This window comes from Pseudophaeobacter sp. TrK17 (assembly GCF_042192375.1).
GTDB lineage: Bacteria > Pseudomonadota > Alphaproteobacteria > Rhodobacterales > Rhodobacteraceae > Pseudophaeobacter.
The window spans coordinates 4,261,804-4,317,247 of sequence record NZ_CP071700.1 but is presented as its reverse complement, the minus strand read 5'-3'; the positions used below and the strand labels follow the sequence as shown (position 1 = coordinate 4,317,247).

General features: G+C 58.7%; 59 protein-coding genes and 1 pseudogene (2 of these 60 running past the window's edge). 38 read left to right on the top strand and 22 right to left on the bottom strand.

Annotation, left to right across the window (positions count from 1 at the left end):
- Positions 1 to 1,132: the 3' portion of a 23S rRNA (adenine(2503)-C(2))-methyltransferase RlmN gene (gene rlmN / locus JZI28_RS20615; RefSeq protein WP_353396256.1), read on the top strand. 56 nt of this gene lie to the left of the window's left edge; only the last 1,132 of its 1,188 coding nucleotides appear in the window; its start codon lies off the left edge, out of view; the stop codon is at positions 1,130 to 1,132.
- Between the two features lie 191 nt (positions 1,133 to 1,323).
- On the top strand, positions 1,324 to 1,545 hold the full coding sequence (locus tag JZI28_RS20610; RefSeq protein WP_295449891.1) for a hypothetical protein: 222 nt from the start codon (positions 1,324 to 1,326) through the stop codon (positions 1,543 to 1,545).
- A 47-nt stretch (positions 1,546 to 1,592) separates the two neighbouring features.
- Here the strand turns inward: JZI28_RS20610 and JZI28_RS20605 are convergent, their stop codons facing one another.
- Positions 1,593 to 2,441, bottom strand: coding sequence for a TIGR00730 family Rossman fold protein (locus tag JZI28_RS20605; protein ID WP_375698801.1), 849 nt, complete (start codon positions 2,439 to 2,441; stop codon positions 1,593 to 1,595).
- 172 nt (positions 2,442 to 2,613) lie between these two features.
- On the opposite strand from JZI28_RS20605, the gene JZI28_RS20600 reads away from it, so the two are divergent.
- The 3 genes from JZI28_RS20600 (at position 2,614) to dapD (ending at position 5,129) form a co-directional block, all read left to right on the top strand.
- Positions 2,614 to 3,546 carry a threonine/serine dehydratase gene (locus JZI28_RS20600; protein WP_375698800.1) on the top strand — a complete coding sequence of 311 codons (933 nt, stop codon included), beginning with the start codon at positions 2,614 to 2,616 and terminating at the stop codon, positions 3,544 to 3,546.
- Positions 3,547 to 3,584: 38 nt separating this feature from the next.
- Positions 3,585 to 4,184 (top strand): GntR family transcriptional regulator, encoded by a 600-nt coding sequence (locus JZI28_RS20595; protein ID WP_375698799.1) that lies wholly within the window; start codon positions 3,585 to 3,587, stop codon positions 4,182 to 4,184.
- A 117-nt stretch (positions 4,185 to 4,301) separates the two neighbouring features.
- Positions 4,302 to 5,129: a 2,3,4,5-tetrahydropyridine-2,6-dicarboxylate N-succinyltransferase gene (gene dapD / locus JZI28_RS20590; RefSeq protein WP_375698798.1), complete on the top strand. Its 828-nt coding sequence runs from the start codon at positions 4,302 to 4,304 to the stop codon at positions 5,127 to 5,129.
- Positions 5,130 to 5,240: 111 nt separating this feature from the next.
- Here the strand turns inward: dapD and JZI28_RS20585 are convergent, their stop codons facing one another.
- Positions 5,241 to 5,786, bottom strand: a complete 546-nt coding sequence (locus JZI28_RS20585) for a HutD family protein (RefSeq protein WP_375698797.1) — start codon at positions 5,784 to 5,786, stop codon at positions 5,241 to 5,243.
- A 118-nt stretch (positions 5,787 to 5,904) separates the two neighbouring features.
- Between JZI28_RS20585 and JZI28_RS20580 the strand changes: the two genes are divergently transcribed.
- Positions 5,905 to 6,252, top strand: a complete 348-nt coding sequence (locus JZI28_RS20580; protein WP_375698796.1) for a hypothetical protein — start codon at positions 5,905 to 5,907, stop codon at positions 6,250 to 6,252.
- A gap of 50 nt (positions 6,253 to 6,302) precedes the next feature.
- On the opposite strand, the gene JZI28_RS20575 is transcribed toward JZI28_RS20580, so the two are convergent.
- The 4 genes from JZI28_RS20575 to JZI28_RS20560 form a co-directional block, all read right to left on the bottom strand.
- Positions 6,303 to 7,358 (bottom strand): transporter substrate-binding domain-containing protein, encoded by a 1,056-nt coding sequence (locus JZI28_RS20575; protein WP_375698795.1) that lies wholly within the window; start codon positions 7,356 to 7,358, stop codon positions 6,303 to 6,305.
- Between the two features lie 79 nt (positions 7,359 to 7,437).
- The gene (locus JZI28_RS20570) at positions 7,438 to 8,541 is read right to left on the bottom strand and encodes a Hint domain-containing protein (RefSeq protein WP_375698794.1); all 1,104 of its coding nucleotides are present in this window, start codon (positions 8,539 to 8,541) and stop codon (positions 7,438 to 7,440) included.
- A gap of 4 nt (positions 8,542 to 8,545) precedes the next feature.
- Positions 8,546 to 10,117 (bottom strand): Hint domain-containing protein, encoded by a 1,572-nt coding sequence (locus tag JZI28_RS20565; RefSeq protein ID WP_375698793.1) that lies wholly within the window; start codon positions 10,115 to 10,117, stop codon positions 8,546 to 8,548.
- A 212-nt stretch (positions 10,118 to 10,329) separates the two neighbouring features.
- Positions 10,330 to 11,086 (bottom strand): IS5 family transposase gene (locus JZI28_RS20560; RefSeq protein WP_375698792.1). Its coding sequence is split into 2 segments (ribosomal slippage): positions 10,330 to 10,759 and positions 10,758 to 11,086, totalling 759 coding nucleotides; the frame shifts between segments, so codons are not numbered across the junction.
- A 251-nt stretch (positions 11,087 to 11,337) separates the two neighbouring features.
- Here JZI28_RS20560 and dapE point away from each other — a divergent pair.
- The 4 genes from dapE to rnr all read left to right on the top strand — a co-directional run bounded on the left by dapE (position 11,338) and on the right by rnr (position 15,838).
- Entirely contained in the window at positions 11,338 to 12,483 is a 1,146-nt protein-coding gene (gene dapE, locus JZI28_RS20555) for a succinyl-diaminopimelate desuccinylase (RefSeq protein WP_375698791.1), read from the top strand.
- Positions 12,480 to 12,905, top strand: coding sequence for a GNAT family N-acetyltransferase (locus JZI28_RS20550; protein WP_297341757.1), 426 nt, complete (start codon positions 12,480 to 12,482; stop codon positions 12,903 to 12,905). The genes dapE and JZI28_RS20550 overlap by 4 nt, the downstream gene beginning before the upstream one ends.
- Positions 12,902 to 13,480 carry a TIGR04282 family arsenosugar biosynthesis glycosyltransferase gene (locus tag JZI28_RS20545; RefSeq protein ID WP_375698790.1) on the top strand — a complete coding sequence of 193 codons (579 nt, stop codon included), beginning with the start codon at positions 12,902 to 12,904 and terminating at the stop codon, positions 13,478 to 13,480. The genes JZI28_RS20550 and JZI28_RS20545 overlap by 4 nt, the downstream gene beginning before the upstream one ends.
- A 66-nt stretch (positions 13,481 to 13,546) precedes the next feature.
- Positions 13,547 to 15,838: a ribonuclease R gene (rnr, locus tag JZI28_RS20540; RefSeq protein WP_375698789.1), complete on the top strand. Its 2,292-nt coding sequence runs from the start codon at positions 13,547 to 13,549 to the stop codon at positions 15,836 to 15,838.
- A gap of 26 nt (positions 15,839 to 15,864) precedes the next feature.
- On the opposite strand, the gene JZI28_RS20535 is transcribed toward rnr, so the two are convergent.
- From JZI28_RS20535 to JZI28_RS20505, 7 genes and pseudogenes are all read right to left on the bottom strand, one after another.
- Positions 15,865 to 16,287, bottom strand: coding sequence for a DUF1801 domain-containing protein (locus tag JZI28_RS20535; protein ID WP_375698788.1), 423 nt, complete (start codon positions 16,285 to 16,287; stop codon positions 15,865 to 15,867).
- Positions 16,288 to 16,412: 125 nt separating this feature from the next.
- Positions 16,413 to 17,258, bottom strand: a pseudogene (locus JZI28_RS20530) (ABC transporter permease); the annotation flags it as partial.
- Between the two features lie 15 nt (positions 17,259 to 17,273).
- On the bottom strand, positions 17,274 to 18,545 hold the full coding sequence (locus tag JZI28_RS20525) for an ABC transporter permease (RefSeq protein WP_295449848.1): 1,272 nt from the start codon (positions 18,543 to 18,545) through the stop codon (positions 17,274 to 17,276).
- 89 nt (positions 18,546 to 18,634) lie between these two features.
- Positions 18,635 to 19,741 carry an extracellular solute-binding protein gene (locus JZI28_RS20520; protein ID WP_297340160.1) on the bottom strand — a complete coding sequence of 369 codons (1,107 nt, stop codon included), beginning with the start codon at positions 19,739 to 19,741 and terminating at the stop codon, positions 18,635 to 18,637.
- Positions 19,742 to 19,828: 87 nt separating this feature from the next.
- Positions 19,829 to 20,929 (bottom strand): ABC transporter ATP-binding protein, encoded by a 1,101-nt coding sequence (locus JZI28_RS20515; RefSeq protein ID WP_295449842.1) that lies wholly within the window; start codon positions 20,927 to 20,929, stop codon positions 19,829 to 19,831.
- A 296-nt stretch (positions 20,930 to 21,225) separates the two neighbouring features.
- Positions 21,226 to 22,620, bottom strand: coding sequence for an aspartate aminotransferase family protein (locus JZI28_RS20510; protein WP_375698787.1), 1,395 nt, complete (start codon positions 22,618 to 22,620; stop codon positions 21,226 to 21,228).
- Positions 22,621 to 22,685: 65 nt separating this feature from the next.
- Entirely contained in the window at positions 22,686 to 23,381 is a 696-nt protein-coding gene (locus tag JZI28_RS20505; protein WP_375698786.1) for a GntR family transcriptional regulator, read from the bottom strand.
- Between the two features lie 139 nt (positions 23,382 to 23,520).
- On the opposite strand from JZI28_RS20505, the gene JZI28_RS20500 reads away from it, so the two are divergent.
- From JZI28_RS20500 to JZI28_RS20480, 5 genes are all read left to right on the top strand, one after another.
- A complete protein-coding gene (locus JZI28_RS20500) occupies positions 23,521 to 24,606 on the top strand; it encodes a polyamine ABC transporter substrate-binding protein (protein ID WP_295449834.1) in 1,086 nt (361 codons plus the stop codon).
- Between the two features lie 115 nt (positions 24,607 to 24,721).
- Positions 24,722 to 25,849, top strand: coding sequence for an ABC transporter ATP-binding protein (locus JZI28_RS20495; RefSeq protein WP_297340157.1), 1,128 nt, complete (start codon positions 24,722 to 24,724; stop codon positions 25,847 to 25,849).
- A complete protein-coding gene (locus tag JZI28_RS20490) occupies positions 25,849 to 26,730 on the top strand; it encodes an ABC transporter permease subunit (RefSeq protein WP_295449828.1) in 882 nt (293 codons plus the stop codon). Before JZI28_RS20495 ends, JZI28_RS20490 begins: the two co-directional genes overlap by 1 nt.
- Complete coding sequence (locus tag JZI28_RS20485; protein ID WP_295449825.1) at positions 26,727 to 27,542, top strand: ABC transporter permease; 816 nt, start codon at positions 26,727 to 26,729, stop codon at positions 27,540 to 27,542. Before JZI28_RS20490 ends, JZI28_RS20485 begins: the two co-directional genes overlap by 4 nt.
- Entirely contained in the window at positions 27,542 to 28,861 is a 1,320-nt protein-coding gene (locus tag JZI28_RS20480) for an NAD(P)/FAD-dependent oxidoreductase (protein WP_375698785.1), read from the top strand. Before JZI28_RS20485 ends, JZI28_RS20480 begins: the two co-directional genes overlap by 1 nt.
- Here the strand turns inward: JZI28_RS20480 and JZI28_RS20475 are convergent.
- From JZI28_RS20475 to JZI28_RS20465, 3 genes are all read right to left on the bottom strand, one after another.
- A complete protein-coding gene (locus tag JZI28_RS20475) occupies positions 28,834 to 29,580 on the bottom strand; it encodes a phosphotransferase family protein (RefSeq protein ID WP_375698784.1) in 747 nt (248 codons plus the stop codon). The two genes, JZI28_RS20480 and JZI28_RS20475, sit on opposite strands and share 28 nt — an antisense overlap.
- 200 nt (positions 29,581 to 29,780) lie before the next feature.
- Positions 29,781 to 30,476: a flagellar hook capping FlgD N-terminal domain-containing protein gene (locus tag JZI28_RS20470; RefSeq protein WP_297339444.1), complete on the bottom strand. Its 696-nt coding sequence runs from the start codon at positions 30,474 to 30,476 to the stop codon at positions 29,781 to 29,783.
- Positions 30,477 to 30,479: 3 nt separating this feature from the next.
- The gene (locus JZI28_RS20465) at positions 30,480 to 32,330 is read right to left on the bottom strand and encodes a flagellar hook-length control protein FliK (protein ID WP_375698783.1); all 1,851 of its coding nucleotides are present in this window, start codon (positions 32,328 to 32,330) and stop codon (positions 30,480 to 30,482) included.
- A gap of 130 nt (positions 32,331 to 32,460) precedes the next feature.
- Here JZI28_RS20465 and JZI28_RS20460 point away from each other — a divergent pair, with 130 nt between their 5' ends.
- From JZI28_RS20460 to JZI28_RS20435, 6 genes are all read left to right on the top strand, one after another.
- Positions 32,461 to 32,757, top strand: a complete 297-nt coding sequence (locus JZI28_RS20460; protein WP_295449813.1) for a rod-binding protein — start codon at positions 32,461 to 32,463, stop codon at positions 32,755 to 32,757.
- Positions 32,750 to 33,130, top strand: a complete 381-nt coding sequence (locus JZI28_RS20455; RefSeq protein WP_295449810.1) for a flagellar biosynthesis protein FlgN — start codon at positions 32,750 to 32,752, stop codon at positions 33,128 to 33,130. Before JZI28_RS20460 ends, JZI28_RS20455 begins: the two co-directional genes overlap by 8 nt.
- A 227-nt stretch (positions 33,131 to 33,357) precedes the next feature.
- On the top strand, positions 33,358 to 34,185 hold the full coding sequence (locus tag JZI28_RS20450) for a flagellin (RefSeq protein ID WP_375698782.1): 828 nt from the start codon (positions 33,358 to 33,360) through the stop codon (positions 34,183 to 34,185).
- 80 nt (positions 34,186 to 34,265) lie between these two features.
- Positions 34,266 to 34,652 (top strand): flagellar biosynthesis regulator FlaF, encoded by a 387-nt coding sequence (gene flaF, locus JZI28_RS20445; RefSeq protein ID WP_297339441.1) that lies wholly within the window; start codon positions 34,266 to 34,268, stop codon positions 34,650 to 34,652.
- Positions 34,653 to 34,654: 2 nt separating this feature from the next.
- Positions 34,655 to 35,059 (top strand): flagellar biosynthesis repressor FlbT, encoded by a 405-nt coding sequence (gene flbT, locus JZI28_RS20440; RefSeq protein WP_295449800.1) that lies wholly within the window; start codon positions 34,655 to 34,657, stop codon positions 35,057 to 35,059.
- The gene (locus JZI28_RS20435; protein ID WP_297339440.1) at positions 35,056 to 35,862 is read left to right on the top strand and encodes a DUF1217 domain-containing protein; all 807 of its coding nucleotides are present in this window, start codon (positions 35,056 to 35,058) and stop codon (positions 35,860 to 35,862) included. The genes flbT and JZI28_RS20435 overlap by 4 nt, the downstream gene beginning before the upstream one ends.
- 225 nt (positions 35,863 to 36,087) lie before the next feature.
- Here JZI28_RS20435 and JZI28_RS20430 read toward each other — a convergent pair whose 3' ends face one another.
- Complete coding sequence (locus JZI28_RS20430; RefSeq protein ID WP_375698781.1) at positions 36,088 to 37,416, bottom strand: FliI/YscN family ATPase; 1,329 nt, start codon at positions 37,414 to 37,416, stop codon at positions 36,088 to 36,090.
- An 88-nt stretch (positions 37,417 to 37,504) separates the two neighbouring features.
- Between JZI28_RS20430 and JZI28_RS20425 the strand changes: the two genes are divergently transcribed.
- From JZI28_RS20425 to JZI28_RS20385, 9 genes are read left to right on the top strand one after another with little or no spacing between them, the layout of a single operon-like run.
- Positions 37,505 to 37,891 carry a FlgB family protein gene (locus tag JZI28_RS20425; RefSeq protein WP_297339439.1) on the top strand — a complete coding sequence of 129 codons (387 nt, stop codon included), beginning with the start codon at positions 37,505 to 37,507 and terminating at the stop codon, positions 37,889 to 37,891.
- Between the two features lie 15 nt (positions 37,892 to 37,906).
- A complete protein-coding gene (gene flgC / locus JZI28_RS20420; RefSeq protein WP_009810217.1) occupies positions 37,907 to 38,299 on the top strand; it encodes a flagellar basal body rod protein FlgC in 393 nt (130 codons plus the stop codon).
- A 23-nt stretch (positions 38,300 to 38,322) separates the two neighbouring features.
- Positions 38,323 to 38,622: a flagellar hook-basal body complex protein FliE gene (fliE, locus tag JZI28_RS20415; RefSeq protein WP_375698780.1), complete on the top strand. Its 300-nt coding sequence runs from the start codon at positions 38,323 to 38,325 to the stop codon at positions 38,620 to 38,622.
- A gap of 4 nt (positions 38,623 to 38,626) precedes the next feature.
- On the top strand, positions 38,627 to 38,899 hold the full coding sequence (locus JZI28_RS20410) for a flagellar biosynthetic protein FliQ (RefSeq protein WP_295449786.1): 273 nt from the start codon (positions 38,627 to 38,629) through the stop codon (positions 38,897 to 38,899).
- A complete protein-coding gene (locus JZI28_RS20405) occupies positions 38,899 to 39,615 on the top strand; it encodes a flagellar hook-basal body complex protein (protein ID WP_375698779.1) in 717 nt (238 codons plus the stop codon). Before JZI28_RS20410 ends, JZI28_RS20405 begins: the two co-directional genes overlap by 1 nt.
- A 10-nt stretch (positions 39,616 to 39,625) precedes the next feature.
- A complete protein-coding gene (gene flgG, locus JZI28_RS20400) occupies positions 39,626 to 40,411 on the top strand; it encodes a flagellar basal-body rod protein FlgG (RefSeq protein WP_375698778.1) in 786 nt (261 codons plus the stop codon).
- Positions 40,411 to 40,827, top strand: a complete 417-nt coding sequence (flgA, locus tag JZI28_RS20395; protein WP_295449777.1) for a flagellar basal body P-ring formation chaperone FlgA — start codon at positions 40,411 to 40,413, stop codon at positions 40,825 to 40,827. The genes flgG and flgA overlap by 1 nt, the downstream gene beginning before the upstream one ends.
- Entirely contained in the window at positions 40,827 to 41,567 is a 741-nt protein-coding gene (flgH, locus tag JZI28_RS20390; protein ID WP_375698777.1) for a flagellar basal body L-ring protein FlgH, read from the top strand. The genes flgA and flgH overlap by 1 nt, the downstream gene beginning before the upstream one ends.
- An 8-nt stretch (positions 41,568 to 41,575) precedes the next feature.
- Positions 41,576 to 42,100, top strand: coding sequence for a flagellar basal body-associated protein FliL (locus JZI28_RS20385; protein WP_295449771.1), 525 nt, complete (start codon positions 41,576 to 41,578; stop codon positions 42,098 to 42,100).
- A gap of 196 nt (positions 42,101 to 42,296) precedes the next feature.
- On the opposite strand, the gene JZI28_RS20380 is transcribed toward JZI28_RS20385, so the two are convergent.
- From JZI28_RS20380 to JZI28_RS20365, 4 genes are read right to left on the bottom strand one after another with little or no spacing between them, the layout of a single operon-like run.
- The gene (locus tag JZI28_RS20380; RefSeq protein WP_295449981.1) at positions 42,297 to 43,082 is read right to left on the bottom strand and encodes a carnitinyl-CoA dehydratase; all 786 of its coding nucleotides are present in this window, start codon (positions 43,080 to 43,082) and stop codon (positions 42,297 to 42,299) included.
- Positions 43,083 to 43,093: 11 nt separating this feature from the next.
- Positions 43,094 to 45,130 carry an acetate--CoA ligase family protein gene (locus JZI28_RS20375; protein WP_375698776.1) on the bottom strand — a complete coding sequence of 679 codons (2,037 nt, stop codon included), beginning with the start codon at positions 45,128 to 45,130 and terminating at the stop codon, positions 43,094 to 43,096.
- A gap of 6 nt (positions 45,131 to 45,136) precedes the next feature.
- Positions 45,137 to 45,445: a SelT/SelW/SelH family protein gene (locus JZI28_RS20370; protein ID WP_297339434.1), complete on the bottom strand. Its 309-nt coding sequence runs from the start codon at positions 45,443 to 45,445 to the stop codon at positions 45,137 to 45,139.
- A 6-nt stretch (positions 45,446 to 45,451) separates the two neighbouring features.
- A complete protein-coding gene (locus JZI28_RS20365; RefSeq protein WP_375698775.1) occupies positions 45,452 to 46,615 on the bottom strand; it encodes an acyl-CoA dehydrogenase family protein in 1,164 nt (387 codons plus the stop codon).
- 78 nt (positions 46,616 to 46,693) lie between these two features.
- Between JZI28_RS20365 and JZI28_RS20360 the strand changes: the two genes are divergently transcribed.
- Positions 46,694 to 47,650 carry a GlxA family transcriptional regulator gene (locus JZI28_RS20360; RefSeq protein WP_375698774.1) on the top strand — a complete coding sequence of 319 codons (957 nt, stop codon included), beginning with the start codon at positions 46,694 to 46,696 and terminating at the stop codon, positions 47,648 to 47,650.
- A gap of 64 nt (positions 47,651 to 47,714) precedes the next feature.
- Here the strand turns inward: JZI28_RS20360 and JZI28_RS20355 are convergent, their stop codons facing one another.
- The gene (locus tag JZI28_RS20355; RefSeq protein WP_297339432.1) at positions 47,715 to 48,470 is read right to left on the bottom strand and encodes a class II aldolase and adducin N-terminal domain-containing protein; all 756 of its coding nucleotides are present in this window, start codon (positions 48,468 to 48,470) and stop codon (positions 47,715 to 47,717) included.
- 114 nt (positions 48,471 to 48,584) lie between these two features.
- Between JZI28_RS20355 and JZI28_RS20350 the strand changes: the two genes are divergently transcribed.
- From JZI28_RS20350 to msrA, 7 genes are all read left to right on the top strand, one after another.
- Positions 48,585 to 49,514, top strand: coding sequence for a LysR substrate-binding domain-containing protein (locus JZI28_RS20350; protein WP_375698773.1), 930 nt, complete (start codon positions 48,585 to 48,587; stop codon positions 49,512 to 49,514).
- A gap of 127 nt (positions 49,515 to 49,641) precedes the next feature.
- Positions 49,642 to 51,456, top strand: coding sequence for an adenine deaminase (gene ade, locus JZI28_RS20345; protein WP_375698772.1), 1,815 nt, complete (start codon positions 49,642 to 49,644; stop codon positions 51,454 to 51,456).
- Entirely contained in the window at positions 51,453 to 52,937 is a 1,485-nt protein-coding gene (locus JZI28_RS20340) for an AMP nucleosidase (protein WP_348154111.1), read from the top strand. Before ade ends, JZI28_RS20340 begins: the two co-directional genes overlap by 4 nt.
- A gap of 142 nt (positions 52,938 to 53,079) precedes the next feature.
- On the top strand, positions 53,080 to 53,373 hold the full coding sequence (locus JZI28_RS20335; RefSeq protein ID WP_295449710.1) for an HU family DNA-binding protein: 294 nt from the start codon (positions 53,080 to 53,082) through the stop codon (positions 53,371 to 53,373).
- A gap of 218 nt (positions 53,374 to 53,591) precedes the next feature.
- Positions 53,592 to 54,464, top strand: coding sequence for a DMT family transporter (locus JZI28_RS20330; RefSeq protein WP_349387138.1), 873 nt, complete (start codon positions 53,592 to 53,594; stop codon positions 54,462 to 54,464).
- Between the two features lie 133 nt (positions 54,465 to 54,597).
- Entirely contained in the window at positions 54,598 to 55,047 is a 450-nt protein-coding gene (gene msrB, locus JZI28_RS20325; RefSeq protein WP_295449703.1) for a peptide-methionine (R)-S-oxide reductase MsrB, read from the top strand.
- Positions 55,044 to 55,444, top strand: partial view of a peptide-methionine (S)-S-oxide reductase MsrA gene (msrA, locus tag JZI28_RS20320; protein WP_297339384.1) — the 5' portion only. 109 nt of this gene lie beyond the right edge of the window; only the first 401 of its 510 coding nucleotides appear in the window; its start codon is at positions 55,044 to 55,046; its stop codon lies off the right edge, out of view. Before msrB ends, msrA begins: the two co-directional genes overlap by 4 nt.

Sequence of the window (55,444 nt, the reverse complement as noted above, 5' to 3'; positions counted from 1 at the left end):
CGAGGGCGGCAAGACCAATCTCGTCGGCATGACCCGCGAGAAAATGCGCCAGGCGCTGATTGATATTGGCATCCCTGAAAAGCAGGCAAAAATGCGAGTCGGCCAGATCTGGCAGTGGATCTACCAGTGGGGCAAACGCGACTTTGCCGAGATGACCAATCTCTCCAAGGCTCTGCGCGCCCAGCTGGAAGATGGGTTTGAGATCGCCATCCCCGAGGTGGTCAGCAAACAGGTCTCTGAAGATGGTACCCGCAAATATCTGGTGCGCATTGCCGGCGGCCACGAGGTTGAGGTGGTCTATATCCCCGAAACCGATCGCGGCACCCTGTGCATTTCCAGCCAGGTGGGCTGCACCCTGACCTGCTCCTTTTGTCACACTGGCACCCAGAAACTGGTGCGCAACCTGACAGCCGCCGAAATCATCGGTCAGGTGATGATGGCGCGCGACGATCTGGACGAATGGCCCGTGCCCGGCACCCGCAACACCGAAGAGGCCCGCCTGCTGTCAAACATCGTGCTGATGGGCATGGGCGAGCCTTTGTATAACTTTGACAATGTTCGCGACGCGATGAAGATCGCCATGGATCCCGAAGGCATCCAGCTCAGCCGTCGCCGCATCACCCTGTCGACATCAGGCGTGGTGCCGGAAATCGCCCGCACGGCGGAGGAAATCGGCTGCCTGCTGGCGGTGTCGTTCCACGCGACGACGGATGAGGTCCGCGACAAGCTGGTGCCGATCAACAAACGCTGGAACATCGAGACTCTGCTGGAGGCCCTGCGCGCCTATCCCCGGCTGGCAAATTCCGAACGCATCACTTTTGAATATGTGATGCTGGATCATGTAAACGACAGCAAGGAAGACGCCCACCGTCTGGTCAAGCTGATCGAAGGCATTCCGGCCAAGATCAATCTCATTCCGTTTAATGAATGGCCCGGCGCGCCCTACAAACGCTCCTCTGGCAACCGCATTCACGCCTTTTCCGATATCATCCACGATGCCGGCTATGCCTCGCCGATCCGCAAACCCCGCGGCGAAGACATCATGGCCGCCTGTGGTCAGCTGAAATCCGCAACCGAACGCGCCCGCAAAAGCCGTAAGCAGATCGAGGCAGAGGCGGGGGTAAAGTCCTAAACGCCAAGTCTGCCCCGCGCAGTCCTGATACACTGACGTCTCGGGATCTCATGGCCCGAGGCGTTTTTATGTGGCCTTCCGGCGACACTGCCGCCCTGCCACATTCTTTCCTCAAACCGGATATATTCCGGCCACAGCCGACCGACAGTTTCACCCTCAGGAACAATCAAAAGAATCCATGAGGACTGAGCATGAAACTGGAAACACAGGTACCGCAGGCCGCGAACAGCAATCTTGAGCCCTATGTGCTCGACCTGATCCGCGAAGAGCGCGAAAAAGCGCTGAGCCCCCGCGAATGGCAGTTCCGCCTGCGCGGCTATGGCTATGCGATCAAAGATGTCGATGGCGCCCGGATCGTGACCAGCCTGCCCAAGGGCATCGAAATTGGCGTTCTGCCAGCAGAATTCGCCTAGTCCGGCGCCTCCCTCCGATCGAGGGAAACACCGGCCATGATTGGACCCTAACGCTCGCGACCAGGCAGGCTGTCGCGGGCGGGTTCGGGCGACCAGTTATGAATGATCTCGGCCGCCTCTTCGGCGGTTTCGACAAATTTAAACAGCTCAAGATCCTGCTCAGAAATCGTGCCGGCATCCGCCAGCGCATCCCAGTTTATGATCTTCTCCCAAAAGGCCCGACCAAACAGAATAAACGGCACCCGCTCCATCCGGCCCGTCTGAATCAGGGTCAGGCTCTCAAACAGCTCATCCAGGGTGCCAAAGCCACCCGGAAACACGGTGATCGCCGACGCCCGCATCAGGAAATGCATCTTGCGGATGGCAAAATAGTGAAAGTTGAAGCTCAGCTCAGGGGTGACATAGCCATTGGGCGCCTGCTCGTGTGGCAGCACGATGGACAGGCCCACCGATTTCCCCCCCGCATCCTGCGCACCGCGATTGCCCGCTTCCATCACACCAGGGCCGCCGCCCGTGACGATCACATTCTTGCGCCCGCCGGTCTTCATCGAGCTCTCGGTCATCATGCGCGCAAAATCGCGCGCCTCATCGTAGAAATGAGACAGATCCGCCAACGTCTGTGTCCCGGCGCTTTCCTTGTTGGCCGGGCTGGGAATACGGGCGCCGCCAAACATGACGATAGTGCTGTCAATGCCCTGTTCGTCCAGCATCAGCTGCGCTTTGAGCAGTTCCAACTGAAGGCGGACCGGGCGCAGCTCCTCGCGGCACAGGAACTCTTCATCCGCAAAGGCCAAACTATAGGCCCGCGAGGCGGACTGCGGTGTCAGTTCTACATGTTCGGCGCGATCTCGGTCTGAATGGGCATCCGGGAAGCGGCTATGGCGATCATCACTCATGGTGTATCAGGCAATCCTATTTGAACTATTGCGGTTCAGCTTAGCCTCCCTGGGGTGACAGGCACCAGCCCCGCTGGTCGCAGTTTGAACAGAATTGGTAGCCCGCTGCAAAGGCTTGTATCACCTTCGACAATCGCTAAGGTCTGGCCCGCACAGCCAGGGGAGACTGCACATGGACTGGACCACCGAAATCAAAGCCGCCGCTGGCCGCATCGCAGGCCATATTCAGATCACACCGGTAATGCAGACGCTGGGGTTTGGCCTGGGCTATCCCATTGAGATGAAGCTGGAGCACATGCAGCACACCGGCAGTTTCAAGGCGCGCGGTGCCTTTAACACATTGCTGAGCCAGGATGTGCCAGCCGCAGGCCTGGTCGCCGCATCCGGGGGCAATCACGGTGCCGCCGTCGGCTATGCCGCCCATCAGCTTGGCCACAAGGCGCGGATCTATGTGCCGGAAATGGCAGGCCCCGCCAAGATCGCCCTGATCCGCAACACTGGCGCTGATCTGCAGGTGGTCTCTGGCGCCTATGCCAATGCGCTGGAACAGGCCCAGGCCTATGAGCAGGACACCGGCGCCGGACAGGTGCATGCCTATGATGCCCCCGGCACCGTCGCCGGTCAGGGCACCTGTTTTGCCGAATGGCAGGACCAGGGTCTGGCGGCTGATACGGTAATCATCGCAGTTGGCGGCGGTGGATTGATCGCCGGTGCCATGGCCTGGTTCCAGGGCGCCAAAAAGATCATCGCGGTAGAGCCCGAAACCTCCTGCGCCCTGCATGCGGCCCTGGCGGCTGGGGCGCCAGTGGATGTTGAGGTTTCCGGCATCGCCGCAAATGCCCTGGGGGCGCGGCGGATCGGTTCGATCTGTTTTGATCTGGCACAGCAGCAGCGCCAGACCGGGCATCTGACCTCGCTCACCGTCACGGATACGGCTATCACCGCGGCGCAGACCGCCCTGTGGCGCGAGCGCCGGCTGCTGGTCGAACCCGCCGGCGCCACCGCCCTGGCAGCGCTGATTTCGGGCGCCTATCAGCCCGCCGCGGGCGAAAGAGTGGCGGTGTTGCTCTGTGGCGGCAATATTGCCCCGGATCCGCTGGCCTGAGCCTTGCACCAACATCGCAGCCGCCCTATCGACCTGTCATGAGTGCAACAATCGCAGATACAATCTATCAGGCCCTGAGCGAACAGATCGTTACCGGCGCGCTGAAGGCAGGGGAAAAACTGCGACAGGACCATATTGCCCGCGAATTTGACACCAGCCACGTGCCGGTGCGCGAGGCACTGTTGCGGCTCGAAGCCCACGGGCTGGCGATTTCCGAACCCCGACGTGGCACCCGTGTCAGCGCGTTGAACCCCAGTGAGATCCGCGAAGTGATCGAAATGCGGGTTGCTCTGGAGGTCCTGGCGCTCACCCATGGGTTTGCCCGGATCACCAAGGCGGATCTGGATGCCGCAGAGGCGGCCCGCCTTGCCTGCGACGAAGCAGAGGACATGGCCACCTGGGAGCGCTGCAACCGGGCTTTCCACCGCATCATACTGGCCCCCTGTCAGATGCCCCGGTTGCTGGCCTCGATTGATGATCTGCACATTGCCTCGGCGCGGCATCTGTTTGCCAATTGGCGGCACCAGTGGCGCCCCCGCATAGATCAGGATCACGCCGCCATTGTGCAGGCGATGCAGCGCCAGGATGCCCCTGCCGCCTGCGAAATCCTGCGCCGCCACCTGCGCCGGGTACGCTAAAGAGGTCAAAACGCCGGGTAGGGCGTCATTTTGGCCGTAATCCGGGCATGACCTGCGCGCAGATTGCCGTTAGAAAGCTGCGAATCCTAATTTTACACACATGCCGGAGTACCCCCAATGTCCAACGCTCAGCTGGAAACCGCGATCGAAGCCGCCTGGGAGGCCCGTGACAGCATCACGCCCGCCACCAAAGGTGAGCAGCGCGAAGCCATCGAGGCCACATTGCAGGCGCTGGACTCCGGGTCGCTGCGGGTTGCCGAAAAACTGGACAGCGGCGACTGGCACGTCAACCAGTGGGCCAAAAAGGCCGTACTGCTGGGCTTCCGTATCAAGGATATGGAAATGCAGTCCGGGGGTCCGCAGGGCTCCAGCTGGTGGGACAAGGTCGACAGCAAATTCATGGGCTGGGGCGATGCCGAGTGGAAAGAGGCCGGTTTCCGCGCCGTTCCCAACTGCATCGTGCGCAAAAGCGCCTATGTCGCCCCCGGCGTGGTACTGATGCCCTCGTTTGTGAACCTCGGCGCCTATGTGGACGAAGGCACCATGGTTGACACCTGGGCCACCGTTGGCTCCTGCGCCCAGATCGGTAAAAACGTACACCTGTCGGGCGGCGTTGGCATTGGCGGCGTGCTGGAACCCATGCAGGCCGGCCCCACCATCATCGAGGACAACTGCTTTATCGGCGCCCGTTCCGAGGTGGTCGAAGGCTGCATCGTGCGCGAAGGCTCGGTCCTGGGCATGGGCGTCTATATCGGCAAGTCGACCAAGATCGTCGACCGCGAAACCGGCGAAGTGATGTATGGCGAAGTGCCGCCCTATTCGGTGGTTGTCTCTGGCTCGATGCCATCAAAGAACAACGTCAGCCTGTATTGTGCGGTGATCGTCAAGCGCGTCGATGCGCAGACCCGCTCAAAAACCGGTATTAACGAATTGCTGCGCGACTGATCCCGCCGCGCTGAGGTTCCATGCTGCGCGTCTCCTTGATCCCAAGGGGGCGCGCATTTTGTTTTTAGCGGCTATTTTTAGTCGGACATTTGTGACTACCTACAGACCTGTCTAAAGGTGCCCCAAGCGCAGCAGCATCGCCCTACCATCCTGCGCAATATCCACGAATCCAGCAGCGACACCCTGCCATCCCTCGCCGCTGCTGAGCTGCTCAACACCCGCAGAAGTCTCCAGCCGCAGGGATCCCTCCAGAACAAAAATCAGTTGGGTTCCATCGTCAAAGTGGTGTCGGCCCGCGTCGCAGATTTTCATCTCGGCGCTCATACGGTCTGGGTCATAGATCAGGTTAAAGGCCTCGCAAGCGCCCTGCCTCAACCGCGCGGTGAGATCCAGCCCGCCGTCAAAATGCAGCGGCTTTAGGGGGTCCGCCACAAGCTGCACATCGGCGTTGGACAGCTGCAACCCGGCGCCTGAAACGATACAATGAATACGCGACAGGCCGGGGAAATTAGAAAACGCCCCGTCCCGGTCGATCCGCGCCAGGCTGGCGCGCCAGACCATGTGCCCCTTGGCGGTGTCTTCGCGGGCCAGTTCCCGCGTAGAGCCACCACCGTTTTTCCAAACCTGGGGCGAAATCTGTGAAAGCGAAAACCGCATGGGACCTCCTGTAGCTGACCACGGATTTTATAGGTGTGAAACCTTTGCAGGCCTGCCGCAAGCCTGAACAATCTGAATTCGATTGACCCCAAGGCGCCGACAGGGCTATGGCGACGATATGGAAAAAAAGAAGATATCCCGCCAACAGGTCTATACGCTCCTGGTTCAGATCGGTCGCAAAGAAGGCGATGGTCTGCCCGAAGGCGCAACCGGGGCAGCCCTGATGATCTATGCCTCTGGCGTCGATGAGGCAGAGGCCGTCCGCGAGACAGTCGCCATCCTGAAACAGGTCGACACTGCACCGCTGGATGTCACCGGCTATGGCACCCTTGCCGAACGTCAGGAAGAAGGCCACGAGATTGGTGAGGAAGAACATGCGCTGATGCAACGTGCGTTGGAAGAAAACGCCGTGATCGTGGCCCAGATGACCCCCTTCTTTGAGGGCGAAGAACCCGTTTTTCACTAGCGGCTACGCAAAGGGAAAAGGCCAGAGATAGGCTCTGGCCGGGGATACCGTTAGTTCAATCGACCAAACCAGCTGCGATACAGCGCCTCATAGCTGCCATCTTCCTGCATTTCCAACAGGCTCCGGTTGGCCTGCTCGGTCAGTTCAGATCCCTGCGGGAAAACAAAACCGTAGTATTCACGCAGGAAGACTGTTCCGATGGTGCGGCCATATTCGCTGCCGCCATGCTGCACATAAAAGTTCAGAACCGGTGCATCAAAAACCACGACGCGAATATCCCCTGCCTCAAAGGCCGCCAGCATCTCATCCAGGGTTTCAAAGCCCTGATAGTCGATGTCACGGCGCTGCAAGAAACCAGCGGCGGTGGACCCCTCAATAGTGCCGGTGCGTTTGCCGTAAAGGTCATTCACAGAGGAGATCGAACCGCTGATGGCGTCGACCGTCATCACCGCAGTGATTTTGGCAACGAAGATCGACACGATAAACAGGGAAGACAGCACCAGCATCACGCCAAACATCCGCCCAATCGCAGTGCGCGGCACCCGTTCTTCAAAGCCGCCGTTTACCACCAGATTGAGCGCCCACCAAAAAGACGGAAACCAGGCTTCTTTCAGGGGACGGTCAAAATAGGGTTGGGCACGACGCTCCAGGGCCCACATGAACATGCCGCCAACCAGCAACAGCAAAAACGCCAGCCCGATCGCCAGGGCCAGATCCCAGGACAGCAGCGCCTTCATCAACGATGGTTCCCGCACGTCCGCAGCCTGCACCAGAATCTGTAGCCCGCTTTCAAACACCGGCTGACTGAAATCCATTTCTGCTTCACGGGCCGAGGTAATCGAGATATTTGCCGCAGCCAGATCCACCTCTGCGTCGCGAACCCCCGCCAGCATCTCGGCAAAGGTGTCCTTGCGGTGAATGGCAAGGTCCCAGCCCTGACGGTGGGCAATTTCCTGCAGTAGCTCGATGGTAAAGCCGGTCTCACGCCCGTTTTCAATCATTGAAAAGGGCGGACGGGTCACCGTATTGACATCGACCACCTGCGCCGCCAGCGCATTTCCCCAAAGAAGGAGCAGAAACGGGGGGATAAAGCGAAGAGCGCGCAAATCAATACCTCAGAACAGGATACGTCACTTTTTGAATAGGTCTTAGGTGGTTCAACAGGTTCAAGCAAGCTTGAACCCCTCAGGCCACCCGTTGTTCTGTAAGAACCGCAGCATCAAAAGCACCCAGCACCGGATACCTGGGGGGGCCATGTTCCGGCAGCGTGGTGCGATCCACTGCTGCCAACTGGCTGGCTTTGAGACGCGTTGCATCACGCCGCAGGCTGCCCAGGTACAGGCTATCAAGAACCGCGCCCGCAGCCAGCAACGGCGCGTGATCCGGCAAGATCAGCTGCGTATAACGGATGGTCATCCCCTTGCCCCTGGGGTGATCCGGTACTGCCACAGCTGTTGCCACCGATGTCCCCATTAAATGGCGCGTCGGTACCAGAACTGCGGGCCGTCCAAACAGATATTCCACCTCACTGCCGCTCAGCACCAGCCGCTGCGAGGCCGAAACCTGAATCGCCTGCTGCAATCCAAAGAAAGGCGCCCGCAGGACAACCGGGCGAAAAATCCCCATGGCTGGCACTTCGCGGTGCAAGACATGCAAAACCGGCAGGCTGTCACCGGACTCGCTGAGGACCAGATCGCCACGCTGCAGGGTGTCAACCGCGCGATACCCCTGCGGTGTCGCCACCGGCGTCTCTGGAGCAAGACCTGGCATCGGTCCTACGGGCTCCAGCGCGTTGGACACTGCCAAATAGGTCAGCGCCGCCGAGGTAAAGCGCAACGGTCCCGGGGAGACCAGAGTTTTAAGATCCTGATAGCGCCAGGGGCATGGCGGCGGCAGCAGGGCGATCTGTACCCGATCACTGTCGGCGCATTCCAGGGCGAGGCGCGCGTAGCCTGCCAGACTGTCCCAGGCATAGGTCAGCCTGACCTGTCCGGTGTGCCCTGCCCCGCTGGGATTGAGCGTCGCATGGGAGAGACGGCCACTCTGCTGCAAGATCAGGCTGACGCCGCCGCCCGGCACTGCCTGGATCCCCAGGGAGATCGGCCAGTCGCCATCCTGGGAAAATTGCAACAGGGGCTCAAGTCGGGGACTGTCTGGGATCGACATTTCAACCACCAGGGTGCCGCGCAGCATCAAGGCGTCGCCACCACCCTCAGCCCGCAGGGCCTGAACCAGCCCGGACAGGTCCGAACACCCTCGCGCAAAATCGATGATGCCCAGCCAGCACATCAGATCAGGCGGCCTGCACTGCCGCAAGCAGCCTGCCCTCAAATTCCTTCAACCCAGGCCGGGCAGACGCGCCATAGCCAAAGCCGGTTTCCGGGTCGAGTTCGGGGAACAGCGCATAGATCTCTTGCAAGACCGGCTGTTCAAACAGCTCAGCCGTTTGCGGGCCGGGTAAAAAGCTTTCGGTTGTCAGCCCTTCGGAATAGATCACCTGATGCTGGTCAAACAACAGATGCACATAGGTGACGTCACCGCCAAACTGGCGGGAAATACTGCTGCCATTCAGCAGATCCTTGGCTGCAACCAGCACCTCGCCCTCACCGAACAACAGCTCTGCATAGGCGTCACGCAGCAAAATGCGGTGTTGCGGCGAAACCATCAGGTCGCGGTGGGTGCCAAAGCTGCCCGCACGGATGAGGATCGGCGCAAACTCGCCCTCAGCGCGGACACTGCGGGATCCGATCCAACGCAACGGTTGCGGCCCCTGGTCTCTGGTTGTCACCAGATCGCCGGGCTGCAGGGTCTCGACCGGCACGTCCCCCTCCGGGGTGCGGATCAACGTCCCGGCCACAAAGCACGGAATCGAGCTGGCTTTTACAAAGCCGGTATCGCTGTTGTCCCCATTGCTGGCGGTATAAGTAAAGTTGAAATCCTCAATATCCCCGTCACCGTGCAGCGTCAGGGTGCCATCTGCATTCACCTCGACCTGTTGCCCCGTCGGCAGCGTCACCACAGACCCAGCGGAGACCTCCACCCCGTTGACATGGGTGACCGTCAACACCCCGCCCGAGGGGCTGACGTCATTGGCCAGCACATCGACAACCTTGCTGCCATCCGCTGCCACATGGACCTCATCGGTCAGCGCCACCAGATCGGTCTGCACCGAGTCAGCTGCGATCAACAGATTACTATCGTAGCTGCTGTCTCCCACATCCGCGATGCCGAAGCGGATGTCATTTACCTCGCCGGGATTGACATACATGGTCAACGTCATGGTGATGGTCAGGCCGTCCATCTCGGTGTTGAAGTCATCACCGGTGTTATCAAGGTAGAGATTTTCATTGATCGAAGCACTGACATTGCCCGGATTTGCGGCGCCACCGCCGACGTCCATTTCGACCACCGAGCCATTGACCCACACAGCCACCACATCCTGATAGATCGAGCCCTGATATTCCGGGAACTCTTCGGAGGAAAACACAAACTCCACGGTCATGACCGAAGCGTCGGGAATAAAGCTCACATCCAGGTAGGAGGCGTCATAGGTTCTGGCACCGGCCGCAGCATTGAAATCCGAGTTGTTGTTTTCGCCACTGGTATTGCGCGAGGTGTCCGTCGCCCGGTTGGGATCACCGCTAGAGTTGGTGTAGCTGCTGGCCCGTCCCGTTGACAGGATCACGCCGCTATCCCCGGGGGTGGCGCCGGGGGCCAGGGCGTCCCCGTTTGAATAGATCGCCGATGATCGGCTGTCGCCGCTGTAATCAGCACTGACCACGGTGACACCGTCGCCAAAAATCGTTTCGGCCATCTCGGTCGCAGACGCACCTGTATCGTATCCCAGCTCTGATGCTGTCGCCATTTGCCTTGCTCCAATCCTCAATTGGAGAGACAATTCACCCGTCACGCCACAGCGAAAGATCCGCTGCGCTGCCTGGACCTTTTTGGCCCTTTATATATTGGCAAAATCCACATTTTTGTGGTTCCGCTCGCTGGTGACCTGCCTCTGGTCTTTTTTATTATCTGTTCTTTACCACGCATTTTTACGGGGTGTCAGCTAGGGCCCGTGGACATTCATCTTGAAGCGATGATGACAGCTGCGAGATGCCAGTTGGCAGCATAGCTGGACGCTGTTTTCTCGTACCGGGTCGCTATGGCTCTGAATTCCTTGATCTTTGCGAAGAAATTCTCGATCAAGTGCCGCCATTTGTAGGCGTGTTTATCGTAATCGCGCAGGAACTTGCGGTTCGCTTTCGGTGGGATGATGGCGGTGGCACCGCGCGCATCGAGTTCTGTGAGCAGCCAATCGGCATCAAATGCCTTGTCGGCCAAGAGAGCATCAAAGGCCACGCCATCGATGAGCGGTTCGACGCCCTTCATGTCGTGAGCCTGACCAGGCAGGAGTACGAAGTCAGCCAGGTTTCCTAGGGCGTCGACCAAAGCAACGATCTTGGTGGTCAATCCGCCACGCGACCGCCCGATGGCTTGATTTTGAGTCCCCCCTTGCGCCGCTCGCCTTCTGGTGAGCCTGAACAATCGTGCCGTCGATCATTGCGTATTCGAAATCTGGATCCCCACTGATTTCCTTGAAAATTCGCTCGAATACGCCGCCCTCAGCCCATCTGCGAAACCGTCGGAACACGCTGTTCCAGTTGCCGAAATAAGCAGGCAGGTCACGCCACGGCAACCCTGTCCGCACACGCCATAGCACGGCTTCGAGAAACAGACGATTATCCTTGCCCGTCACACCCGCATCGCCCTCCTTGCCAGGCAAGTGCGGCGCGAGGCGAAGCCAGACGTCATCTGTCAACACAAACCGCTCTTCGTTCATTCAAACCTCCATTTTGGAAGCTTGAATCAGAATTCAGACCGGTTGGGAATCCTGAATGTCCACGGGCCCTAGTAAGTTTCCCCAAGATCAGGGCGCAGCTTTTGCGCCACAAGGCCCCAGACAGTCCGCGACGGCATTGGGCTGCGCCTTACAGCGTGATCTGGCTCTGTTTGCACGGGCTCCAAAAGCGCGTTAAATCACTAAAAACCTTATTTTGGGCGTGCCCCCGCACGCCGCACAGGAGCACCCACATGGCCCCCATCGACCCGGTTCGTCTGACTGCGGATTTGATCCGCTGCCCCTCTGTAACCCCTGTAGAAGGTGGCGCGCTGCAGATGTTGCAAGAGCTGCTGTCGCAAGCTGGGTTTACCTGCACAAGGGTGGATCGCGGTGGCATTTCCAACCTCTTTGCCCGCTGGGGGGACAAGGGCCATGGGCGCAGCTTTGGCTTTAATGGCCATACCGATGTAGTGCCCCTGGGGGATGAGGCCGCCTGGACCATGCCACCCTTTGGCGCTGAGATAAAAGACGGGGTGATGTATGGCCGGGGCGCAACCGACATGAAATCTGGCGTTGCGGCCTTTGCCGCCGCCGCCATTGATTTTGTCACCGACACCCCACCCGACGGCGCGGTGATCCTGACCATCACCGGCGATGAGGAAGGCGATGCCATCGACGGCACCACTGCCTTGCTCGACCATATGGCGGCAACCGGGGAAAAGATGGATGTCTGTCTGGTTGGTGAACCCACCTGCCCCACAACCATGGGCGAGATGATCAAGGTCGGCCGCCGCGGTTCGATGTCCGCCTGGTTCACCGTGACCGGCAAGCAGGGGCACTCCGCCTATCCCCACCGTGCCAATAATCCGCTCAATGCCATGGCGCGGCTGATGGACCGCCTGGCCAGCCACCAATTGGACCAGGGCACCGATCATTTTGATGCCTCGACCCTGGCGGTTGTGACCATCGACACCGGCAACCCTGCGACCAATGTGATCCCGGCCCAAAGCCGCGCAACGGTGAACATCCGCTTCAACGACAGCCACAGTGGCGCCAGTCTCAGCAGCTGGTTGCAGAGCGAGGTGGACCGGGTCACGGCAGAATTTGGCGTCGCAATCGAGATGAAGATAAAAATCTCCGGTGAGAGCTTTCTCACCCCGCCCGGTGCTCTGTCGGATCTGGTTGCAGGTGCCGTGGAGGCCGAGACGGGGATCAAACCCGAGCTGTCGACCACCGGCGGCACCTCGGATGCGCGCTTTGTCAAACATCACTGCCCGGTGGTTGAGTTTGGCCTGGTCGGAAAGACGATGCATCAGGTTGATGAATGTGTGCCGGTTGAACAGATCACCCAGCTGAAATCCATCTATGCCCGCATCCTGAAAGACTATTTTGCATGAGCATCACAATCGCCGAGACCCGGGATTTTGCCACCTGCCTTGCCCTGCGCCACACCGTTTTTGTCAAAGAACAAGGCGTGCCAGTCGCGGAAGAACAGGACGCGTTTGACGCAGTCGCAACCCATCTGTTGGCACAGGACGGCAGCACCCCGGTTGGCACCGCGCGCATCCTGTTTCAGGGCGATGTGGCAAAGGTCGGTCGGGTCTGTGTGCTGCAAAGCGCTCGTGGCACTGGCCTCGGGGCGGATATTATCCGCGCAGCCATCGAAATTGCGCAAAAGACACCCGGCATCGCCCGCGTCAAACTCGGCGCCCAGATCCACGCGCTGGGGTTCTACACCAAGCTCGGCTTTCAGGCCTTTGGACCCATCTATGATGATGCTGGCATTGATCACCGCGATATGGTGTTGGAGCTGGCGTGAGGCCGGTTCTGATCATCATGGTGAAAGAGCCACGCCCCGGCCGGGTCAAAACCCGGCTTGGGCGTGACATTGGCAAAATCGCCGCCACCTGGTGGTTTCGCCATCAATCTGCCCGGCTGATCCGCCGCTTGCGAGATCCCCGCTGGGAGCTCGTTCTGGCCGTTGCGCCAGATCTGGCCGTCACCTCGCGCGTCTGGCCTGGCGATTTGGCCCGTCAGCCGCAGGGGCGGGGGGATCTGGGACAGCGCATGGGGGCAATGCTGCGCAAATTTGGCCCCGGACCGGTCTGCCTGATTGGCGCCGATATCCCCGGCGTGACCCGCGCCCATATTGCCCGCGCCTTTGCCGCGCTTGGGGGGCATGACGCAGTCTTTGGCCCCGCACTGGATGGCGGCTATTGGCTGGTCGGGACCAAACACCCCAAACGCCTGCCCCGCAGCCTGTTTCGCAATGTGCGCTGGTCCAGCGAACAGGCGCTGGCGGACAGCTTGCGCAGCCTGCCCGGCTATCGCATTGCGCTCACTGATCAGCTTAGGGATGTCGACACTGCGGCGGATCTGCCCGACCACCGATAGCAGAGTTGCATCTGACGCAGCGCTTTTGCCCATGACCTCTCCTCCCAGCCATGCTAGGCGGGGTATATGACCCGTATTCCCTCCAAGGCCGAGATCCTCGATTGGATCAGCGCCCACCCGACCCAGACATCGAAACGCGACATTGCCAAGGCTTTTGGCATCAAGGGCGCCGACCGGATTGATCTCAAGCGCCTGCTGAAGGAGCTGGAGGCCGAAGGGCATTTGCAAAAACGCAACAAAACCTATCGCGACCCCGAGCAATTGCCCCCGGTGACGGTGCTGCTGGTCAAGGCGCCGGACGAGAATGGCGATCTTTATGCCCAGCCGCTGGAGTGGCACGGCGAAGGGGTCGAACCGATCGTGCTGGTGGTAACCACCCCCGCAGGCCCTGCCCTGGGACAGGGTGACCGCATTCTGGCCCGGTTGAGCAAGGTGGATGGATCCGATCATCACTACGAGGCCCGCATCATCCGCCGCATTGGCGTGAACCCGAAACGGGTTATCGGCATCTTCCGCAAGGGCGCCGAGGGCGGCCGCATTGTGCCGATTGAAAAGTCCTCCTCCAATGAATGGATCGTGCTTGAGGACGCCATGCAGGGCGCCCGTGATGGCGAATTGGTCGAGGCCGAGCAGGCTGGCCCCAAGGGCCGCATGGGCCTGCCCCGCGCCCGCGTGATCAACCGGCTGGGCGATCCCTCTGCCCCCAAGGCGGTGTCGCTGATTGCCATTCACCAGCATGGTATTCCCGATGATTTCCCCAATGCGGTGGTGGCCGAGGCAGATGCTGCCAAACCCATGGGGCTATCGGGGCGCGAAGATCTGCGTGACATGCCGCTGATCACCATCGACCCGGCCGATGCCCGCGACCACGATGACGCCTGCTACGCCGAAGCGGATACCGATCCTCAGAACCCCGGTGGCCATATCATCTGGGTCGCCATCGCCGATGTTGCCGCCTATGTCAAAACCGGCGGCGAGCTGGACCGCGAGGCGCGCAAGCGCGGCAATTCCTCGTATTTCCCGGACCGCGTGGTGCCGATGCTGCCTGACCGGCTGTCTGGCGATCTGTGCTCGCTGCACGAGGGCGTACCGCGCCCCTGTCTGGCAGTGCGCATGCAAATCGACGCCGAGGGCAACAAGATTTCGCACCGTTTTGTGCGCGGGCTGATGCGGTCTGCTGCCTCGCTGCATTACGCAGAGGTCCAGGACGCCATGGATGGCCAGGTGACGGAGCGCACCGAGCGCTTTTTGGACCCGGTGATCAAACCGCTTTATGCCGCCTACACAGCGCTGAAAAAGGCCCGTGCCCGGCGCGAGCCGCTGGATCTGGACCTACCGGAACGCAAAATTGTGCTGAACGACAACGGTCAGGTCACCTCGGTGGCCTTTCGTGACCGGTTGGACGCGCATAAGCTGATTGAGGAATTCATGATCCTCGCAAATGTGGCCGCCGCCGAGACCCTGATCAAAAAGCGTTCGCCACTGCTGTTCCGGGTGCACGAAGAACCGGCCCCAGAAAAGCTGGAGTCCCTGCGGGAAACGGCCATGGCTGCTGGCTTTCCGCTGGCCAAGGGCCAGGTCTTGCAGACCAAGCACCTGAATGCCTTGCTCAATGGCGCAGCGGGCACCGATGACGCCGAGCTGATCAATATCTCGACCCTTCGGTCGATGCAGCAAGCCTATTACACACCTGAAAACTTTGGCCATTTTGGCCTGGCCCTGCGCAACTACGCGCATTTCACCTCGCCCATTCGGCGCTACGCTGACCTGATTGTGCATCGCTCGCTGATCTCCGCCCATGGCTGGGGAGACGATGGCCTGCAACCGGCAGAGATCGACCGCCTGGAAGAAACCGCCACTCATATTTCCGAAACCGAACGCCGCTCGATGATCGCGGAACGCGACACCACCGACCGCTACCTGGCGGCTTATCTGTCGGAACGGGTGGGCAGTGAGTTCACCGGCCGGATCAGCGGCATCGCCCGCTTTGGTGCTTTTGTGAAAATGGATGAGACCGGCGCCGATGGCCTGGTGCCGGTGCGCACCATTGGGCGGGAGTTTTTCCACTTTGACGCCGAGGCCGGCACCTTGATGGGGGCCGATACCGGGTTCACCATCTCGATTGGCCAGCGCGTCACCGTTCGCCTGACACAGGCGGCGCCAGTCACTGGCGGGCTGGAGCTGGAACTGTTGTCAATCGAAGAGGAAGCCCTGCCCAGAGGCGGCTATGCTGGCGGGGGCGGAAAGGGCGGCGGTCGTCGACGCAGCCCCGCAGGACATACCGCAAAACGCAAAAGCAGCAGGTCCAAACACAAGGCGGCAAAGGTCAAACGCAAGGTAGACCGCAAACGCCGCTGACCCTGGGCCGCTGACCTTGGGACGTGCTATTTTGCTGCCGTCTTTTTGCGCAGCCGATAGGTCAGGGCCTGTTCGATCAGCCAACCATGGCGCAGCGGATCTATCTCTGTGACCTGATCAAACAGAACTGCGCGGGTTCCATCCACCCGATCCCACATCGGATAGGCTGTCAGATACTCGGGTATCAGGCGGCTTTGGCAATGCACAAACAGGGCAAACCCTGCGGATTTTGGCACGCCCAGGCGGAGTGTTGTTCCGGCCTTGGTCTGCGGTGTCAGATAGGCCGGTTGGCCCCAGCGCAGCGTTTCTTCGATCTGCCCAATCTCTGGCCGAGCCCGAGCGATGTCAAAAATCATGTCGCGCAACAGCAAGAGCCCCTCACGGGCGGTCTCGTCCGGCAGGCGATATGCCGCTTCGATTTCTGGGCTTGAAAAAGGGTATTTCATCATCTCAGTTCGCGTTTTGGATCTGTTTGATCAGCATAGGCGCTTTGGCCCAAGTCACGAAACCCCAATAAAAAAGGAGGCCCAAGATCGCTGGGGCCTCCTTAATACTATTGTTTTAATTGCCGCGTTTAGCTTGGGCTCATGCCCCGCAGACGTTCCGAACGTCGCCGCAGCATTTCCACGGTTGCAAGCAACACGATAGAGATCGCGACCAGGATCGTCGCCACCGCCAGAATGGTGGGGGAGATCTGCTCACGCAGGCCGATGAACATCTGCCAGGGCAGGGTTTTCTGACCAGCCGAGCCGACAAAGAGAACCACCACAACCTCGTCAAATGAGGTGATGAAGGCAAACAGGCCGCCAGAGATCACACCAGGCAAGATCAAAGGCATCTGAATGCGGAAGAAGGTGGTCACCGGATCCGCACCCATATTTGCCGCCGCTCGGGTCAGCGAGCGGTCAAAACCCACCAGCGTTGCCGTCACGGTGATGATCACAAAGGGAATACCCAAGGCCGCGTGGGCCAAAACCACCCCGAGATATGTCCCCTGCAGGCCAATACGGCTGTAGAAGAAATACATGCCCGCAGCAGAAATGATCAGCGGTACGATCATTGGCGAAATCAGAATCGCCATGATGGCCCGACGGAACGGCACATGGGGTTGGCTGAGGCCGATCGCCGCCAAGGTTCCGAAAGTCACAGAGACAAGCGTAGCCATGGGGGCAATCTTCAGCGAGTTCCACATCGCGCTTTGCCAAGAATCGTTGCCAAAGAAATCGCGATAGTGTTTCAGCGAAAACCCTTCAGGATCCAGCCGCAGCATTTCCGGCGTGAAGGTAAAGAAGTCCTGCGCGTTAAAGCTCAGCGGGATGATCACCACGATCGGAGCAATCAGAAAGAAGAAGATAAGCCCGCAGATTACCCGGAAGGAATAGTACCAGGCCCGTTGGCCAGTGGTCGCATATGGAGGAAGTGCACTCATTGTCGGTTACCCCAGCTTCACGTTGTCGATGCCGACAATCTTGTCATAGACCCAGTACAGCAGCAGCACCACCGCCAGAAGGATCGCGCCCAGTGCCGCGCCCAGACCCCAGTTGCCCGATGTCGAGATATGATAGGCAATCAGGTTGGAGATGAAGGTCCCTTTGGTACCACCCACCAGGGCAGGCGTGATGTAGTAGCCAACCGCCAGGATGAAGACGAGGATCGACCCCGCGCCAATGCCCGGAATGGACTGAGGGAAATAAACCCGCCAGAAGGCTGTCCAGTTGGTGGCGCCCAGCGATTTGGCCGCCCGCAGATAGGTTGGCTGGATTGTCTGCATCACCGAATACATCGGCAGGATCATAAAGGGCAGCAGGATATGGGTCATCGCGATTATGGTGCCCAGTTCGTTGTTGATCAACACAAGTCGATTGTCATCACCAACCAGCCCTATCCAGACCAGCACGTCATTGATGACGCCTTGCTGTTGCAGCAGGATTTTCCAGGATGATGTCCGCACCAGCAGCGAGGTCCAGAATGGCAGCAGCACCAGGATCAGCAACATGTTGGCATTGCGGGTGGTGATATTGGCCAGCAGCCAAGCAACCGGATAGCCCAGCATAATGCAGCTGAAGGTGATGATCAGCGACATCCGCATGGTTCGGATCAACATGGTGTTGTAAATGCGTTCTGTCTCGGGACGGATCTCGGCACCATCAGCGCCCAGTTTCATGTCTACCGCATTGAGGAAATACCCCACGGTGTGGGTCCCGGAATATGTCTTGATGGTGCGCCACAGCTCGATATCAGCCCAGCCATCGTTGAGCTCGATCAGGCGCTCCTTGTAGGGGCCTTCGTTTTCGACATCCCATTTTCTGATCTTGCGGCCGGATTTACGAAACACCGAGGACAGGCCTGGGTTCTCGTAGTTCAGGCGCTTTGCCACTTTTGTGTGCACCTTGATCTCTGCCGCGGCCTTTAGATCCACCGCCAGCGCGGCAAAAACCGCTTCGTCTGGCAATTCCGATGAGGCGGGATCCCAGGATTCGAGCGCTGTCACCGTTTTGGGCAGGATTTCCTGAACGATTCGGTTGTCTACCGAACGGTACAGCATATCGCCAACAGGCAGGATGAAGGTCACAAGGATAAACAGGAGCAGCGGTGCAATCAGCATCAAAGCCCTGAGCTTCTGCAGCCGCAGTGCCTTCGCGAGGCTACGCTTTAGCGGCGTGCCATCAGCGGCCAGCACAGGGCCATTTTGGGTGGTGTCACTCATGGTGGGGGTCCCCGTCGGGTCTTTTTTGATTGGTGGAGAAAGGGCCCAGACAATGCCGGGCCCTTTCCCGTTATCACAACGAGGTCAGATTATTGGAGCAACCAGGCCTGGAATTTTGCGTCCAGATCATCACGGTTGTCTGCCCACCACTCATAGTCATAGGTGTGCACATTGCCAGAGTTGGCAGGATCTGTTGGCATGTGAGGCGCCATTTCGATGCCCAGCACTGCGTGCTTACCAACCAGCGGTGCCGAGGAGGCACGTGCAGGACCGTAAGAGATATACGCCGCCTGATCAGCAAGACGCTGAGTGTCGGTGGCGAACTTCAGGAAGTCCATTGCGCGGGCTTTGCGGTCCGCTGGCAGACCGGCGGGAACGATCCAGCCGTCCAGGTCAAAGGACTGCATGTCCCAGAGCATACCAATTGGCTGATCCTGCTCGGCAATCGCCGAGAACAGACGACCGTTGTAGGTCGAGCCCATGATCACTTCGCCATCGGCCAACAGCTGTGGTGTTTCCGCACCAGCAGACCACCAGACAACGCTGTCCTTGATGGTGTCGAGCTTGGCCAGGGCCTGTGTTACACCTTCGTCGGTGCCCAGAACGTCATAGATGTCGTCCTTGGCAACGCCGTCGCAGTACAAAGCCCATTCCATGTTGTCGATTGGGCGCTTCTGCAGCGAGCGTTTGCCTGGGAATTTCGCCAGGTCAAAGATGTCGCAAACAGAGGTAGGTGCCTCGGCGCCAACCAGGTCGGTGCGGTAGCCAAAGGTGGTCGAATAAACGATCTGAGGCACAAAGCAGTCAGAAACCAGCAGGTCGCCAAAGTCTTCCGAGGCAGGTGTGCCATCGGGGGCGGCGGCCAGATCTGCGTCGTGGTCCAGCTCTGCAGCGAGACCTTCGTCACACAGGCGCATGGCGTCAGACGCAACAACGTCGACCAGATCCCAGGTCACATTGCCGGCTTCGTTCATGGCGCGCAGCTTGGCAACCGCTTCAGCCGAGCTTTCGTCCCAGACGGCGCTAACGCCATCATTTGCCGCCAGGTAGGGCTCAACATAGGCTTTGTTCTGGCTGTCCTGATAGGCACCGCCCCAGGATACCAGGGTCAGTTCGTTTGCCATGTCTTCGGCAAAGGCCGCCGGCGCGATCAGCGCCGTGGTCATAGCCAATGCTGACAGTTTTGTCATCTTCATGAGAAGTCACTCCTTGTTGAATTTCGTTCGTTAATATTTACCCTCCCGGTCATACTCGCCGGGAGTTGTGCTTGTGTACGGTATGGATCAGGCGTCCAAGGCGTGGCAGTCGTCGGGCAACCAGCCAATTTCGATCTGCTGACCGGGTTTAAGACGGACCTGATCAGGCGCATTCCGTGTCTTGATGACAAATTCATCGTTGCCTGCAACGCGCAGGCGGGTGCGAAAGATGTCACCCATGTAGATGAATTCAAGCACTTCTGCCTTCAGGGTATGGACCCCTTCGGCAAGACGATCCTTGTTGTATTCAACGCGCTCTGGGCGAATCGAAACACGCGTCCGCTCGCCCGGCTTGCTGACGTTGACGGGCCGACAGTCGATCAGCTCACCACCGTCCAGCTGCACCAGCGCGACACCGTTGTTGATCTCTTTGACGGTGCCTTCGAGCGTGTTGTTTTCGCCGATGAACTGCGCAACAAAGCTGTTTTGCGGTTCTTCATACAGCTTGTCTGGCGGCGCCAGCTGCTGAATGCGGCCATCTTCAAACACCGCAACCCGGTCCGACATCGTCAGGGCTTCGGTCTGGTCATGGGTCACATAGACCACAGTAATGCCCAGGCGGTGCGCCAGGTGGGTGATTTCAAACTGCATCTTTTCCCGCAGCTGTTTGTCCAGCGCGCCAAGCGGTTCATCCATCAAAACCAGCTCGGGTTCAAACACCAGCGCCCGCGCCAGGGCGATACGCTGCTGCTGTCCACCAGAAAGCTGCGAAGGACGACGGCCACCAAAGCTGCCCATTTCCACCATATCCAGCGCGCGCTTTACCTTTTCCTCACGCTCGGATTTGCCCATCTTGCGGACTTCCAGCGGGAAGGAGAGGTTTTCGGCAATGGTCATGTGCGGGAACAGGGCATAATTCTGAAACACCATGCCGATGCCACGTTTATGCGGCGGGATGTTGTTGATCGAGGTGCCACCAAGGCGAATATCGCCGTGGGTTGCCGTCTCAAATCCAGCCAACATCATCAAGCAGGTGGTTTTACCGGAACCCGAGGGGCCCAACATGGTGAGGAACTCACCTCTGGGCATAATGAGGTTCAGGTCTTTTACGACAAGATTTTCACCATCGTAGCTCTTTTGCACGCGTTCGAATTCTACGAACGCGTCAGTATTAGACGCATCAGCCAAAGCAGGCTCCCCGTTTTTTTATAATCGGCAGATTGGTTCTGCGCTTCTGACGTGATGTAAGCATACCCTTGCCGGGGGATGCAACCGCATCATCCATTAATAATTATCAGACCAGCTTAGGCCGCAACGATAGACACTTTGGACTCGCAGCGACCCCCAGCGACAGATTTGCGACAGATTTGTGCAGTTTCCGCTAACATTGAGGAACTCTTGTTCACCATAAACAAAAAGGCCTCGCACCTGATGGGGTGCAAGGCCTGGGGTGCTTTGGCCAGGCTGTTCTTTGCCGCGCAGGGTCAGGCGCTGTGCAGCAGATCCTTTTCCTGCAGGATTGCATAACACTCATCCAGCGAGCTCCGCGCCCGCGCGATCAGGACATCAATCTCCTCAGGGGTGATCACCAGTGGTGGCGAAATAATCATCCGATCGCCCACATGCCGCATAACGAGGTTATTGGCAAAGCAGCGCTCGCGGCAGATAAACCCAACAGTTCCCGCCTCGGTCGCAAAGCCCGCCCGGCTGTCTTTGTTCGGAACCAGCGCAATCGACCCCATCATGCCGACAATCTTGGCTTCGCCCACCAGCGGGTGATCTGCCAGCGCTTCCCATTTCTCTTTCAGATAGGGCGCCGCAACATCCTGAACATGACCAACGACATTCTCTTCTTCGAGAATACGCAGGTTTTCCAGCGCCACAGCCGAGGCCACGGGATGGCCGGAATAGGTATAGCCATGGTTAAACTCATCCGAGCCAATGACCGCTGCAACTTCATCGCTGACAATTGAGCCGCCGATGGGCGCGTAGCCAGACGACAACCCCTTGGCGATGGTCATGATATCCGGACGAATTCCCATGGTTTGCGAGCCAAACCAATTGCCGGTGCGACCAAACCCACAGATCACCTCATCCGCGATCAGCAGGATTTCATATTTGTCGCAGATGCGCTGGATCTCAGGCCAATAGGTGGCAGGCGGCACGATAACACCGCCAGCGCCCTGGACAGGTTCAGCGATAAAGGCGGCAACCCGATCTTCGCCCAGTTCCAGAATCGCGGCTTCCAGCTCCTGCGCTCGTGCCAAACCAAAATCATCCTCGGAGGTGTCGCCACCTTCGGCCCACCAATGGGGCTGGTTGATGTGGTGAATATCCGGGATCGGCAGCCCGCCCTGCGCGTGCATCCCGCTCATACCGCCCAGCGAGCCACTGCCCACAGAAGAGCCGTGATAGGCATTATGGCGACTGATAATAACCGATTTTGTTGGCTTACCCTTCAGCGCCCAATAGTGCCGCACCATACGGATATTGGTGTCGTTTGCCTCAGATCCTGAACCCGCAAAAAACACGTGGTTCAAATCACCTGGTGCCAGCTCAGCAATTTTGGCGGCCAGTGCAATCACCGGCACATGGGTGGTTTGGAAAAAGGTGTTGTAATAGGGCAGTTCCCGCATCTGGCGCGCAGCCACATCGGCCAGCTCATCGCGGCCATAGCCAATGTTGACACACCACAGGCCCGCCATGGCGTCTAGGATCTCATTTCCCTCACTATCCGTCAGGGTAACACCCGTCGCACGGGTAATGATGCGGCTGCCCTTTTCGGCCAATTCGCCGTTTGCGGTAAAGGGGTGCATATGGTGGGCAGCATCCAAAGCCTGCAATTCGGCCGTGGGCATGTGATTGGTGATCGCGTTCATCAGGCAGACTCCGTCAATGAGAGATTAGCCCTATAATATGATCAAATTTCACCTTGTCAATCGAATCAGTTGGCGCTGACCAGCCCCTGACTCACTTGTTCCATGCCCTGTTCGACGTCTTTTTCCATCGCCAGCGCCACTTTTTCTGCCTCCCCCTGACGCATGGCCTCGATGATGTCCTTATGGCGGTCCGGGAAACTCTGGGTGCCAAAGCGACCGCAGACCACCCGCAGCGAAGGACCAAAGCGCAGCCACAGCCGGTCTGCCAAATCCGACATGATCGGCGCGTCGGCACAGGCATAGAGTTCGGAGTGGAAGCTGTAGTTCTGCACCAAATAGCCGGTGACATCCCCCGCAGAAATCGCCTGATCCAGGGCGGTATCAATGGCTTCTAAACGGGCGATCTGATCGGCAGATATGCGCAGAGCAGCCCGGCGTGCAAGCTCTGACTCTATTGTTTTTCTTACGAAAATCAGCTCGTCTATATCCTCGGACCGCAGCAAGGGAACCGAGACCCGGCGGTTGCCCTGAAACATCAAAGCCCCATCGGAAATCAACCGCCGAATGGCCTCACGTACCGGGGTCATGCCCGCCCCCAATGACTCGGTCAGCCCCTGGATGGTGACCGCCTGCCCGGGGGCCAGCTCGCCAAAGAGAATTTGCGCGCGCATCTTTTGATAGACGGTCTCATGGGCGGGCAGTTTTGGCCTATCATCCGGGGCGGCCTGGTCTGCGTGAGATGCTAATTTGGTCACCGACACTTGCGATTATCCTCCTAAATTTTGAGCAGCTTGCACGAAGTTCTGCCCGGTGGAAACATAAACAGTATTGCCGAATGAGGTAAAACTTGATCAAATCTAGTTCAGCCGGGCTCACACCGGTACCCACAGGGAGATTTCCATGACACTCAAAATGCTCACAACCACCACCGCCGTCGCCTTGCTCGGCTCGGTCGCCATGGCAGACGAAGTACGCGTCTACAACTGGTCCGACTATATTGATGAAGCACTGCTGGAAAAGTTCGAGACTGAAACCGGTATCGAACTGATCTACGATGTCTTTGACAGCAATGAACTGCTGGAAACCAAAATGCTGGCCGGTGGATCTGGGTATGACGTTGTGGTGCCCAGTGGCACATTCCTGCAGCGTCAGATTATCGCCGGGTCTTTCCAAAAGCTGGACATGTCCAAACTGCCCAACCACAAGAACATGTGGGATGTCGTGGAAACCCGCACCGAACAATATGACCCGGACAATGCCTATTCCATCAACTACATGTGGGGCACCACCGGCATCGGCGTAAACATCGGCAAAGTCAAAGAACTGCTGGGCGAGGATGCGCCGATCAACTCGCTTGAGCTGGTCTTTAACCCCGCCAATATGGAAAAGCTGAGCGAATGCGGCGTGCACTTCCTGGATGCGCCTGCTGAAATGATCCCGGCCGCGCTGAAATACATCGGCGAAGACCCCAACAGCCATGACCCCGAGGTGCTGGCCAAGGCCGAAGCCGTCTTCATGGGCATTCGCCCCTATATCCAGAAATTCCACTCGTCCGAGTATATCAATGGTCTGGCGAACGGCGATATCTGCGTTGCTGTTGGCTGGTCCGGGGACGTGCTGCAGGCCCGCGACCGCGCTGCTGAGGCCGACAATGGCGTCGAAATCGCCTATCATGCAGCCGTCGAGGGCGCGCAGATGTGGTTTGACCAGATGGCCATCCCAGTTGATGCACCAAACCCGGATGCGGCACATGCCTTCCTGAACTTCATCATGGATCCGCAGAATATGGCGGCCGCATCGAACTATGTGTATTACGCCAACGGCAACATGGCCTCGCAAGAGTTCCTGGCCGAAGACGTGATCGGCGATCCGGCGATCTACCCCGATGCGGATACACTGGCCAATCTCTTCACCACCACCCCCTATGCCCCCAAGGTACAGCGTGTGGTGACCCGCATGTGGACCAAAATCAAATCAGGCACCTGATCTCAGACGCTTGATCCGGCAGGGCGCCCAGCGCGCCCTGCCTTTGCCTAATTGCGACAAACCTCTGATTGCGCAGCTTGCAGCCCGCGTTTTCAGAAATTGCGGGGGACGCAGCTTGACCATTCCTGTATTCGAACCCTGGAACGATCCAGAGGCCAAGCCTTTGATCCAGTTTCAGAACGTCACAAAACGATTTGGTGATTTCACGGCGATCGACGACCTGACCATCGGCATCTATGAGAAAGAGTTCTTTGCGCTTTTGGGCCCATCGGGCTGCGGCAAGACCACCATGATGCGGATGCTTGCCGGGTTTGAAACCCCCTCTGAGGGAAAGATCTTTCTGGCCGGTCAAGACATGGCGCCGGTGCCTCCGAACAAGCGCGCCACCAATATGATGTTCCAGTCCTACGCGCTGTTCCCGCATCTGAGCATCTGGGAAAACATCGCCTTTGGCCTGAAGCGCGAAGGCATGGCCAAGCCCGAGATCAGCAACCGAGTGGACGAAATGCTGCGCCTGACCCGGCTGGAGAAATTTGCCAGCCGCAAGCCGCACCAAATATCGGGCGGTCAGCGTCAGCGGGTTGCTCTGGCACGCTCACTTGCCAAAAAGCCCAAGCTTCTGCTGCTGGATGAACCCCTGGGTGCGCTAGACAAAAAGCTGCGTCAGGACACCCAGTTTGAGCTGATGGACATTCAGGAAAAGACCGGCACCACCTTTGTCATTGTGACCCATGACCAGGAAGAGGCGATGACCGTCGCCAGCCGCGTCGCGGTAATGGACAACGGCAGGATCATCCAGGTCGCGACCCCGGACCGTATCTATGAAACGCCCAATTCGGTCTATGTTGCTGATTTCATCGGCGAGGTGAACATCATCGGCGGGACCGCCACCCCAAATGGCGAAGACAGCTATTCAATTGCCTGGAAGGACGGGCAAGCGCCCCTGAATGTCAAATCGCCAAACCCTTTCTCCGACGGTCAGCCCTGTCATCTGGCGATACGCCCAGAGAAAGTCACCATTACTTCTGACAAACCCACTGATGTCGATAATGCGGTGGAGGGAAAGATCCTCGATATCGCGTATCTCGGCAATATCTCCACCTATCATGTCGAACTGCCCTCTGGCGCGGTGATCAAGGCGCAAAGCGCCAACACCCGCCGCATTTCACGTCGTGCTTTCACTTGGGAAGACACTGTCTGGCTGTCCTGGACCGCCACGGCAGGCGTTCTGTTGGCTGAATAATGCGCCGCTTTACCCTGATCGCTGTCCCGTATCTCTGGCTCTTGGCGCTGTTTTTGGTGCCCTTTGTCATCGTGTTTAAGATCTCGCTTTCCGATGTGGCCCTGGCGCGTCCGCCCTATACGCCGCATTTTGACTGGGCGACCGGTATCTGGGCCTTCCTGTCAGAGCTGGATTTTGAAAACTTCGCCTGGTTGACCCAGGATGATCTGTATTGGAAAGCCTATCTCAGCTCGCTGAAGATCGCCCTGATCTCGACCACGCTGACGCTCTTGGTTGGCTATCCGATGGCCTATGCCATGGCCCGCGCGCCCGAAGAATGGCGTGCAACCCTGATGATGTTGGTGATTCTGCCGTTCTGGACCAGCTTCCTGATCCGGGTTTATGCTTGGATGGGTATCCTGTCGAACGAAGGCTTTCTCAATCAGTTCTTGCTGTGGACCGGGGTGATTTCCGAACCGCTCACCATCCTCAACACCAATACCGCCGTCTATATCGGTATCGTTTACACCTATCTGCCCTTTATGATCCTGCCAATCTATGCCGCCCTTGAACGGCTGGACGAATCGCTGATTGAAGCCGCCGAGGATCTGGGCTGCTCGCGCTTGTCGGCCTTTTGGTTGGTGACCATTCCGCTGTCGAAAAACGGCATCATCGCCGGCTGTTTTCTGGTCTTCATCCCGGTGCTGGGCGAATTCGTCATTCCATCGCTGCTGGGCGGATCTGACACGCTGATGATCGGTAAGGTCCTGTGGGAAGAGTTCTTCTCCAACCGCGACTGGCCCGTGGCATCTGCAGTGGCAGTTGTGCTGTTGCTGCTCTTGATCATTCCCATCGTGCTGTTCCAGCGCAATCAGCAAAAACAGCAGGAGGCCGAACAATGAAACGCATGAGCTGGTTCAATACCGTCTCGCTGACGCTTGGCTTTGCCTTCCTCTATGTGCCGATGCTGATTCTGGTGATCTACAGTTTCAACGAAAGCAAACTGGTCACCGTCTGGGCGGGGTTCTCGACCAAATGGTACGGCGAGTTGATGCAGAACGAGGCCTTTCTCAACGCCGCATGGGTGACGATCAAAGTCGCGGTGGTCTCGTCAACAATTGCAACGGTTCTGGGCACCATGGCCGCCTATGTTCTGGTGCGTGGCGGACGGTTTATGGGGCGTACCCTGTTTTCAGGGATGATCTACGCACCCCTGGTGATGCCCGAAGTCATCACCGGCCTATCGCTGCTTTTGCTGTTCATCGGCATCGGGTTGGATCGCGGTGTGCTGACCATCGTGCTGGCCCATACGACGTTTTCCATGTGCTATGTTTCGGTGGTGGTCTCTTCACGGCTGGTGACCTTTGACAGGTCGCTGGAAGAGGCCGCGCTGGATCTGGGCTGTTCCCCCGCCGAGGCCTTTCGCCTGGTCACCCTGCCAATTATCGCGCCTGCGGTGGTGTCGGGCTGGCTTCTGGCCTTTACCCTGTCGCTGGACGATCTGGTTATCGCCTCCTTCACCTCGGGACCTGCGGCCACAACCCTGCCGATCAAGATCTACTCGGCGGTGCGCCTTGGTGTGTCTCCTGAAATCAATGCGCTTTCGACCCTGATGATCGCGATTGTCACCATCGGCGTCCTTACCGCCTCGCTGGTGAACAAACGCCAGATCGTACGGCAAAAGCGCGATGAAAATGCCGCGGAGCGCAGCTGATGCGGCGGATCTTTTCCGCCTATGCCTATGGTCCCGGCCCCCGCGAAAATTGCTGGTGGGATGAGACCATAGCCGCCCCTCTCTGGCCTCTGCAGGCCGGAGAGATGCAGGTTGACGTTGCAGTCATCGGTGGTGGCTTTACCGGAATGTCAGCTGCGCTGCATCTGGCAGAAAGCGGTGCCCGCGTTGCGGTTCTGGAGGCGGAAACCCCCGGCTGGGGCGCCTCCGGGCGCAACGGCGGCTTTTGTTGCCTGGGCGGTACCATGCTGTCGGGCAGCGCCATGCAGCGCAAGTTCGGCGATGAAGCCACCAGAACCTATATGGAGGGAGAGCTGGCCGCCATTGATCTGGTACGCGGCCTGCTGGATCGCCACGGGATCGCCGCAGACACCCATTCCAAGGGGGAAACCCGGATGGCGCACAGCCCGCGCGCCATGGCCGCCCTGCGTCGCGAAGCCGAGGAAATCACCGCGGCGGGCGGCACCGCGCATCTTCTGGAACAAGACGCGCTCGCAGATCAGGGTCTGAACGGAACCTTCTTTGGCGCCCTGACAGCACCTGTTGGGTTTGGCCTCAACCCGCGCAAGTATCTGTTTGGCATTGCCCGCGCCGCTGAAAACGCAGGTGCCAGTCTTTTCCAAAACAGCCCCGTAACCCACCTGACCGCCGCGTCCGACGGGCATCTCCTAACCACCCCTGGTGGGCAGGTTCGCGCCCAACAAGTGATCATTGCCACCAATGGCTACTCATGGGACGGTCTGCCAAAGTGGCTGTCAGGTCGGTATCTGCCCGCGCAATCAAGCGTCATGGTCACCCGCCCTTTGACGGATAACGAGTTGCAGGCACAGGGCTGGTTCAGCGATCAGATGGCCTATGACACCCGCAACCTGCTGCACTATTTCCGCCTGATGCCGGACCGTAGGTTCCTGTTTGGTATGCGCGGCGGGCTGTTTGCCTCGCCCCGTGCAGAGGCCTCTATTCGCCGACTTCTGCGCAAGCATTTTGAGACCATGTTTCCGGCCTGGCGTGGCGTAGAAGGCACCCATTTCTGGTCCGGGATGGTCTGCATGTCGCGCAACCTTGTGCCCTTTGTTGGGCCGGTTCCCGATAATCCGGGGATGTTTGCGGGGCTGTGCTATCACGGCAATGGCGTCGCCATGGGCAGCTATGCCGGCCGGTTGCTGGCGGATCTGTTACAGGGCCGCGCGCCTGATCTGCCCTATTCGCCGGTGATGCAGGGCATGGCCCGGTTTCCCTTTGGCCGCGCCCGCCGCATCGTCATGCCACCAGCCTATGCTCTGTTGGGAATGCAGGATTGATCCATGGCTGCCCGTTCCAGCTCAAACGCGTGCTGGTCCACCGGATTTCCATCCGCGCATCGCCACAGGCAATACGCCGCCATACGCCAGTGAAACCAAGGCTTTAACGACAGGTAGCGCCCCACGACCCCGGTATCAGGATAGGCCGCAAGAAAGGCCTCCTCTTCAGCCGGTGACAGCGCAGCGCCCCGGTACAGCACCTGCATGGCTGGTGACAAAAACAGCGCCAGATCCTCGCTTGGGTCGCCCATTTGCGGGCATTGCCAGTCGATCAGGGTCAGCGTGCCATCATGCGCCAATAGGTTTCCCGGCACCGGATCCCCGTGGATCAGCGACAGCAGCGGCAAAGGTGGCACCTGACCGATGGGGCGCAGTGCCCGCAGCTCTGCCACACGATCGGGGTCTGCGGTGCACCGGTTGAGAATCACATCCCCCTGCGCCTCCAGCGCGGCGCTGCCATTGACGCCGCGCGGCAAGCCGCTGAATTCGGGTTGGTCATGCAACCGACCCAAAAGCTGGGCAACATGGCCGCTGTCGCGCTGCCAGGGCGCTCCGGTGATATGACCATAAATCAGCCAGTCATGGCCTTCAAAGCGCCCCTCCCCCAACAGGACAGGCACCATGCCAGTCCCGGCAAGAGCCACAAGCGCGGCGACTTCCCGAGCGGGATCATTGGCAAACAGCGGATTGTCATGCTGACGCTGATAGAGCTTTACCACCCTGTCGCCACAGCGCCAGACCCGGTTAGAGCGCCCCCCCTGCAACGGCAAGGGCGCAGCGACATCTAGCCCCTGCGCCGTGAGCGATTGAAAAAACCGCTGGTCAAAATCTATATCCAGGCCTTGCAGGGCATCATACTCCGGTCGGTGCCCCGTTTAACCGCAGGGCACCCTCTCTAGACCTCGCGACGCCCTCTGAATCAAGCCTCTTCTGGCGCAGGTGTTTCTGCGCTTGGATCCCGCAACGCGGTCACAGAGGTCGCCAGAATCGCAAACCCGGTCTCGTTGATCAAGACCACGTCACTGCCTGCAAGTTGGGTTTCCTGAACGGTGGTGTAAACTTCCGCCATCTCTGACAGGACAACCTCACCATCTACCGAGCTCTCAACGATAAAGGTATAGTCCCCGGCCGGGGCCATATCACCGCTGAAATCGGTTCCATCCCAATCATAGGGCTCCGCGCTCACCGGCAGCTCAATGCGGTTGACCTCGTCACCATCGGCATTTCGCACCACCAGCGTGACCTCATCCGCTGCGGCCGCGGGGTTGGGCGACACATTGACCGGGTTGACGCCATCAAAACTCGCCGCCGTGGCTGCGCGCACTTGCATGCCAACCCAGCCGGTCAGCGCCGCCATATTGCCCAGTCCCAACTGCTCCAGCGCCGAGCCAAGGTTGTCATTGGTCAGAACCTGCTGTTCAACCATCGAGAATTCCGCAAGCTGTGAGGCGTATTCCGTGTTGTCCATCGGCTCTGTCGGATCCTGATATTTGGCCTGCGCCGTCAACAGCTTGATGAAGGTGTCAAAATCAGATGTCAGGTTGGTACCGCTACCAGCGGCGGAACTGTTTGTTGTTGCGGTGTTATAGTTGTTGCCGGAAACTTCGGTTGTCATCAGTTAGACCCTCATGTCCACGCCGGCATTTCCCAGCCGGAGATGTTGTACCTGTTTTTCTGCAAGCTCAGTTGCAGACAGGTCGTCCATTTCAGTTGTTCCGGATCCGCCCGGTCCGGATTTGCTATCGCCTTCGCTACTGGTGTGACCGCCCGAGGCGCCACCACCGTTGAATTCGAAGGAAACCGTTTCAAAACCCATTTTTCGGAACTCATCCGCCAGCTCGTTGATATGGCGGCGCATCAGGTCGCCAGTTTCCGCGCGCTCGGTCTGGATGACCACGGTAATGCCGGTTTCACTGGTGGAGACCCGCATCTTGACCCGCCCCAGTTCCTCTGGGTTCAGCGCCACATCAACGTTGCGCTCCCCCTTGGCAACAAAAGCCTGGGCCAGCTGCGCCGCAACCAGGCGTGGGGTTTCAGGTCGATGCACAGTTCCGGGCTGAAAAACGGCTTCGGTCAATAGCTGTGACAGGCCCGGCAAATTCGACGGAGTTTCAAAGCTCAGCAGTGGCGAATCGGCACTCTGCCCGCCCTTAGCTGCGGCATCCCCGGCAAGCATCTGGGCCGTAAAGGCCTGTTGAACAGCGCTGATCTGCACAGCTGCGGCTGTCGGTTTGGTGGCTGGAGTGGCACTCGCATTTCCGGAAACCACGGCCTGCGCTTCACGTGATTCGCGTGCGCGGCCTTCTGCGCGGCGGCCCGGTTCAGTGGGAGCTGCGGTGCGGGTTTGCCCCGCAACGGCTGCCAAAACCTCACCGGAGCTCGCGGATTTTCCAGTTGTTTCCCGCTGCGAAGTCTCGGCTTTGGCCTCTGCCGCGGGCTCATCCACCTGTGCCGCCTTGGCCTCATTCGCCCCGGCGGTTTGTGGCATAGGTGTCGATTTGCCGGTGGTGGTACGCGAATCGCCTGGGCGCAGAGCACCATCCTGAGACCGGGCACCAGCCAGTACTGTGGATGCGACCTCTGGCGTATCACTCTGCGCCTGGTCCGGTTTTGCGGCCAGCCCCGCGTCCACAGCATCGGCCGGGCTTTGGGTCTGTGCTGCCACCGCCTGCGTGGAGCTTTGCTGGGCGGCAGTCGATGTCTGTGCTGTCGCCGCAACAGCCAGGCCGGCGGCGGCTGGTTGAGCAGACGACGTGCGGGTCGCATTTGCCGCCTCGCCCTCAACAGCCTTAGTCATCGATTCGGGATCGGCCTCTGCCAGTGTCACCTGCGCGCTGACCTCATCGCCTTCACCACCCGCGATAGCAGCCGTAGCATTGGCAACAGGTGCCGTCTTGCCGGTCTTTCCAGCCGTCTCAGGATCTGCTGAGGCAGTTGCAGTGGTTGGTTTCAGGTCAGCGTCTTGGCGCAGGCCCATAGGCGGCACCTCTGCCCCCTGCGCCGCGCTCTCTGTTTCAACAGCCACCATTGCAGTGTCAGATTCAGTGTCACCGTCTGTTGCATCAGCCTCAGAGCCCTCTGCGGCAGCGCCTTCGGTGGCTTCTTCAGTTTGCTGGGGAATATTGTCTTCGATCGCGTCCGAATCTACAGCGGTTTCGGCGGTTTTCACCCCATCTTTGGGGTCAGGTGCATCCGCGCTCTCAGCTGCAGTTGATTTACCGGCATTGGAGCCGTTTTGATCAACTGCTTTGGATCGCTCTTTTGCTTCCCGCTGCTCTTCTGCCTTCTCCGCCCGAACCGAGCGGTCTCTTTCCGCCGCTGATCTCGCCTCTTGCTGTCTGGCACGATCATCCAGGTGGTCGGAAAAGCTGCGATGTGCTTGCTGCCGCTGCGGGCCTTCCGCCGCCTTGGCGCCAATTGGGTCTGCAGCGCCTGAGCGCACCTGACCAAAGAGTAGATTTGTAAGCATTAGGATTCCAGACGTTCTATCTCGATATCCCCAGCTTTAGGCCAAAGGAGTTACGGTAATTTTAACCGCTCTTGGGGCAGTCTCTAAAAAATCAAGCAAATCTGAATTAAACCTAGAGACGAGGTGCAGAATGCCCAATCTAACAACAGTTCATCCGGCGCCCCCACCGCCGCCCAAGCTTCAGGCGGCATCACAGGACGCTGCGATTCGCGATGCTGCAAAACAGCTAGAAGCTTCTTTTCTTACAGAAATGCTGAAATCTGCCGGGCTTGGAAAAAGCCGCGAAGGACTTGGCGGTGGCGGCGAGGGCGAAGATCAGTTCAGCAGCTTTCTGATCCGCGCCCAGGCCGAACAAATTACCGAAGCCGGCGGCATTGGCCTCGCCGAATCGCTGTATCACGCAATGAAGGATTCCTCGAATGACTGATCTAAACGCACAACTGACCCACCAGACTCCTCAGAGCCTTATTGATGAGCTGGACGAAATTCTGGACCAGGAACGCAGCGCCCTGGTGCGCGGTGAGCTGAACCAGATCCAGGAACTGTTGACCCGCAAAGAAACAATCATCGCGCAGCTCAATGAGATCGGCACACTCGAACGCGCGGACCTCGCGCAGGTGCAGACAAAGGTTTCGCGAAACCAGGAGCTGCTCAACAGTGCCATGGAAGGCATCCGCAGTGTCGCTACACGTATGGCTGAGCTGCGCCGGGTCAAAAAGGGACTTGATGTATATGACCGCGCCGGGCGCAAGGAAAGCTATGGCACCATAACGGGTCAACGTCTGGAGAAGCGCAGCTAAGCCAGGCGAGCTAAGTCGCGCCAGGGTTTAGTAAAATTCTACGAATTGTAGATTTCGGCATTAGCACTCCCTTAGCACCTTTCGCGGCAATGTCTCCTTGCATCTCACGACTGAGGTGGCGCGAAAGCCGGCAGGCTGAACGCATTGTCAGAAAGACGCCAAAACGCCCTTCGGGGCAGGGAAAACTACTGAGACCAAAGTGTCTCACTCGCTAAAGGAATAAAGCTATGACCAGCATTCTGACAAACAATGGCGCAATGGTTGCTCTGCAGACGTTGTCCTCCATCAACAACGACCTGACAGATACTCAGAACCAGATCTCTACTGGTAAAGAAGTCGGCGCCGCCAAAGATAACTCCGCTATCTGGGCGATTTCCAAAGTTATGGAATCGGACGTTGCAGGTTTTGAAGCCGTATCCGACTCGCTGTCGCTGGGTGAATCCACTGTTGCTGTTGCAACTGCGGGCGCCGAGCAGATCACCGAACTTCTGAAAGAGATGAAGGAAAAAGTTGTTGCCGGGACTGGTGAAAACGTTGATCACACCAAACTCGAAGCTGACGTAAATGAGCTGAAAAACCAGATTACTTCGGTAATCGGTGCGTCTCAGTTCAACGGCGCCAACCTGCTGAACACCGCAGGCAACGCTGGTATCACTGTTCTGTCTTCGCTGGACCGTGATGCATCTGGTGCTGTGACTGCCTCCAACATCACCGTTGCGTCGGTTGATTTTGAAGCCAATCTCGACCTGACCACCGTTAGCATGACTGATTCAACAACTGCTGAAGCCTCGATTGACGACATCGAAGCCCTGATCCAGGCTGCCGTTGATGGCGCTGCGGCTCTGGGTGCCTCGGCTGCACGTATCGAGCGTCAGAACGAGTTTGTCACCAAAGTGACCGACGCCATGAAGTCCGGCATTGGTTCGCTTGTTGACACCAACATGGAAGAAGCATCCGCCCGACTGAAAGCTCTGCAGACACAGCAGCAGCTTGGTGTTCAGGCGCTGTCCATTGCCAACTCGGCTCCGGAAACTCTGCAGCAGCTGTTCCGTTAAAAGACCTAACCCAGGGCGTGTCTTTCACGCCCTGGGTCCCTTCTCAGAGAATCTGAAGAAATAATACGTTAGGAAAACACGTGAACGCACTTCTGAAAGCGAAGAGTGCCTATACCGCGGCGAATGCCTCGACCAAGACAACCACAGACTATGAGTATGATATCGTTGCTCGTGCGACCCAAAACCTACTTGCCGCCCACAAGACCGCTAGCACGAAAAAGGGCGCCGAAGGCTTTGCTGTATTAGCCGAGGCACTGCATAAAAATCGCAAGATGTGGACCATCTTCGAAGTTGATCTTGCTGCAAAAGAGAACCAATTGCCGCAAGATGTTAAAGAGAATCTGTTTTACCTAGCCGAGTTCACCCGCCAACACACCAGCAAGGTCCTATCGCGTAAAGCGAATGTGAGAGCGCTGATTGAAGTCAACATGGCCGTCCTGCGCGGCCTCCGTAGCGGAGCAACCTAAATATGAGTGGACTTGTTCTTAAACTTGCCCCTAAAGAGCGGGTTTTGGTAAATGGTGCTGTCATCGAAAATGGTGACCGACGGAGCCGTCTGTCTATCGTTACCCCGGATGCCAATATCCTGCGCCTACGGGATGCCATCCATCCCGAAAACGCCAATACACCTGTCCGCCGCGTGTGCTATGCAGCGCAGCTGGTTCTGACCGGCGACAGTGACCCAGAAGAAGATCGTCTGCCTATGCTGCGTCGGATCGAAGAGCTGAGCCAGGTTTTTGTCGACGCCGATAGCCGCTCGGCCCTGGCCGAAGCAACAGAAGCCCTGTTGGAAGACAATCATTACAGGTGTCTGAAGTCCCTGCGCACTCTGCTGCCACGGGAAGAACGCTTGATGGCGATCCGTCCGTCATGAGCTTTGCACCCACCATCCCTTCGACCGGATTGACTGGTTGGGCCTTTTTGCAGTCTACCTACGACCGCCAGTTTGAGCACTTCAACAAGGATCCAATCCTGGAGCGCGACAACGAGTACTTCATGGAAAACATCAAAAAGGTCAAAACCGCAGAGGATTTGGTTTCTGACTATCGCCTGCTGGAAGTCGCCTTGAATGCATTTGGTCTCGCCAGTGAGATCAATTCAAAGGCGATGATTCAGAAAGTGCTCGAAGATGGGAGCGAAGCGGATGATGCCTTGGCCAACAAGCTGGGCGACGACCGCTGGATCGACTTCACAAATGCATTCAAGTTTGGCCCCGGCCTCGCTCCCGTGACCGGCCTGACCTATAAAATGCAGGAAATCGCCGACAAAAATGTTGTGCAGTCTTTTGAAGACGCGGTTGGGCAGCAGGACGTTTCCATGCAGATCTCTCTGTATGCTGAACGGGAACTGGTGGATCTTGTCACCTTCGATGACGAAGGTGAAGAACTGTCAATCACCGGACAATGGCTCAACATCATTGGTCAGCCGCAGCTTCAAACCATGATGCAGACCGCACTTGGATTGCCAAGTGATCTGGCGCTGCTTGATATCGATCAGCAAGTCGGCATCATGCAGGACGCTGCAAAAAAACGGTTTGGGTCTGACGATCTCACCATGTTTTCGGATCCAGAACAGTTGGAAAAACTGGTCAATACCTATCTGGCACGGACCGAACTGAACGCCTACTCAGGCTCTATATCCTCTGGAGCCCTGGCGCTTTCGCTCCTGCAAGCCTGAGCAAAGCCTGAGCAAAGCCTCCGAAACCGATAGGTCAAACTGAATTGAGGGCGATCCAGGTAGACTGGAACACGCCCTTTTTTCTTTTTCCGCCATTTCTTTCTGTTTTCAGCCCGTTTTGGCCGACATGACGCTCAATAATGCAGGGCTTTGCGCCCGCATAAAGGGCAAAAAGCTGTTCAACTTCTTGCCCTTCGACATCAGCCCCCCTCTAGAGATGTGCCCCTAGCGGCCTCTGGTGGCGCGGCGCAGCATCAGCTGCAGGCGGTTAAAGCTGTTGGAAATCCCGCTAGGATCTTCTTTGCCAAAAAAGGCATCCAGTTCCGGCCAGATCTTCACCGCCTGATCCAAAACTGCATCATTGCCTTCGGAATACAGGCCTGCGCGGATCATCACTTCGGATTGCTCATAAGATCCCAGGAATTTGCGGACCTCCAGAATGGCAGCGTTCTCTTCTTCTGTTGCCGCCGCTGGCAAACTCCGCGAGACCGAGCGCGAGACATCAACCGCCGGGAACCGTCCGCGCTCGGCGATCTCCCGGTTGAGCACGATATGCCCGTCCAGAACACCACGCAGGATATCCGCGATGGGTTCATCCATGTCAGAGCCCGCCACCAGAACGCTGAACACCGCCGTGATGTCACCCTGGCCATTAGCGCCAGGTCCAGCCCGTTCGCAGAGCCCAGTGATCAAAGGCGTCACAGAGGGCGGGTAGCCGCGCAACGATGGGGCCTCGCCCGAAGCCGCGGAAATCTCCCGGTGGGCCTCGGCAAAACGCGTCACCGAGTCGGCCATGAACAGAACGTTTTTACCCTGATCGCGGAAATGTTCAGCGACGGTCATAGCAGCCCAGGCACTGCGACGGCGCACCAGCGCCGACTGATCAGAGGTGGCAGCCACAACAACCGCACGTTTCATGCCTTCTGGCCCCAGAACCTCTTCGACAAAGTGATTCACTTCGCGTCCACGTTCACCAATCAGTGCCATGACCACGACATCGGCCTGCATAAATTGCGCCATTTTTGCGAGCAAAGTCGATTTACCAACACCCGAGCCCGCAAAAAGACCAATACGCTGGCCCTGTACGATGGGGAGAATCGTATTGAACACCGACAGCCCGGTCTCCAAACGCGCCCCCATATGACGCCGTCCTGCCGCTTTTGGAGGCGGCGCCATCAGATCCCGCGCCTGTTCTCCGCGCAGCATAGGCCTGCCATCCAGGGGTTCGCCAAAGGGATCAATCACCCGGCCGATCCAGTTATCACCCGGGGCAAATGCTGGCGCCGGGCGCAGCATCACCCGATCATTCATCGCCACACGATCTGGCGAACGGTCAGGTAACATACTGATTTTATTATCACTAATCTTCAGGACTTCGCCGTGCAATTCATCACCCGGCCCGCGCACAAGCACCAGGCGATCGCCGATTCGCGCTTCGCGTTCCAGGCCGGAAATTTCGATTTCTCCCCCGGAAATTCCGCTGACGCGCCCCATGGAAGTTGCCAATTTCTTACTGGCGATTTGTTCGGTCAAAGCTTTCAGCTCTGGAATCATGGCCTGAGGCCTCCAACTAGTTCCTGAAACAATTTCTAAAGGAATCAGGGTTAAGCCTTGATTGAAATTGATCGAGGGAGAAGCCCCGGTGTTCACCGAACTGAACGTTTTTAAAATTGCATATTCGATGGCCAGCCACGCAGGTAAGCGTCAGGCGCTGGTGGCGGAAAACATCGCCAATGCGGATACGCCTGGATATCACGCCAAGGATATCAAACCTTTTAAAGAGGTCTATGCCGCCGGGCCGCGCCCGGGCGACATGGTGGCCTCACGCGGCTCGCATCTGAATGGTATCAACGGCTCCAACATGAATTGGGCCGTGACCACGTCGCCCAACGGCGCCGACCCCAACGACAACTCCGTCTCACTCGAGACCGAAATCCTTAATGGGGTTGAGGTCAAGCGCCAGCACAGCCGGGCGCTTGCCATCTATAAATCATCAATGAACATTCTGCGCACCAGTCTGGGGCGCTAAAGGGGAACATGAGCCATGAGTGAATTTTCCAATTCCCTGAGTGTGACCGCCAGCGGCCTGAAAGCACAGGCGACCCGGCTGCGTCACGTCTCTGAAAACATCTCCAACGCCGACACCCCTGGGTATCGCCGCAAGAGCGTGCCGTTTGAGGCAGCGCGCGACCTGGAGAACGATGTGGAACGGGTCAAGACTGGTCGCGTCGTCCTCGATCGCAGTGACCTGGAAAATGTCTATGACCCTTCGCATCCCCTGGCGGATGAAAGCGGTCACTACGAGGGATCAAACGTAGATCTGATGATCGAGATCGCCGACGCCCGCGAGGCGCAACGCAGCTATGACGCAAACCTGAAAATGTTCGAACAAACCCGTGGAATGTCAGCTTCGCTGATGGACCTTCTGAGAAAATAATCTAACACCCGAGGAGATCCAGAATGGATATTCGCTCTATCACTGCCGCCGCCGGTGGCTATGCTGCCGCCCGTCCCGCCACCAAAGCGGACCCGGAATTTGCTGGCCCCAGCCCCACCGATCAGCTGCGCTCAAGCTTTGCCAATTTTGCCAACACCATGCAGGTTGGTGAACTGACCGCCGTTCAGTCAATGACTGGCGGTGGTGATCCCCACGCGCTGGTTCAGGCTCTGGCCCAGACCGAGCTGGCGGTTGAGACCGCAGTGACCGTGCGCAACAAGGTGGTCGAAGCTTATCAAGAAATCCTGCGGATGCCGGTCTAAGCCAATGATGAGCGAAGGCCAATTCTACGACACCCTACGACAGGCTCTTTGGGCCGGGGTCACCATGTCATCGCCAATCCTGGCGGTGGCCCTGGTCGTCGGTCTCGCCATTGGCCTGTTTCAGGCTCTGACATCCGTACAGGAAATGACCCTCACCTTTGTCCCCAAACTAGCGGCGATTGTCGTCGTGTTCTGGATGTCCATGGGGTTCATGACTCAAACACTCGTGGCCTTTTTTAACGGCCATATCATTCCTTTGATCGCAGGAGTTTCTTGATGGGAAACGTAGGCTACGCAACCCTCTCCCGGCAGACCGGTTTGATGCGCGAAATGCGTGTGGTGGCGAATAACATCGCAAACGCTGCCACCACGGGCTACCGCTCTGAAGGGCTGATTTTTTCCGAATTTGTCCAATCCTCTCCGGGCCAGCAATCCCTATCGATGGCACGGGCGAATATTTTCAACACCTCCATGGAACAGGGCCAGCTGACCCAGACCGGGGGCTCCTTTGATTTTGCAATTGAGGGCGACGCCTATTTCATGATCGAAACCCCGCTTGGGGAACGGCTGACCCGCTCTGGCGCTTTTTCTCCCAATGCGGCCGGCGATCTGGTGACTATGGACGGCTACAAGGTTCTGGATGCAGGCCGCGCGCCGGTCTTTATTCCGGGCACGGCTGAATCCATTCACGTCGGGGCCGATGGCACCATTACCGCCGATGGCAATACCGTCGGTCAGATTGGCCTGTTCCAGCCAGACGAAGAGACCACCTTGATGCGCGAGGATGGCGTGATGTTCCGCGCCGAGGGCGAAATTGTAGAGTCCGAAACCGCCAAAGTGGTGCAGGGATTTCTGGAGGGATCCAACGTCAATGCCATCACCCAGGTGACCCGAATGATTGAAATCCAGCGCGCCTATGAAATGGGCCAAAGTTTTCTGGAAACAGAAGACCAGCGCATCCGCAACGCCATTGAAAAACTGATCAAGTCATAGGAGACCACCCATGCGTGCCCTAAAAATCGCCGCAACAGGTATGAGCGCGCAGCAGCTGCGTGTTGAAACCATCGCGAACAACTTGGCCAACATGAACACCACGGCCTACAATCCACGCCGCGCCGAATTTGCCGATCTGCACTACCAGCAGGTCACCCGTGCCGGCACCGTGAATGCCTCTGATGGGACCATCCTGCCCACCGGTGTTCAGGTGGGTCTGGGTGTTCGTCCCGCCGCCATTTCCGTGCATCTGCAACAGGGTGCCCCGGAGCAGACAGGCAATGACCTGGATGTTGCCATCGAGGGTAAGGGCTACCTGGAAGTCACCCTGCCGTCGGGTCAAAGCGGCTATACCCGCGATGGCTCGCTGAAACGCTCGGCCGAGGGGCTGATTGTCACCTCTGACGGCTATACGGTAGCCCCGGATGTGACCGTTCCTGACGACGCAATCAGCATCTCGATCAATGGCTCCGGCGAAATCTACGCCTATTTTGAAGAAACCGCCGAAGGCCAGCTTCTGGGCCAGTTCAACCTTACCAGCTTTACCAACCCCAAGGGTCTGGAAGCCATTGGCAGCAATCTCTTTTCCGAAACCGAGGCCTCGGGCGCTCCAAATGTATCAACCGCCGGCGAAAACGGACTTGGCACCTTCCGCCAGGGCTATCTCGAAGGCAGCTCTGTCGATTCAGTCCGCGAAGTCACCGAGTTGATCGAGGCACAGCGTGGCTATGAAATGAACTCTAAAGTCATCTCTGCAGTCGATCAGATGATGTCTGCGACGACACAGATCCGCTAATGAAACACATTCTCGCCCTTCTCATCGCCCTGACAGCTCAGACCGCCTGGGCGGAAATTCTGGTGCCCCTACGGACCATTCGGGCCAAAGAGATCATCCTTGCCACCGATCTGACCTTCAAACCGGTCAATGTGGCTGGGGCATTGTCAGATGCAAACGAAGTGGTGGGAATGGAAGCACGTGTGCCGCTTTATCCTGGTCGCCCCATGCGGCCCAGCGATATCGGCCCACCCGCCATCGTCGACCGAAACGACCTTGTCACACTCGCCTTTCGCCGCAATGGGCTGACCATCATGGCAGAGGGCCGCGCCCTGGGACGAGGATCCGAAGGGGAATGGATCAAGGTTATGAATTTGGCATCACGGAGCACCGTGACCGGGCGTGTAAACGCAGACGGGTCAGTAGAGGTAAAATAATGAACACGAAATCAATTGCCACCAAACTTGCGCTGACTGGTCTGGTCTTGCTGGGGGCCTGTGGCCGCATGGATCATCTTGGCAAACCACCAACCCTGTCCGAAACCACCGAGTCGCCGGAACATGTTGCCATGCTGTGGCAGGGGCTGCCGACAGAGGTTCAGAACCGGCGCGCGGTGGATGGGGCTTCTTTGTGGAGCGGCTCGCAAAACTCGCTGTTGGGGGATCGTCGTGCCGTGAACCGCGGCGACATCCTGACTGTTGTCATTGAATTCGACGAAGAGGCCGAAATTTCCAACGGCACCAGCCGCTCGCGCTCAAGCGCAGAAAGCATGGGGGTTCCGCAACTCTTTGGCCTGCCACAGCGCATTGATGGCAAACTTCCCGATGGTGCCTCGATGGCAAACGCCGTTGATCTGACCGGGGCCAGCAGCTCCAAGGGCAACGGATCGGTAAAGCGCAACGAAAAGCTGGAAATGCGCGTTGCTGCAACCGTGGTTGATGTGCTGCCCAATGGGGTGCTAGCCATCAGTGGCAAACAGGAGGTTCGGGTCAACTTCGAACTGCGTGAGCTTTTGGTCTCGGGCTATGTGCGTCCCCAAGATATCAGCCGTCAGAACCAGATCACCTATGACAAAATCGCCTCGGCGCGGATCTCATATGGTGGCCGTGGTCAGATCACCGATGTGCAACAACCGCGATACGGCCAGCAAGTGCTGGACGCGATCCTACCATTCTGAGGTGACACATGATCGCTAAATTACTTCCTGTCATATTGCTGATTGTCGGCACTGCTGCTGGGATTGGGGCCGGTATCATGCTGGCCCCCTCCCCAGAGCCCAAGGCGGAACAGGCCGCAGGCGACATGGGCGATGACATCGATCACGCTGATGGCGAAGAGGCTGAGCACGCCCAAGAGGCTGGCGAAGATGGGCTGGGGCCGGATCCAAACCGGGAATACATCAAGATCGACAACCAGTTTGTTATCCCGGTGGTGGAGCGCGAAAACCTGTCCTCGCTTGTGGTCATCGCGCTCAGCCTTGAGGTCAAAACCGGCATGAGTGACAAGGTCCACCTCTATGAGCCCAAGCTGCGCGATGCCTTCCTGCAGGTGCTGTTTGATCATGCCAATATGGGCGGCTTTCGTGGTGCCTTTACCCGCTCAGATGTTCTCAACCCGCTGCGCACCGCCCTACGGGAGGCCGCGCAACGGGAGTTGGGCAAGGGCGTCTATGATGTATTGATCGTGGAAATCTCGCGCCAGGACGTCTAGGAACTGACTGAAAATTCCAAATGCGTCAGCGGGCCTGCTCTCTCCAGCGGGCCCGTTTCAACATGTATGGGGTATGCGCCCGGTCGGTAGCGCGCGCGGCCTGCACACTCCGAATAGGGTCAACCCTAAAGCGGCAGTCTTTGACTGCTGCGGCAGGGGCGGGAGCTCCCCCCCTGCCTCTTCTTAGCGCTGTTACTTAGCGGCCTTTCCAGACCGGGTCGCGTTTCTCGGCGAAGGCACGGGCACCTTCCAGCTGATCCTCACTGGAATAAAGCACATCCACCGCGCGCAACTGGCGCTGGGTGATATGGTTCATCGCATCCTGGAATTTGCAATCTTCCGCGTCGCGCACCACCTCTTTGATCGCCGCATAGACCAGCGGCGGCCCCGAGGCGAGCAAGCGCGCCAGCTCCCAGGCGCGATCCATCAACTGGTCGCCGGGCACAATCTCGTTCACCAGCCCCCAGCGGTTGGCTTCTTCGGCGTCAAACCAGCGCCCGGTGAGCAAAAGCTCCATGGCAATATGATAGGGAATACGTTTGGGCAGCTTGATCGACGCCGCATCGGCCACGGTGCCTGAGCGGATTTCGGGCAGGGCAAATGTTGCGTGATCTGCGGCCAGGATCATATCGGCCGAAATAGCCAGTTCCAACCCACCGCCACAGGCGATGCCGTTCACCGCAGCAATCACTGGCTTGTTCATGTCGCGCAATTCTTGCAAGCCGCCAAAACCGCCGACACCATAATCGCCATCGACCGCATCACCATCAGCCGCCGCCTTTAGGTCCCAGCCGGGGCAAAAGAACTTGTCGCCGCCACCCGTCAGAATCGCCACCCGCAAATCCGGGTCATCGCGAAAATCGCGAAACACCTCTCCCATCACCTTGCTGGTGGCCAAATCGATGGCATTGGCCTTGGGCCGGTCCAACGTGACCTCCAGAATGGCGCCGTCGCGCCGGGTTTTTACCGGTCCATCCGTCATGTCCTGTCCACTCATCTCATCATATCCTTTCGTCGCATCAGCGCATCTGCCGCCACCGCATCCTCGGGCGTACACAGCAGCGGGTTGATTTCAATTTCTTCCAGACCTTCGGCCTCGGCCAGCACATAGTCCTGCACCGATCGCACCGCGCGCAAAATGGCGCCGCGATCCACGGCTGGTTTGCCGCGATAACCTGCCAGTAGTTTTGCGATTTTCAAGCCATCCAGGGCCGCATCAATTGCCGCATCACTGGCGGGCAGCAAAAGCGAGCACCTGTCTTGCAGGATCTCAGTCAAAGTGCCGCCCGCCGCCAGTGTCAGAACAAAGCCATGCGCCGGGTCTTTCACCACCCCGATCAGCAGTTCTGCCACGGTGCCGCCAACCATTTCCTCAACCAAGAACCGCTCTGTCGGCATCGCAGCTGCCGCCGCGCTGACGTCGCCGCCGGAGTTTAGCCCCAGCACCACCGCCCCGGCTTCGGTTTTATGGGCAACCCCTTCGCCTTTCAGCACCACCGGATAGCCAATATCCGCCGCTGCCGCCCGCGCCATGCCGGGAGATTTGGCGCGGATGGATTTGGGAACCCGCAGGCCATACTGCGCCAAGCGAAACTTGGCTTCCGCCTCAGAGACCAGACTAGGCTCTACCACTGTGGTTGGCAGTAACACGGGCTCTGCGATCTCTGGTTCTGGCGCAGCAGAGGCCGCACAGGCCACCAGGGCCTCGCGCAGCCCACAAAAGGGCACCACGCCAGCTGCCATCAGCTGGTTGGAAACCGTCTCGGGCAGCAGTTCCGGCAGGGTGGCCACCAGCGCAACATTTGCCCCTGTGGCCTGACGCGCGCCGATGGCGGCCTCAATGGCACAGTCCCAGTCACTGGCAGAGCATCGATCGGGGCGCGGAAAATCAACGATCAGCAGGGTCATCGCCAGGGAGGGATCCATCATCGCAGACCAGGCCCGCGTCATCGCCGGCGTGTCGCGCCAGATATAGGTGTGGTAGTCCAGCGGATTGGCCAGCGCCACCATCGGCCCCAGGGCCGCACGCAGGTCGGCTGTCTGGGTGTCATTCAAAGGCGGAAACACCACCGGAAGATCATACGCGGTATCGGCAGCAAGGCTTGCCTCGCCCCCCGAACAGCTGATTGATGCCAACCGGTTGTTGGCCAATGGCCCTGTCACATGCAGCAGTTTCAGCGTTTCCAGAAACGCTGGCAGATCGTCAAGCCGCGCAATCCCCAGACGCGAAAGCAAAGCCTGAGCCCCCGCATCACCGCCCGCAAGTGAGGCCGTATGCGAAATGGTCGCCGCCTGTGCCTCAACGGATTTGCCCACCTTCAGCGCGATAATTGGCTTGCCCAAGGCGCGTGCCTTGGCCGCCAGTGCCTCAAAGGCGCGCAGATCGCCAAAGCCTTCGATATGCAGGCCCAGCGCGGTGACCCGATCATCGTCCAGCAATGCCTCGCCGATGGCGGCAATGCCGGACTGCGCCTGATTGCCCGCCGCCACCACATAAGCGATGGGCAAGCCCCGGGTCTGCATGGTCAGATTGATGGCAATGTTGGAGCTTTGGGTGATCAGAGCTACGCCCCTCTCTACCCGCGCACCACCGTGTTGGTCCGGCCACAATAGGGCACCATCCAGGTAATTGATAAAGCCATAGCAATTGGGCCCGAGGAAAGGCATCTCACCTGCCGCTTGCAACAGCTGCGCCTGAAGATCTGCGCCCTCAGCATCCTCGGCCTGGGCCTCCAGGAAGCCCGAGGCAAAGCACACCGCACCGCCCGCATCGCGTGCCGCCAGATCCCGCACCACCTCGATTGTGGCAAAGCGGTTCACCCCGACAAAGGTGGCATCCGGCGCCTGCGGCAGACTGGCGACATCCCGATAGACCGGCAGGCCTGCCAGCTCTTCTGCCTTGGGGTGAACCGGCCAGATCTCGCCGTCGAACCCCATCTTCTGACACTGTTCAATCACCAGACGGCACCAGGCTCCACCGCCCACAACGGCGATGGTTTTGGGCCTAAACAGCCTGTTTAGAGAGTTCATTTTGATTTATTCATCCCTTGTGGCCCGGTCCAGATGGCCAAGGTCCTGTTGCGGGTTGATCCGGTCGCGTACGCGGGTCTTCAGCTCTTTCACATCGGGAAATCCGCCGTCGCGCTTACGCTCCCAGATCAGCTCTTCATTGAGCGAGATCTCAAAGATGCCTCCTACCTCCCCCGGCACCAGGGTCACCGCTGCCAATTGATCCTGAAAGGTCGACAGGAGTTCCTGCGCCATCCAGGCGGCGCGCAGCATCCAGTTGCAGCCGATACAATAGGTGATGGTGATCTTGGGCTTCAAAGGAGAGGTCGTTGGCATGGTTCATCAGGCTCCGTGGGCGCGTAACATTTCACGGCTGATAATATGCCGTTGGATCTCGCTCGTCCCCTCCCAAATGCGCTCAACTCGGGCATCGCGCCAAATGCGTTCCAGCGGCAGCTCATCCATCAGGCCCATGCCGCCATGGATCTGGATTGCCTCATCCGCAACCATGGCCAGCATTTCGGTCGCTTTCAGCTTGGCCATCGACATGTCAGACTCGGTGACAGTGCCCTGATCAAATTTCCAACCGGCCTCCCAGGTCAGCAAATTTGCTGCCTTCAGCTCCAGCGCCATATCGGCCAACTTAAAGGAGACCCCCTGAAATTTGCCGATCTGCTGGCCAAATTGTTTGCGTTCAGCGGCATATTCAACCGAGTGCTGCAAGGCGCGATCAGCGCGACCCAGGCAGGTTGCCGCCACCTGCAAACGGGTCGCCCCCAGCCAGGTGTTGGCCACGTCAAAGCCCTTGTCGACCTCGCCCAGGATGGCCGAGGATGGCAGGCGACAGTCGTCAAACTCCAACACAGCATTGGTATAGCCCCGGTGCGAAACATTGCCGTAGCCATTGCGCACCGCAAATCCCGGTGTGCCCTTGTCGACAAAGAAGGCGGTGATCTTTTTCTTTGGCCCGCGCGGGGTGTCTTCGACACCCGTCGCCATAAAGCAGATGGCAAAATCCGCGATATCGGCGTGGCTGATAAAATGTTTGGTGCCGTTCAGGATCCAGTCATCGCCATCTTTGCGCGCCGTGGCCTTCATGCCGCGCAGGTCAGAGCCCGCGTCTGGCTCCGTCATGGCCAGACAATCCCATTTTTCGCCCTTCATGCAGGGGAACAGGTATTTCTCTTTCTGCTCTTCGGTGCCGGCCAGTAGAATATTTGACGGGCGCGCGACCCCGGTCCAGTGCAGCGCATAGTTGGCGCGGCCCAGCTCCTTTTCATACATCAGCCAGCTGAGCGTATCGAGCCCGGCGCCGCCCACCTCTTCGGGCATATTTGCGGCATAAAGCCCCGCCGCCATCGCCTTTGCCTGGATGTCCTTGATCACATCCATGTCCAGATGCCCAGAGCGTTCGACTTCCTGCTCGTGAGGGTAAAGCTCGTTCTCCACAAAGGCACGAGTCGTCTCGACGATCATTGCCTGCTCTTCTGTCATGCCAAACTGCATCGCGCGCATCCTTCTCTTTGACTTGCCCAACAGTCTAGCGCCGAGCTAGGGTTACTTCATGCAGAGGTGGAAAAAATCATGCAGAGTTGGGTAAAAGAAGACGCCGCAGCGCAGCAGGTCGATCTGCTGTTGTTTGATGATTTTTCCGGTCATTGCCTTGCCAATACGGTCGAACCTTTGCGCGCGGCAAATACATTGGCGGGGCGGCAGATCTATGCCTGGCGGTTTCTCACCCTGGAGGGGACGCCTGTCACCTCCTCTGCCGGGATGGAGGTGAACCCCCATGACCAGCTGGCCAAGTGTCGCGGCGACATGTTGATTGCCATGCCCTCGTATCGCTATCGCCCGCTGGCAACAGAGGCCGCGAAAAAGTCTTTGCGCGCGGCTGCAGGTCGCTACGAGGTGATGGCAGGCTTTGATGCCGGGGCCTGGCTTTTGGCCGCAGCCGGCCTGCTTGATGGACGCCGCGCCACCATTCACTGGGAGGAACTGGCAGGCTTTGCCGAGGATTTCCCCCAGATCGATGCCCAGCGCCTACGCCATGTGCAGGACGGCAATCGCATCACCTGTACCGGGGCCTTGGCGGCCTTTGACCTGATGATGGATCTTATCGGTCAGGCCCATGGGCAGGCCCTGCGGCTGGAGGTCGCCGCCCTGTTCATGAGCCCCGAAGTCACCGAGGCAGAGCCTGCCCCTCTCGCCATAGGCTCTGCGCGCAACCGCTCTGTCGCCAGGGCCCTAGCGCTGATGCAGGCCAATATCGAGGCTCCGCTTTCGGTGATGGAAATCGCCCGCCAGATTGGCCGCAACCGCAAAGATCTGGAACAGCGCATGAAGGCACAACTGGGGGCAACCCCGCAGGCGATCTACCGACATCTGCGCCTCATACAGGCCCGAAAGCTTGTATTAGAGACTGATTTGTCCATCGCAGAGATCGCCCTGCGCAGCGGCTATGAAGACCCCAGTGCCATGACCCGCGCCTATCGCGCCGAATTTGGTGTCCCCCCGCGCCAGATGCGCAACAGCACGGGGTGACACAATCCGGTAGCCTGGCCAGAGACCTTACCAGCGGCAAGACCAGTAGCCTGACGAACCGGCTCTAGCTGGCGTAGGTCGAGCCTTCACCATCCAGGATCAGTTTGATCTCGCGCAGGTGTGCCTCGGCCTGGGAGGGGTAGTCCTCCAGCTCGCGCGCGGTTTTCTCGGCGATCTCATCCGACAACAGGCGCAGGGGCTGCCCGGTCTGCAAGGCCCGAATATAGGTCTCGGCGGCGCGTTCAAAATAATAGAGCCTATTAAGGGTATCCGCCGGGTCAGAGCCGATCACCAGCACCCCGTGGTTGCCCATGATCATCACCTTCTGTTTGGGGTCGGTCAGCATCGCCGCACAACGCGCGCCTTCGTCCTCAAAGGCCAAACCGCCATAACCATCGTCGATGACATAGCGGTTGAAAAAGGTGGCGGTGTTTTGATCAATCGGCGGCAGGCTGCTATCGGCCAAAGAGGCCAGAACCGTGGCAAAAATCGAATGCACATGCATCACGCAACGCGCCTGCGGACAGAGGCGATGGATCGAGCCATGCAGCCCCCAGGCGGTGGGATCCGGCGCACCGGGTTTGGTCATGGTTTCGGGGTCATTGGCGTCCAGCAGCAATAGGTTTGATGCGGTAATCCGGGCAAAATGCATCTGATTGGCATTCATCAAAAACTGGCTGCCGTCTGCGTTCACCGCCAGGCTGAAATGATTGGCGACACCTTCGTGCATATTAAGCCGCTCCACCCAGCGAAAGCTTGCCGCCATGTCCACGCGTTCCTGCCAATGGTCCATATTGGGGCGCAATTCTGCAACGCTCATTTTGATGCTCCTGAAACAATTTCTGATTGCCCAGAACCTGTGCCGCAGAGGTCTGTTTGACCAGCGAAAAAAATGGCACCTTGCCATTAGCTCAGCTTATGCCAAACTTATGCAATGAAATCCTCTCTGCCTCCCCTTGGCTGGCTACGGACCTTCGAGGCCGCAGCCCGGCATCTGTCCTTTACCGGCGCCGCCAATGATCTGAACATGACCCAAAGCGCGGTCAGTCAGCAGATCAAGGGGCTGGAGTCACATCTGGGCAAAACCCTGTTTCATCGTCGCCCCCGCGCCCTGGAGCTGACCCCAACCGGAACCACCTATCTGCCAGTGGTGCGCGAGGCCTTTCGCACCCTGACCAATGGCACCCGCGCCATTTCCGGTTCACAAAAGAATGTGGTGCAGGTGCAGTGCAATATGTCCTTTGCGGTGCAATGGCTGTCGCCCCGACTGGGCAGGTTTTACGATGCGCACCCGGATGTTTTGCTGAACATCTCTACCGAAATCTGGGAACCCCGCGACATGGCCGAAGGCGCCGATGTCGAGATCCGCTTTTCGCTGGGGCTGGCGGATACGGTGCGGGGTGAGCTGTTGCACCGCGATCATTACTATCCGGTCTGCGCCCCGGACTATGCGGTGACCCTGACAGAGCTGCATCAGCACCGGCTGTTTGACTGTTCCAATCTGATGGCCAATTTCCCCGCCTGGGCCGAGGATCAGGGCCTGCCCTGGCCCAACCCACCAGTGAGCTATGCCACCACCTATATGGCCTGCCTGCCCGCTGTGGCTGCGGGGGCCGGCCTGGGGCTGGCCCATGACATCCTGGTCAGCGACCTGATCCGGCAGGGGCAGCTGATTGCCCCGTTTGACCACCGTGCCCCGGTGCCAGAGGCCTACTATCTCCTGCTCTCCCCCCAGGCAGAACACGCCCCGGGCGCCCAGGCTTTTGCCAACTGGCTGCGGGCCGAGATGGCGCAGGACCACTGCGGCGGTAAGGCCTGGCCAAAGGCGTTCAAGCGCACACCCCAAGCCCACCCAGACAATTAGCACCCGCCCTGCGATCTCATCCGGGAGAGCTGTCACAAAACATCCTCTTGTCCTGCCTATAGGTGTTTCTAGGCCAAGCACAGATCCCAGGGCTTGCACTTACGCGCGCAATCAGAACAATTGGCACATGACAGATAAAGCATTCCCCAGCTGGCCCGATATCGCCCCAGACCTGATCCATGTCGCCGCAGGCCGCGCGCCTGCCGATACGGTCATTCGTCAGGGCAAATGGGTCAATGTCCACACCCGCGAGGTGCTGGACAATCACGACATTGCCATCAAATCCGGTCGTATCGCCTATGTTGGCCCCGATGCCAGCTATTGCACCGGGCCGGATACCCAGGTGATCGAAGCACAGGGACGCTATATGATTCCCGGCCTTTGTGATGCCCATATGCATATCGAATCCGGCATGTTGACCCCGGCGGAATTTGCCCGCGCGGTAATCCCCCATGGCACCACCTCGATGTTCACCGACCCCCATGAGATCGCCAATGTTCTGGGGCTTGAGGGCGTGCGGCTGATGCATGACGAGGCGCTGCTACAGCCCGTCAATATCTTCACCCAGATGCCCTCCTGTGCGCCCTCGGCGCCGGGGCTGGAAACCACCGGGTTTGAAATCACTGCCGAAGACGTCGCCGAAGCCATGCACTGGCCCGGTATTGTCGGCCTTGGCGAGATGATGAACTTCCCCGGTGTGGCCAATGCCGACCCCAAGATGCTGGCCGAAATCGCCGCCACCCAGCGGGCAGGCAAAACCGTTGGCGGGCATTATGCCTCGCCGGATCTGGGACGGGACTTTGCCGCCTATGTCGCCGGTGGCCCGGCGGATGACCACGAGGGCACCTGCGAAGCAGACGCCATCGCCCGAATGCGCCAGGGTATGCGCGCTATGGTGCGGCTGGGCTCTGCCTGGTACGACGTTGAGGCGCAGATCACCGCCATCACCGAAAAAGGCCTGGATCCACGCAACTTTATCCTCTGCACCGATGATTGCCACTCTGGCACGCTGGTGAATGACGGCCACATGAACCGGGTGGTGCGCCATGCCATTGCCTGCGGCTGTGATCCGCTGATCGCGCTGCAGATGGCAACGATCAACACCGCCACTCATTTTGGGCTGGAGCGCGATATCGGCTCGATCACGCCGGGACGGCGCGCCGATGTGATCCTCACCTCGGATCTGACCGAGCTGCCGATCGAGCTGGTCATAGCACGCGGGCAGATCGTTGCTGAATCAGGCTCTATTACGGTGGATTGTCCGCATCTTGACTGGCCTGACAGCGCCCGTGGCACCATCCATCTGGGCCATGTTCTGACGGCAAAAGATTTTGAAATCCAGGCCCCCGAGGGTGCCAATGCGGTCACCGCCAATGTCATTGGCATGGTGGAAAACCAGGCCCCAACCAAGGCGCTGAAGGCCGAGCTGCCGGTGCATGACGGGCTGGTAGAGGCCACCATGGCCGCCGAGGGCGAGACCTGCCAGATCGCATTGGTAGAGCGCCATCAGGCCACTGGCGGCGTCACCAATGCCTTTGTTTCGGGCTTTGGCTATCAGGGCAAAATGGCCATGGCCTCCACCGTGGCCCATGACAGCCACCACATGATTGTAGTAGGCACCGACCGGGACCAGATGGCGCTGGCCGCCAATCGCCTGGCCGAGGTCGGCGGCGGTGTCACCATCTTCCGCGATGGCGCAGAGCTGGCCCTGGTCGAGCTGCCCATTGCAGGGCTGATGTCCGACAGCCCCGCCACCGAGGTTGCCGCCAAGGCGCAAAAACTGGGCGAAGCGATGGAGGCCTGCGGCTGCTCGCTCAACAACGCCTATATGCAGCACTCCTTGCTGGCTCTGGTGGTGATCCCTGAACTCAGGATCTCGGACCTTGGGCTGGTGGACGTGCGCACCTTTGAAATGATCCCCGTGATTGAGCCGCTCACATGACGCCAGCAACACCGATCACCCAGATCAAACAGCCCCAGGCCCCCGCCCCCGAGAGCTTTTCCGACGCCAGCGCCGCCGTGGCCCGGCTGGAAGAGCTTTATGCTCAGGCCACCACATTCTTATGTGATGAGTTCATCGCCAGTATGGCGACAGGGACAAAAGGCACCCAGCGTATTCGCGCCTTTTATCCCGAGATCCGCTTTACCACCTCCAGCTTTGCCCAGGTGGACAGCCGCCTCAGCTTTGGTCATGTTTCGGCGCCGGGCACCTATGCCACCACGGTGACGCGGCCGGATCTGTTTCGCCACTATCTGACCCAGCAAATCGCCCTGCTGATCAAAAACCACGGTCAACCCGTCACCATTGGCGCCTCAACCACCGCAATCCCGGTGCATTTTGCCGTTGGTTCCCGACCTGATCTTACCGTACCGCAGGACGGCGCTGCCGGTTTTACCCTGCGCGATATCTTTGATGTCCCGGATCTGGCCACCACCAATGACGATATCGTCAATGGCACCTACCAACCCGAAGACGGCATCGGCCCACTGTCGCTGTTCACCGCGCAACGCATAGACTACTCATTGGCGCGGCTGTCTCATTACACCGCCACCGCACCTGAGCATTTCCAAAACCACGTGCTGTTTACCAACTATCAGTTCTATGTGGCCGAGTTCGAAGCCTACGCCCGCGCTCAGCTGGCGGACCCGACCTCCGGCTACACCAGCTTTGTCAGCACCGGAAACCACGAGATCACCGCCCCAGAGGCAGAGATCCCTGCCATCGCCAAGCTGCCGCAAATGCCGACCTATCATCTGAAGCGCGCTGACGGCAAAGGCATCACCCTGGTCAATATCGGTGTCGGGCCGTCAAACGCCAAAACAGCCACCGACCATATAGCGGTGCTGCGCCCACATGCCTGGATGATGGTTGGCCACTGTGCCGGCCTGCGCAATACCCAGGCGCTGGGGGATTTTGTGCTGGCCCATGCTTACCTGCGCGAAGATCACGTGCTGGACGATGACCTGCCAGTCTGGACGCCGATTCCAGCCCTGGCAGAAATCCAGATCGCTTTGGAACAGGCCGTGGCCGAAGTCACCAAATTTGAGGGCTATGACCTGAAGCGGATCATGCGCACCGGCACCGTCGCCACCATCGACAACCGTAATTGGGAATTGCGCGACCAATCCGGCCCGGTGCAGCGGCTCAGCCAGTCCCGCGCCATCGCCCTGGATATGGAAAGCGCCACCATCGCCGCCAATGGCTATCGCTTTCGCGTCCCCTACGGCACCCTGCTCTGTGTGTCCGACAAACCACTGCATGGAGAGCTGAAGCTGCCAGGCATGGCCTCTGACTTTTATCAAACACAGGTTGCGCGTCATTTGCAGATCGGCATAAAGGCGATGGAACAGCTCAGATCGATGCCGCTGGAACGGTTGCACAGCCGAAAACTGCGCTCCTTTGACGAAACCGCCTTCCTTTAGGCCGAGTTTTCCACTGTTTTCTGCAAAAAACCGCTGGTTTCTATAGTCTTTTGTTCCACAACGCGTTGTGTTCCTACACAACATAACGATAATGTTGCGCGATGAGGCCCCACAGTTCGGGCAGTTTTAAGGAGATCTGAGAATGTCCAAACCGATGACAAAAACCCAGCTTGTTGCCGCTCTGGCTGAGGAAATGGGCGAAGATAAAAAGACCGCAGGCGTTGCTCTTGAAGCCGTCTGTGCCTTGATCACGCGCGAAGTTTCCGAAGGCGGAGCCGTCACTCTGCCTGGCGTCGGCAAAATCTATTGCCGCGAGCGCCCCGAGCGCGAAGTGCGCAACCCTGCCACAGGCGAAAAGTTCATGAAGGAAGCGGACAAGGTTGTGAAAATGACCATTGCCAAAGCCCTGAAAGACAGCGTCAACGGCGAAGCCTAATCCAGGAATTTCCGGATTACTGCTATCGAGATCGGGTCGCCTTTGGCGGCCCTTTTTTCATGCCTGCCCATCGCATGTCTGGCTTTTTCACTCCTCCCCGTCATGCGCGGACTGGACCCGGATGCCAATCGCGTGAGCGCACATCGAATGGGCATTCCCAGTAGGTACTTGCCTTGCTAAAGACCTGAAGACACCACCAGCCCTCTGGAGACATCGTTATGGATCTACGCGCAGTTGCCATGGGGCTCACCTTTGCCCTCATGTGGTCTTCGGCTTTCACCTCTGCCCGGATCATTGTGATGGATGCCTCGCCGCTGTTTTCGCTGGCGGTGCGGTTTTTGATTTCAGGATTGATCGGCGTCGGTATTGCCCTGGCTCTGGGACAGACCTGGCGGCTGACCCGCAGCCAGTGGCGGGCCACCATGATCTTTGGTCTCTGCCAGAATGCGCTGTATTTGGGGCTGAACTTTGTCGCCATGCAGTGGATCGAAGCCTCCCTCGCGGCCATTATCGCCTCCACCATGCCGCTCTGTGTGGCGCTGGCCTCTTGGCTGATCTTTGGCGACCGGATCAGACCACTGGGCCTTCTTGGCCTGATGGCGGGGGTGGCCGGTGTGGCGCTGATCATGGGCACCCGGATCAATGCCGGGGTTGATCTCTTTGGCCTTATCCTCTGCTTTGTCGGGGTCGCGGCCTTGACCGTAGCCACCCTGGCCCTGCGCGGCGCCACCTCTGGCGGCAACTTCATGATGGTTGTCGGCCTGCAGATGTTGATTGGATCCGCCATTCTGTTTGTCGCCGCCCCGCTTAGCGAAGATATCTTTGTACACCCGACCCTCCGGTTGGGGCTGGCCTTTGCCTATACCACCGTTGTTCCGGGGCTAATGGCGACCTTTATCTGGGTGCTGTTGCTCAACCGGATTGGCGCCATTCGCGCCGCCACCTTTCACTTTCTCAACCCGGTTTTTGGCGTCGCGGTTGCCAGTCTGCTGCTGGGGGAGCACCTGGGCCTGCTTGATCTGATCGGTGTCGCGGTGGTGACCTTAGGCATTCTAGCCGTGCAGCTGTCCCGGCAGGCCGCACCCAAATAACCCGCAGTTTCCCGCACACAGAGCCGCGAGCCGGGTGAAATGCTCTTTGCATTTTGCCTGCGACACCCCATCTTTGCCACAATAGCGAACAGAGCGGCCCTAGGCACAAGACCGCAACAAGTCGGAGACCTGCATGACCAAATATACCAAAGACCCCACCGCCATCGCCGCCCTCTCGGAAGAGGAATTCTACGTTACCCAGAACGCGGGCACCGAACGCCCCGGCACCGGCAAGCTGCTCGCCAACAAAGAGGTTGGTATCTATGTCGATATCGTCTCGGGCGAGCCGCTGTTTGCATCCGGGGACAAATACGAGTCCGGCTGCGGCTGGCCCAGCTTTACCAAACCAATCGAACCCGCCTATGTCAGCGAGCTGGAAGACCGGACCCTTGGCATGATCCGCACCGAAGTGCGCTCCACCCATGGCGACAGTCACCTGGGCCATGTCTTCCCCGACGGGCCAGTCGAACATGGTGGCCTGCGCTACTGCATCAACTCTGCCTCGTTACGGTTTATTCCACTGGCTGAAATGGAGGCCGAAGGCTATGCAGACTACATCAATCAAGTGGAGGTAAAAGCATGAGCGAACGCGCTGTACTCGCTGGGGGCTGTTTCTGGGGCATGCAGGATCTGATCCGCAAGCGCAAAGGTGTGCTGAAAACCCGTGTCGGCTACACTGGCGGCGATGTGGCCAATGCCACCTATAAAAACCACGGCACCCATGCCGAAGGCATCGAGATCCTGTTTGATCCCAGCCAGACCTCCTACCGCGAGCTGCTGGAGTTCTTCTTTCAGATCCATGACCCCACCACGCAAAACCGCCAGGGCAATGATCTCGGGCTAAGCTATCGCTCGGCAATTTATTATGTCGATGAGGCGCAAAAAGCCGTGGCGCTGGACACCATCGCCGATGTCGAAGCCTGCGGGCTTTGGCCCGGCAAGGTGGTGACCGAAGTCGAAGCCGTCAGCGACTTTTGGGA

What these genes read in the sequence shown, in the direction of transcription:
- JZI28_RS20610 (WP_295449891.1), top strand. Translation starts at nt 1,324, where the DNA reads ATGAAACTGGAAACACAGGTACCGCAGGCCGCGAACAGCAATCTTGAG.
- JZI28_RS20605 (WP_375698801.1), bottom strand. Translation starts at nt 2,441, where the DNA reads ATGAGTGATGATCGCCATAGCCGCTTCCCGGATGCCCATTCAGACCGA.
- JZI28_RS20600 (WP_375698800.1), top strand. Translation starts at nt 2,614, where the DNA reads ATGGACTGGACCACCGAAATCAAAGCCGCCGCTGGCCGCATCGCAGGC.
- JZI28_RS20595 (WP_375698799.1), top strand. Translation starts at nt 3,585, where the DNA reads ATGAGTGCAACAATCGCAGATACAATCTATCAGGCCCTGAGCGAACAG.
- dapD (WP_375698798.1), top strand. Translation starts at nt 4,302, where the DNA reads ATGTCCAACGCTCAGCTGGAAACCGCGATCGAAGCCGCCTGGGAGGCC.
- JZI28_RS20585 (WP_375698797.1), bottom strand. Translation starts at nt 5,786, where the DNA reads ATGCGGTTTTCGCTTTCACAGATTTCGCCCCAGGTTTGGAAAAACGGT.
- JZI28_RS20580 (WP_375698796.1), top strand. Translation starts at nt 5,905, where the DNA reads ATGGAAAAAAAGAAGATATCCCGCCAACAGGTCTATACGCTCCTGGTT.
- JZI28_RS20570 (WP_375698794.1), bottom strand. Translation starts at nt 8,541, where the DNA reads ATGTGCTGGCTGGGCATCATCGATTTTGCGCGAGGGTGTTCGGACCTG.
- JZI28_RS20565 (WP_375698793.1), bottom strand. Translation starts at nt 10,117, where the DNA reads ATGGCGACAGCATCAGAGCTGGGATACGATACAGGTGCGTCTGCGACC.
- dapE (WP_375698791.1), top strand. Translation starts at nt 11,338, where the DNA reads ATGGCCCCCATCGACCCGGTTCGTCTGACTGCGGATTTGATCCGCTGC.
- JZI28_RS20550 (WP_297341757.1), top strand. Translation starts at nt 12,480, where the DNA reads ATGAGCATCACAATCGCCGAGACCCGGGATTTTGCCACCTGCCTTGCC.
- rnr (WP_375698789.1), top strand. Translation starts at nt 13,547, where the DNA reads ATGACCCGTATTCCCTCCAAGGCCGAGATCCTCGATTGGATCAGCGCC.
- JZI28_RS20535 (WP_375698788.1), bottom strand. Translation starts at nt 16,287, where the DNA reads ATGATGAAATACCCTTTTTCAAGCCCAGAAATCGAAGCGGCATATCGC.
- JZI28_RS20525 (WP_295449848.1), bottom strand. Translation starts at nt 18,545, where the DNA reads ATGAGTGACACCACCCAAAATGGCCCTGTGCTGGCCGCTGATGGCACG.
- JZI28_RS20520 (WP_297340160.1), bottom strand. Translation starts at nt 19,741, where the DNA reads ATGAAGATGACAAAACTGTCAGCATTGGCTATGACCACGGCGCTGATC.
- JZI28_RS20510 (WP_375698787.1), bottom strand. Translation starts at nt 22,620, where the DNA reads ATGAACGCGATCACCAATCACATGCCCACGGCCGAATTGCAGGCTTTG.
- JZI28_RS20500 (WP_295449834.1), top strand. Translation starts at nt 23,521, where the DNA reads ATGACACTCAAAATGCTCACAACCACCACCGCCGTCGCCTTGCTCGGC.
- JZI28_RS20490 (WP_295449828.1), top strand. Translation starts at nt 25,849, where the DNA reads ATGCGCCGCTTTACCCTGATCGCTGTCCCGTATCTCTGGCTCTTGGCG.
- JZI28_RS20485 (WP_295449825.1), top strand. Translation starts at nt 26,727, where the DNA reads ATGAAACGCATGAGCTGGTTCAATACCGTCTCGCTGACGCTTGGCTTT.
- JZI28_RS20480 (WP_375698785.1), top strand. Translation starts at nt 27,542, where the DNA reads ATGCGGCGGATCTTTTCCGCCTATGCCTATGGTCCCGGCCCCCGCGAA.
- JZI28_RS20470 (WP_297339444.1), bottom strand. Translation starts at nt 30,476, where the DNA reads ATGACAACCGAAGTTTCCGGCAACAACTATAACACCGCAACAACAAAC.
- JZI28_RS20465 (WP_375698783.1), bottom strand. Translation starts at nt 32,330, where the DNA reads ATGCTTACAAATCTACTCTTTGGTCAGGTGCGCTCAGGCGCTGCAGAC.
- JZI28_RS20460 (WP_295449813.1), top strand. Translation starts at nt 32,461, where the DNA reads ATGCCCAATCTAACAACAGTTCATCCGGCGCCCCCACCGCCGCCCAAG.
- JZI28_RS20455 (WP_295449810.1), top strand. Translation starts at nt 32,750, where the DNA reads ATGACTGATCTAAACGCACAACTGACCCACCAGACTCCTCAGAGCCTT.
- JZI28_RS20450 (WP_375698782.1), top strand. Translation starts at nt 33,358, where the DNA reads ATGACCAGCATTCTGACAAACAATGGCGCAATGGTTGCTCTGCAGACG.
- flbT (WP_295449800.1), top strand. Translation starts at nt 34,655, where the DNA reads ATGAGTGGACTTGTTCTTAAACTTGCCCCTAAAGAGCGGGTTTTGGTA.
- JZI28_RS20435 (WP_297339440.1), top strand. Translation starts at nt 35,056, where the DNA reads ATGAGCTTTGCACCCACCATCCCTTCGACCGGATTGACTGGTTGGGCC.
- JZI28_RS20430 (WP_375698781.1), bottom strand. Translation starts at nt 37,416, where the DNA reads ATGATTCCAGAGCTGAAAGCTTTGACCGAACAAATCGCCAGTAAGAAA.
- flgC (WP_009810217.1), top strand. Translation starts at nt 37,907, where the DNA reads ATGAGTGAATTTTCCAATTCCCTGAGTGTGACCGCCAGCGGCCTGAAA.
- fliE (WP_375698780.1), top strand. Translation starts at nt 38,323, where the DNA reads ATGGATATTCGCTCTATCACTGCCGCCGCCGGTGGCTATGCTGCCGCC.
- JZI28_RS20410 (WP_295449786.1), top strand. Translation starts at nt 38,627, where the DNA reads ATGATGAGCGAAGGCCAATTCTACGACACCCTACGACAGGCTCTTTGG.
- JZI28_RS20405 (WP_375698779.1), top strand. Translation starts at nt 38,899, where the DNA reads ATGGGAAACGTAGGCTACGCAACCCTCTCCCGGCAGACCGGTTTGATG.
- flgG (WP_375698778.1), top strand. Translation starts at nt 39,626, where the DNA reads ATGCGTGCCCTAAAAATCGCCGCAACAGGTATGAGCGCGCAGCAGCTG.
- flgA (WP_295449777.1), top strand. Translation starts at nt 40,411, where the DNA reads ATGAAACACATTCTCGCCCTTCTCATCGCCCTGACAGCTCAGACCGCC.
- flgH (WP_375698777.1), top strand. Translation starts at nt 40,827, where the DNA reads ATGAACACGAAATCAATTGCCACCAAACTTGCGCTGACTGGTCTGGTC.
- JZI28_RS20385 (WP_295449771.1), top strand. Translation starts at nt 41,576, where the DNA reads ATGATCGCTAAATTACTTCCTGTCATATTGCTGATTGTCGGCACTGCT.
- JZI28_RS20380 (WP_295449981.1), bottom strand. Translation starts at nt 43,082, where the DNA reads ATGACGGATGGACCGGTAAAAACCCGGCGCGACGGCGCCATTCTGGAG.
- JZI28_RS20375 (WP_375698776.1), bottom strand. Translation starts at nt 45,130, where the DNA reads ATGAACTCTCTAAACAGGCTGTTTAGGCCCAAAACCATCGCCGTTGTG.
- JZI28_RS20370 (WP_297339434.1), bottom strand. Translation starts at nt 45,445, where the DNA reads ATGCCAACGACCTCTCCTTTGAAGCCCAAGATCACCATCACCTATTGT.
- JZI28_RS20365 (WP_375698775.1), bottom strand. Translation starts at nt 46,615, where the DNA reads ATGCAGTTTGGCATGACAGAAGAGCAGGCAATGATCGTCGAGACGACT.
- JZI28_RS20360 (WP_375698774.1), top strand. Translation starts at nt 46,694, where the DNA reads ATGCAGAGTTGGGTAAAAGAAGACGCCGCAGCGCAGCAGGTCGATCTG.
- JZI28_RS20355 (WP_297339432.1), bottom strand. Translation starts at nt 48,470, where the DNA reads ATGAGCGTTGCAGAATTGCGCCCCAATATGGACCATTGGCAGGAACGC.
- JZI28_RS20350 (WP_375698773.1), top strand. Translation starts at nt 48,585, where the DNA reads ATGAAATCCTCTCTGCCTCCCCTTGGCTGGCTACGGACCTTCGAGGCC.
- ade (WP_375698772.1), top strand. Translation starts at nt 49,642, where the DNA reads ATGACAGATAAAGCATTCCCCAGCTGGCCCGATATCGCCCCAGACCTG.
- JZI28_RS20340 (WP_348154111.1), top strand. Translation starts at nt 51,453, where the DNA reads ATGACGCCAGCAACACCGATCACCCAGATCAAACAGCCCCAGGCCCCC.
- JZI28_RS20335 (WP_295449710.1), top strand. Translation starts at nt 53,080, where the DNA reads ATGTCCAAACCGATGACAAAAACCCAGCTTGTTGCCGCTCTGGCTGAG.
- JZI28_RS20330 (WP_349387138.1), top strand. Translation starts at nt 53,592, where the DNA reads ATGGATCTACGCGCAGTTGCCATGGGGCTCACCTTTGCCCTCATGTGG.
- msrB (WP_295449703.1), top strand. Translation starts at nt 54,598, where the DNA reads ATGACCAAATATACCAAAGACCCCACCGCCATCGCCGCCCTCTCGGAA.